The sequence below is a fragment of the Macrococcoides bohemicum genome (assembly GCF_003259675.1).
Lineage (GTDB): Bacteria > Bacillota > Bacilli > Staphylococcales > Staphylococcaceae > Macrococcoides > Macrococcoides bohemicum.
In genome coordinates, this window is record NZ_PZJG01000003.1 from 173,014 (window position 1) to 230,684 (window position 57,671).

Sequence of the window (57,671 nt, forward strand, 5' to 3'; positions counted from 1 at the left end):
GGATTATATGAAGATTCTGTGATTATGATTTATGGTGACCATTACGGTATTTCAGAAAATCATAATAAAGCAATGGCAGAGTTGCTAGGTGAAGAAATCACACCATCGAAATTTATGGATTTACAACGCACAGGATTATTCTTAAAAGTTCCTGGCATTGAAGGTAAAGTTGACCATACGTATGCTGGTCAGGTAGATGTAGCTCCAACATTACTGCACTTACTAGGTATTGATTCAAAACCTTATGTAATGTTTGGTACAGATTTAATGTCAAAAGACCATAAAGATACAGTAGTATTTAGAAATGGTGACTTTATCAGTCCGAAATATAAATCGATCAATGGTATATTCTACGACAACAAGACTAATTTACCATTGATGAATGAAGCTCAAAAGAAAGAAGCAGTAGAAATGAAGCGAAGCGTTGAAAAAGAATTAGAAATGTCTGATTCATTATTAAATGGTGATGTATTACGTTTCTATAAAAATAAAGATTTCAAAAAAATCGATCCTACGAAATATGAGTACATCAATGGTACTAAAGGGAAAGAAAAATAAAATAGAAAAAGACGAGGAATATAATTTTCCTCGTCTTTTTCTATGTAATGATTATCCTAACGATACATCTAAAATCATCATGATTGTAAAACCTAACATTAAACCAAGCGTTGCAAGGTCTGTATTATCTCCAGATTGTGATTCGGGAATTAATTCCTCAACAACTACGAAAATCATCGCACCAGCTGCAAATGCTAATGCATAGGGCAACATCGGGGTGATTAATAACACAGCACCTGCTCCGATCATTGCAAAAATCGGTTCTACAATTGCAGATCCATGTCCCATATTAAAAGAAAACCATTTAGATCTACCATCACCATGAATCGGTAATGATAACGCACTCCCTTCAGGAATATTCTGAATACCAATCCCGATAGCAAGACCGAGTGCTGCAAGAAGCATCTGTTCATTACCTGAAACAACACCACCAAAGGCAACTCCAAGTGCAAGTCCTTCTGGTATATTGTGCATAGTTATTGCTAAGAACAATAAGGTTGATTTCTTTAAATTCGTTTTCGGACCTTCATGCATATGGCTAGGCTGAGCTTTCAGATGGATATGTGGGATGATGACATCAAGTAGCCTGATAAACACACCACCTAGTAGAAATCCGATTGCTGCAGGAATCCAGGGAATCTGTCCATTTTCTTCACTGAATTCAATTGCAGGTGCTAACAGTGACCAAAATGATGCTGCGATCATAACACCTGCAGCAAAGCCTTGCATTGTGTTTAACACTTTCATATTTACAGATTTAAATAAAAATACAACTGCTGCACCAAGTCCAGTCATAGACCAGGTAAATAAACCGGCTATTCCGGCCTGAGCAACAGGGGATAATTGACTAAACCATTCGAACATGTGTACCTCCTATAGTAAAAAAGTGTATAATATAATACTGAAGTTTATAATATATTATTATATCATAAAAAAACAACCCAGATTATCAAATTTGAATATCATGTTGTGAGATATTGAAATGTATTATATGTGAGGAGAGCGAATATGGAAGCATATAAAATAGAAAATTTAACTAAACAATACGGTCTTAAAACAGTATTTGATGATATATCATTAAGCATATCTATTGGTGATAAAATTGCACTTGTCGGTATTAATGGAACAGGAAAAAGTGCCCTTCTGAAATGTATTGCAGAAATAGAAGATCACCATGGCATAGTGACACATCCGAAAGATTTTACGATTGAGTATGCTGCGCAACAACCATTATTAAATGAATCGCTTTCAATCGTGGATAACGTTATCGATGAAACACATCCGGTTATACAGAAATTTAAAAAGTATGATGCACTGCTCAAGCAAATGGAAATAGAAGTGAATGATCAACTGATTGAACAGTTAAGTATTGTACAACAACAAATAGAACAGCTTGATGGTTTCAGTTATCGTGCTGAAGCAGAATCAATCTTAACGAAACTCGGCATAAAGGATTTATCTCAGCCCATTACTTCACTTTCTGGTGGTCAGAAAAAACGAGTAGCACTTGCGAAGTCACTTTTAAAAGCGCCAGATTTATTACTGCTTGATGAACCTACAAACCATCTTGATTTCGAATCAATTCACTGGTTGATTACCTTTATTAAACAGTATAAAAAGTCTGTATTGGTTGTGACACATGATCGTTATTTCCTGAATGAAGTAACGAATCGTATCGTTGAACTTAGAAACGGAAAACTTAATTTGTATAAAGGTAATTACAACGATTACATCACACACAAAGCAGAATTAGAAATCATTGAAAGCAAACAGGAACAAAAAGAGAAACAGCTATATAAACAAGAGCTGGACTGGATGCGAAAAGGTGCAAAAGCACGTACAACAAAACAACAGGCACGTATAGACCGTTTTGCAAATATTGAGGATAAAGTTAAACAGCATCAAACGAAAGAGACGATGGAAATTAATCTTGCACACAAACGATTAGGGAAACAAGTCTTTGAATTTGAAGATATCGGAATGGAGTTCGATGATAAAGTTTTATTTAAAGATTTTAGTACAATCGTTCAAACATCAGACCGTATCGGTATCGTCGGACAAAATGGTAGCGGCAAATCAACATTACTAAATATTATCGCAAACTTAATACCACCGACATATGGCTCGATGATTACAGGTCAAACAGTGCGAATTGGTTATTACAAACAAGAAGATATTAAGTTAAATCAAGATTTACGTGTCATAGATTTCCTTCGTGAAAAAGCAGAAGCTGCAACGACATCTTCTGGAGAGAAAATATCTGTTACCCAACTGCTTGAACGATTCTTATTTCCTTCAAGTATGCATGGTACATATATTCACCGTTTAAGTGGTGGAGAACGTAAACGATTATATTTACTCAGTATACTGATTGAGGGTCCGAATGTTTTATTATTAGATGAACCTACAAATGACCTTGATACAGAGACATTAACGATTTTAGAGGATTATTTAGAAAGTTTTAGTGGAGCAGTCATTACTGTCAGTCATGATCGTTACTTCTTAAATAAGGTTGTGGATACATATTGGTTTGTAAATCATCAGCATATCGATAAAGTACTTGGAGATTTTAACGATTATTTAAGTTATAAACAAATAATAGATGAGCAGAAGAAACAGGAAGCGCTTGTTCAGGAAAAAGCAATGCCAGAACAAACTAAGCAATCAATGCGTGTATCATATAAAGATAAGCGACGTTTTGAATTTCTATCTGAAGCGATTGAAACACTGGAAACTAAGTTAGAAGCTATCGATCAATCAATTGCAGCAGAGACGACAAATTATGATAAACTCAATGAATTAACGAACGAAAGACAAGCATTGGAAAATGAATATGAAACATATTATGAAGAATGGGATGAATTAAGTGAGCGAATGGAGTAAATCATGGAGAAAGTATTAAAAGCGTACTATGGTTATGAAACGTTCAGACCTGGTCAAAGCGAATTGATTCAAAATGCATTGGATAATCATGCTACTTTAGGCATTTTACCGACAGGTGGAGGAAAATCAATCTGTTATCAAATTCCAGGTATATTAAAAGGCGGATTAACACTTGTGATAAGCCCATTAATTTCTTTGATGAAAGATCAGGTTGATAGCTTGAATGCGAGTGGTATTCATGCTGCATTTTTAAATTCAACACAAAAAGTAAAGGAAACAAAACAGATAGAAACTGGTTTGATCAACGGAGACTATCAGTTCCTTTATGTTGCACCTGAGCGATTTAATCAACGTCAGTTTATTCATTTGTTGTACCAATTAAATATCAATCTGATAGCTTTTGATGAAGCACACTGTATTTCAAAGTGGGGACATGATTTTAGACCGAGTTATCGTGAATCGATTAAAGCTGTAATGAGTTTGCCGCATTCGTTTACTTTAATGGCACTCACTGCAACAGCAACTGTGGATGTCAAAGAAGATATATGTAATTTATTACATATTGAAAGCCAATACGTGATTGAAACAAGTACGAAACGCGATAATCTAAAGTTTATGATCGACCCAACATATCAGAAGCAAAAGCGACTATTAGAATTTATTGGAGCACATAAAGAGGATTCAGGCATCATCTATGCGAATACGAGAAAACAAGTCGAAAGTTTAAGTGAAGTGTTACATTTAGAAGATATTGATCATGTCATTTATCATGCAGGTTTAAATAAAGATGTGAAAGATGACCATCAATCAAAGTTTGTTAAAGATGATGTTAAAGTCATGATTGCTACCAATGCTTTTGGCATGGGCATCGATAAATCCAATGTACGCTATGTTGTTCATTACAATCTACCTCAGGATATCGAAAGTTATTATCAGGAAGCAGGACGTGCAGGACGTGACGGCCTAGATAGTGAATGTTTACTCATGTTTGGTGAGCAGGATATTAAATTACAGCAGTTTTTTATTGAAACAAGTAACGATGAAACTGTTCAGGAACTTAAGAAAGAAAAGCTGAATAAGATGATTGCTTATACTAAAACGAAGCAATGTTTACAGTCGACCATCATTCATTATTTTAATCCTGACGAACATCTTAATAAATGTGGGAAATGTTCTAATTGTAAACACGAAATAGAAAATTATAATATGACGACTGAGGCAAAGAAAATATTAAGCTGTATCATTCGTATAAAGCAACCGGTTCATAAATTATTGATTACTAAAGTATTGCATGGTGAGGAAGATGATTCAGTGACGCATCCGGGATATCATCAGCTCACTACATTTGGATTACTGAAAGATTATCCTACAAATGCAATTCAGTCTTTTATCGAAACGTTATTGTTCAATGGATATATCATTGAACAGCAAGGTAAACTATTTTGTCACGAAAGTGCCAGAGAAATATTAACCGGTGATAAGCAAGTGATGACGTATTACAAGCATTCATCTTATAATGAACGTGTTAAAATCACTACGATTGAAACAGTGGATGAAATATTGCTGAAAACGTTAAAGGATGTACGTAAACGTTTATCTGATGATTTATCTGTACCGCCCTTTACGATATTTTCAGATCATACGCTGCAGCTATTTGCTACGAAAAAACCAGTCTCAAAAGATGAAATGATTCTAATTGAAGGTGTTGGATCATACAAATTAAAACATTACTGTCCAGAATTTATTGACGCAATAAAAACATATTCGGCATGACAAGCAATTGTCATGTCTTTTTTATTTATATGTGTTTTAATTCTTTATAAGAGGTTATAAGTTAAACATTAAACTTTTTAAGAGGTGGCATATGATACGTTTTGAAAATGTAACGAAGCAGTATAATGATAAAATTGCGGTTGATAATATTTCCTTTGATATTGCTGAAGGTGAGTTTTTTGTATTGATTGGTCCTTCTGGTAGCGGTAAGACAACGACTTTGAAGATGATCAATCGATTGATACCATTGTCAAAAGGTTATATCTACTTTAAAGAGAAACCGATAAGTGATTATAAGCTCGATGAAATGCGCTGGGATATTGGTTATGTATTACAGCAAATTGCATTATTTCCGCATATGACGATTAAAGAAAATATTAGTCAGGTGCCATTAATGAAGAAATGGTCTAAGGATAAGATTGATGCTCAAGCTGACCGACTGCTTGATATGGTTGGTTTACCGGCCTCTGAATTTAAAAACAGATATCCAAATGAACTTTCAGGTGGCCAACAACAGCGTGTAGGTGTAGTCCGTGCTTTAATGGCAGATCCACCTGTTATTCTAATGGATGAACCCTTTAGCGCACTTGATCCATTATCAAGAGAGAAGTTACAGGATGATTTAATTCGCTTGCAATCAGAAATACATAAGACAATCGTTTTTGTTACACATGATATTAGTGAAGCTTTGAAATTAGGAGATCGCATTTGTTTAATGAACGAAGGACATATAGAGCAGATTGGTAAACCAGACTCTTTTATCAATCATCCAAACAATGAATTCGTAAAATCATTTATCGGTGAAAATGCAAATCATACGACATATGTACGCAACTATATTGAATCTGAAAGAAATGTTGTTGCTTCTGCTGTAATTGATGCCAATGCACCTTCTAAAGAAATGTTTAAACTATTAAGCCAGCATGATTACTTGACTGTTACTGAAGCGGGACAAACGATTGGTATTATTTCGCGTGACAATGTATTTAAACAATTAAGTCAGGAGGCGAAATAATGAAGGCATTTATTAATACTTTTCAAGAACGTAAATGGGAATTGCTGCAAACATTATTTGAGCACATTCAACTTTCATTTATTGCATTATTGATTGCCACTTTAATCGCTATTCCGATTGGTATATGGCTTACAAGACATACTAAAATAGCTGAACCAATTATTAATATCGCTGCTATCATGCAGACAATACCCTCATTAGCACTGCTCGGTCTAATGATTCCGTTCTTTGGTATTGGTCGTGTTCCTGCTATTATCGCTTTAGTAATCTATGCCTTACTTCCAATCCTACGTAATACGTATACAGGTATTAAAGAAGTCGATCCATCCTTAAAAGAAGCTGCACAAGGTATCGGTATGAATACATATCGACAGTTAAAAAATGTTGAGATTCCTATTGCAATGCCTGTGATAATGGCAGGTATACGAACTGCTATGGTTCTTATTATCGGGACAGCAACACTTGCTGCATTTATTGGTGCAGGTGGTTTAGGAGATTTAATATTACTTGGTATAGATAGAAATAATATGAATATATTATTGCTCGGCGCAATACCGGCAGCTTTACTTGCGCTCTTATTTGATTTTGTACTAAAACGTATGGAGAAATTAAGTTATCGTAAGATGATGATTGTCACAGGGTTACTGTTGTTATCATTTTTATTAGTTGCTATTTGGCCACTATTCTTCCAGAAAGATAATCAAATGAAATTTGCAGGGAAATTAGGTACAGAACCGGAAATCATTACTAATATGTATAAATTAATCATTGAAGACAAGACCGATGTTTTTGTAGAAATTGAACCTGGTATGGGTAAGACAACGTTCTTATTTAACGCTTTGAAATCAGATAATATAGATGGTTATCTGGAATTTACAGGTACAGTATTAGGTGAGATTACAAAAGAAGATGCAAAATTTACTACTGAAAAAGAAGTATATCAGCAGGCAAATGAAAGTATCAATAAAAAGTATCAGATGTCTCTATTAAAACCAATGCAATATAATAATACGTATGCACTTGCCGTGAAAAAAGAATATGCAGATAAATATCAATTGAAATCAATCAGTGATCTGCAAAAAGTAAAATCGACAATCCGTGCAGGATTTACATTAGAATTTAACGATCGCATGGATGGTTATAAAGGCATTCAAAAGAAATATGGTATTAAGTTTGATAATGTAAGAACGATGGAACCGAAAATTCGTTATCAGGCAATTGAGCAAGGGAAGATTGATCTAATCGATGCATATTCTACTGATGCAGAATTAAAGAAATACGGCATGGTCGTATTAAAAGATGACAAAAATCTATTTCCTCCTTATCAAGGAGCACCACTATTAAAAGATGAAACCATTAAAGAACATCCGGAAGTTGTGAAGGCACTTAATCAGTTAGCCGGTAAGATTACTGATGAAGAAATGCAGACGATGAACTATGCTGTAACATATCAGAACAAATCACCGGAAAGTATTGCACATGCTTATTTAAAGAGAGAAAAGCTGATTAAGTAAATCTGAGTTTAATCCTCAAAATATGAGTATCAAATTGTCATTTCATATATCATGATACTAATATACTTTTATAATAGAGAAAGTAGGGAAATAAATGAAACCACAATTAAAATCTTTACAAGTGTATTCGGCTGGATTATCTGATGAAGCGTTAAAGCGTAAGACAGGATATGAAGGTGAATTTAGCAGACTCGCTTCAAATGAAAATCCGATTGGACCTACGCCTAAAGTGAATGAAGTGTTAGCGGCGTCTTTAACAGGATTAAATTATTATCCGGATCCAGAAGCGAATGCATTAAAAGAAAAATTATCTACATTTTATGATGTACCGGCTGAACAGATTTTTGTCGGTGCAGGTCTTGATGAAGTTATTATGTCGATATCGCGAGCAGTACTAGTCCCTGATGGTGACGTATTAACAAGTGAAGGAACGTTCGTACAATATGCTACACATGCTCTTATTGAAGGGACACATTTAAAAACAGTCCCACTAAATGAAGGTTGCTTTGATTTAGATGCAATGGCGGAAGCGATAACAGATAATACGAATATTATATGGATCTGTAATCCGAATAATCCTACTGGAACGCATGTATCTGAAACTGAGTTAAGAGCATTCTTAAATAAAGTACCACATTCAATTACTGTTGTATTAGATGAAGCTTACTTTGAATTTGTAGATGCAGAGGATTATCCTGATGGCGTTAAGTTATTAAAAGAATATCCAAATTTAATCATATTACGTACATTCTCTAAAGCGTATGGGTTAGCAGCTATGCGTGTAGGCTATGCAATGACGTCTAAAGAATATGTAAGTGAATTTAATAAGGTAAAGCTACCTTTTAATGTTACTACTTTGTCTTTACTGGCTGCTATCACAGCTTTAGAAGATCAGGCACATTTAAAGTCATATGTTGCATTCAATAAAGCACAACGTGAGCAGTTATTTGCGAAACCATATAGTAAACATTTTTTGCCGAGCCAGACGAACTTTATCTTTATTAAGACAGATCAACCTCAAGCGTTGTTTGATACTTTCATTCAACATGGTGTAATTTCTCGTCCTATACCAATTGGTGTTCGCGTAACAATTGGACAAGAAGAAGATAATAAAAAGATTGATGCTGCTTTAACAGCATTCTTTGGGGAATAATGCTAAGCTAAACGATATGATAAACGTATCATTTAGCTTTTTTTATGCATTGATCTATAATAGAAATAAAGTGATAAATTTCTTTAAAAATATAAATGAGGTGTAAGAATGAAAAAGTCAATTGCAATTGATATGGATGAAGTATTAGCTGATACGCTGAAGAAAGTAATTTTTCAATTTAATGAAAGCACTGGAATGTCTTTAACGAAAGAAGATTTATATGAGAAAAAATTACGTACTGAATATCCAGAGCATGTCGATAAATTAGATGAATTATTACTTGATCGTGCATTCTTTAGAGATTTAGAAGTTTTACCTGATGCAATTCGTGTCGTTGAACGATTAAGTGAACACTTTGATGTTTATATTGCGACAGCAGCGATGGATGTTCCAACTTCGTTTGATGCGAAGTATGAATGGTTGCGCGAACACTTTCCTTTCTTAGATCCGCAACATTTCATTTTCTGTGGGAATAAAGGTGTAGTGGGAACGGATTATCTTATCGATGACAATCCAAGACAACTTGCGGCTTTCAAAGGTACCGGTTTAATCTTCGATGCTGTACATAACCAAAGTATAAAGGAATACGACAGAATGAAGAGCTGGCTGGATGTTGAGAAGTATTTCTTTGAAGATTAGTTAGATAAATTAATATTACATTAAAAGGCAGGTGACTTTTATCACCTGCCTTTTACATTATTCATTAATTACAACGCGATCTGTTGCCGTGAGTATTTTAAGTTTACTAGGTATTACTTTAATTGAAAGTGGTGTCTTAAGATCAATTTCGCCATCCACATCGACATCCATCTCTTTATTTGTATTGATTGTAATATTTTCTCCCGAATAATGTTCGATATTCTGGCTGATTTCATTCCAGTTAATTTCTGACTTCATAGCAATCATTTCAGTAAATAGCTTCAAACCACTTTCTTTGAAGATAAATACATTTAACTTGCCGTCATTAGGTGATAATTCTAATAAAGGAATTTTATTTCCTCCGATGAAAGCACCATTTGCTACAATAATCATAGAAGATTCTCCGTGATATTTTGTACCATCAATCTCGATATCATATTTAAAGAAAGTTGGGTTTGTTACATTCTTTATTGTTGAAAAAAGATAGCTGAATTTACCGATTTTACTTTTAGCTTCCGGATCAACACTATTTGAATTCTCAACAATTAGTCCCATACCGGCAAAATTAAGTGCATATCGCTCGTTTGTTTGCATAACATCATAATATTTCACTTCTGCTGTTAATAATTGCTCTACCGCTCTTACTGGGTTTGGAAGAAGATTTAAAGTTTTTGTAAAGTCATTAAAAGTACCGCCAGGAAGTATACCGATTGGTACATGATGATTTCCATCAATAATACCGTTTATAAGTTCATGAACAGTACCGTCACCGCCAAGTATAAGGTAAATATCATGTTCTGACTTACCTTCTTTAAGATATGTATATATCTCACCTTGTTCTGCACTGCGATAAATTGTTAAATGATCGATAAATCTTGTTAAACTTTTAGACACTTCACCGATGATTTGATGAACATTTCCTTGTCCTGCATGATCATGATAGAATAATATACCTGTTTTCAATTTTTGCATAAAGTTTCACCCCATTCTTAACATTTTATCATATCCTACTATTCCCGTTTTATATTTGATTAATCAATATTTATAACGCATATTATGCAATGTGTATATTCAGAATTAATGACGCTAAGATAAGCAATCAATACCAATACTTCAGAAAAGAAAATTAAACAGTTGATATATAAAATATACTGTGATATATTTTATATATCAAATATTTAATTAATGGAGGAATTAAAAATGCATAAACATATTATTAATGGTTACGTAGCAAAAGACATTCTTAAAAGCAGCTTACCAAAAGTGAAAAATGATGAAGCAATGGCTCAACAGTTCAAAGAAGGATTTAATTTATCACCAGGTATGATGAAGATTGCAGGATATTTTGAATTTATCGGTTCTATCTTCTTAATGTTATCTGTGTTCAATAAAAAATTCGCACGTATTGGTGCAATTTTAATCAATGTCATCATGCTAGGTGCGATGTATAATCATTTAAAAGCTGGACATGGTTTTAAATCTATTGGTGCTGCCGGGAAATATTTTGTATTAAATGTGGTTACATTATTTGATTCATATAGAAAATAAATAATCCGTATAAAATGTGAAAGTTGGGGTCTTATTTATTAAATCATATCAAAATAATGACATTAAAGTTCATTTCGAAGCTTCTAGATTTGAAATCAGAGGGTGATCAATTATTCTATACGAAATCATAAGCGGCGCGTGAAGAAAAGACTGCATATTATAAATCATACTGAAGTGTCTAGCGAACTGTAAGGGTAACATGTCGGTCAATCTCTAGTAAATCTTGCAGCAAATTATGCGAGAGAAAACAATTTGAAAGTTATACCTGTATGTCCATTTGGGAAACAGGTTATGACAAATGATAGTAAATATGATGAAAAGCCTGAGAATAATTTTAAAGGGTGACATTTATAACATGAAGGTGAGAAAGAGATTAAAATGACGATGAAACATATTGTAAACAAAGGTAGTAATGATACAACATTGTTGTTATTACATGGGACTGGTGGTAATGAACAAGACATGTTACCACTTAGTGGTTTAATTGATAATGATGCAAACGTATTAAGCGTAAGAGGAAATGTCAGTGAGCATGGTATGCCTCGTTTCTTCGGCAGAATCGCTGAAGGTATATTCGACGAAGAAGATTTAGTGAAACGTACACACGAACTTAATGATTTTATTACAACAGCTGCTCAGGATAATAATTTAAACCGTAAAAATATTGTAGCAGTAGGATACTCTAATGGTGCAAATATTGCAGCAAGTTTAATGTATCACGATAAAGATGCATTACATGCAGCGATTCTATTCCACCCGATGGTACCACTTCGCAACGTTGAATTACCTGATTTATCAGGTAAGAAAGTATTTATCGGTGCTGGGGTGAATGATCCAATATCACCGAGACAAGAAACTGAAGAACTTGCACAAGCATTAACAGCGGCTGGTGCAGAAGTTGAGATTTTCTGGCATCAATCAGGACATTCTCTAACACAAGAAGAAGTCCAGCATGCTGCTGAATGGTATAAATCACTATAAAATAAATAAGCCCTGAAGATGCAGTTTCACATTAAACGCTACTGCATCTTTCGGGCTTTTATTTTAATTTTTTTTCGATTCTTGGTGATTATTGAAAAAGTATCCACAGATAAAAAGCAAAAGTAACAACAAACCTACACGTAAAAGTTCAGGAATCATAATGTCTATCCTTTGTTAAATTTACATGCAGCATCGAAAGCATTGATTGATTCATAATGTCCGATTGCATATCGTGCAGAATCAGCATTTATTAATCCATTACGTGCTCGAAAAGTGAAACCAGGTTTATTCTGGGGAACGTTCGATTTCACATGTATATTACTATATAATGAACATATCCCTTTCCCCGATCCGGCAAAAGTAATAGAACGTGCTGCCTTTGATGAATCGATGATTGAGTTTGGTTTCTGGTTCGGAGATGATAAGTTCGTAGGGCCGACATTCTTTGTATTGCCATATCCCTTTTTCAAATAGAAACTTTGAATGCACACATCACTTCCCGGAAGGAAGTTACTATGATGAGGATATGGCGGAATTTATTTTGCCGATAAATGATCTATCAACAGAGCATGCTCATACATTCAAACAGTTCTTCACTGCTCCTTATGATTCGTTTAAAGACTATCTTGAGTGGGAAAATTATCATAAGCTATTGGAATTGGAAGAGAATAAAGCGATAATAGATTTGAAAAAATAACATTCATAACTAATAAATACTAATTAGGTTAAAGGAAGGATAGCATGCAGGAATGCATGCTATCCTTCTCTTGTATTAAAATTTTTTTGATATTTCATTTTTTCCCAGAATTGATTTAGCATATCTTCAAGAGAGCGCGATAGCTTTTCGACATCTTTTCCACCAGACTGTAACCAGTTGAATATAATACGCATGATGCCACCTGCAGAAAATTCAGCAAGCAAACATATATCCAGATTAAATACATATCCATTTTGTATTTCACGATTTAAATGATTTTCAATGATGAGATAAAGTTGTTTATAAATGATTGTGGAAATCATTCCATAAATTTCACTGCGAATTACAGATTTGGCGAGATACTTATTTTGATCAAGGAATAAAAGCACGTCATTAATCATTGCAGCATAGAAAGTTTCCGGATGATGTTTATTATAATTTTCATTATTTTTATCGTTATATTTGTTTAATAGGTGAATAATCGTCGACTGATAGAAATCAAACTTATCTTCATAGTGACGATAAAATGTTGAACGACGTACAAGAGCCTTTTCACAAATTTCATGAATTGTAATCTCATCGAAATCCTTATTATTACCGAGTACTAATAATGCATCTCGCAAAGCATGTTCAGTTTTTATAACGCGTAGATCTTTCTTTTCCATATTATCACCTTTTTTATGGGACATTTGTACTTTTACTGTCGCTTATGTGACGAATAACGATATAGTATTTTCTGACATTAAGCAAATATAAGTTAAATTGTAATTATAAGAAGTATCAAGTTCTTCTTTAAAATATAAAATACGGGACGGAGTGAGTATTATGTACTATAGTAATGGAAATTATGAAGCATTTGCAAGACCTAAGAAGCCTGAAGGGGTAGATAACAAATCAGCTTATTTAGTCGGATCAGGTTTAGCATCGTTAGCTGCAGCTAGTTTTTTAATTAGAGATGGGCAGATGAAAGGTGAAAATATTCATATATTAGAGGAACTTGAGTTACCAGGAGGTAGCCTGGATGGTATATTGAATCCTGAACGTGGCTATATTATGCGTGGTGGACGTGAAATGGAAAATCACTTTGAATGTTTATGGGATCTTTTCCGTTCAGTGCCTTCTCTTGAAGTAGAAGATGCTTCAGTACTTGATGAATTTTACTGGCTTAATAAAGAGGACCCAAATTATTCTAAATGTCGAGTAATTGAAGATCGAGGGCAACGTTTGTCAACTGATGGTAAGATGACTTTAACGCCAAAAGCCAATAAAGAGATAATTAAACTTTGTTTAATGAAAGAAAATCAATTATATGATGTGAAAATTTCAGATGTATTTAGCGAAGATTTTTTTAACTCTAACTTCTGGATTTACTGGAAAACGATGTTTGCTTTTGAACCTTGGCATTCTGCGATGGAAATGCGTCGTTATTTGATGCGTTTTATCCATCATATCGGAGGTTTAGCAGATTTCTCAGCATTGAAATTTACTAAATTTAATCAATATGAGTCACTAGTTATGCCGTTAATAGAACACCTTAAAGCGCATAACGTCACATTTGAATACGGTGTAACAGTAAATAATATTCACGTTGATTGTTCATCTGAATCTAAAGTAGCAAAAGCTATCGATATAATGCGTAAAGGCAAAGAAGAAACTATCCAGTTAACGGAGAATGATCTGGTGTTCGTTACGAATGGTAGTATCACTGAGAGTACGACATATGGTGATAATGATACACCGGCTCCACCAACAAAACAACCAGGAGGAGCATGGCATTTATGGGAGAATCTAAGTGCACAATGTGAAGAATTTGGTGTACCATCTAAATTCTATAAAGATTTACCGGATAAAAGTTGGTTTGTTTCAGCAACTGCAACAACGAATAACAAAGAAGTAATCGACTATATCCAAAAGATTTGTAAAAGAGATCCATTATCCGGTCGTACGGTTACGGGAGGTATTGTGACAGTGGACGATTCTAAATGGCAATTAAGCTTTACATTAAATCGTCAGCAACAGTTTAAAAGCCAACCGAAAGACCAGGTAAGTGTGTGGATTTACGCCCTTTATTCCGATGAACCAGGGGAACGCACAAATAAAACGATTGTTGAGTGTACTGGTAAAGAAATTTGTGAAGAATGGCTATATCATATGGGTGTACCGGAGGAAAGAATTTCTGATCTTGCTGCAGAATGTAATACAATCCCAAGTTATATGCCATATATTACTGCATACTTCATGCCTCGTGCAAAGGGAGATCGTCCGCTAGTCGTACCAAATGGTTCTAAGAATATTGCATTTATCGGTAATTTCGCTGAAACTGAACGTGACACAGTCTTTACAACAGAATATTCTGTAAGAACCGCAATGGAAGCAGTTTATAAATTGCTTGATATAGATCGTGGTGTACCAGAAGTTTTTGGTTCAGTATATGATATACGCATATTACTTCATGCTATTTCGGTATTAAATGATGGTAAGAAGTTAGAAGAATTGGATATGCCATTCTATGAAAAGATTGTAGAGAAAAGACTCATCAAAAAAGTAAAAGACACTTTTATTGAAGAGTTGCTTGAAGAAGCTGAACTAATATAAAAGATAAGGACATTGAAAAATATTCAATGTCCTTATCTTTTATATAATTATTGGTTAGGCAAGATTAATTAGTGTATACCTTGCATCTTTCTAGAGATAAATCTACTTAATAAGAAAATAATAACAAACAATGCTATTGCTAAACTTCCGATAAATAAGAAGTAGTTCGCATAACCAAGTGGCTCGATTAATTTAACTAATTGAGCGTTAATACCTTGTGCTGTCGCATTTGATAGGAACCACAAGCTTAACATTTGAGAGTTAAACGCAACAGGTGCTAATTTAACTGATGTTGAAGAACCTGTTGGTGATAAACAAAGTTCACCGATGACACAGATAAAGAATGAAGCAACTAACCACATTGGGTTAATTAAATTCGTAGAACTTGCATCTTGGGCAGGGATAACCATGATTAAGAAACTGATACCTGCCATTAATATTCCTATCGCAAATTTAATCGGAGTAGATGGATTAAATTTACCTAATTTAGACCATAAAGCAGAAATGACAGGTGCTAAAGCGACAACAAATAATGGATTCAGTGACTGGAACCATGCCGCAGGTACTAAGTAATCAATTCCTGAAACTTTATTAAGGTCGAGCTGAGTGAATTTCGCAGCAAATATCGCTAAAGTATTAGCACCTTGCTCCTGAATAGACCAAAACATAACGCTGGCTAAGAATAACGGTACATATGCTACTAATCGTGAACGCTCGATTTCGGTAACATCTTTACTACTATACATTGTTGTCCAGTAAATGATTGGAAGAACTACGCCTAGAATAGTTACTATTATTGAGAAAGTATTAAAGGTAAGGAATCCACTATAAATACCGATAGCAACAAGTAAAACGATGACTAAAAATCCAATTGAAAATAATTTTTTGTATTTTGATTTTTCTTCACCTTCAAGAATATGTGTTGGTTCAACACCAACGAATCCTAAAGACTTACGGTTAAAGATAACATATGCAATTAAAGCTAATGCCATACCAATCGCAGCGGCTAAAAACCCGATGTGATAGTTATATTGCTTTTGTAGTTCACCAACTATTAATGGTGATAAAAATGCACCCATATTCACTGACATATAGAAGATTACGAAACCAGCATCCATACGGTTGTCATTTTTGTGGTACAAACCACCCAATACATTTGAAATATTAGGTTTCATTAAACCTGATCCAACAATAATTAAAAACATTGAAGCTAAAAATGCAGGAATACCAAATGGTAAACTCATTGCAATATGTCCAAGCATAATGAGTATTGCACCATAGAGTAAAGCACGTCTTGAACCTAATATACGGTCAGCAAGCCATCCACCTAAAATTCCAGTCATAAAGATTAAAGCACCATACATTGACCCTATACTCGCAGCTGTCGTCTCGTTCATTCCTAAACCGCCGTTTGCTACTGTATCATACATGTAGTAAACTAATATCGCTCTCATACCATAGTAACTAAAGCGCTCCCAGAATTCGACGAAGAAAAGAATTCCTAAGCCCTTTGGATGGCCAAAGAAACCAGTTTGAGGTACACTTTCAACCATCTGTTCTCTTGTATACTTCATTTTTTCATCCCTTTCGAGTTATAAATATTTCGAAAATTTATATTATTTTAGAACATTATTTTACCATTATTATTGTCACATTCAATCTTTCAGTTAATAGTCGAAATTTTCTAAACAAAACTTGTTCAATTGTTTGTAACAATCATTATTTATACAATTATACATTTATAAAAATAATATATTGCAATAAAAAAGAAGCATACTTAATCGTATGCTTCAATAGTAATTGATTCTTTATTAATGAATACCACGCATGAATTTTTTCATAAATGGACTGAAAAGCAATAAAACAACAGCTATAGCAAGTGTTACTAAACCGATATTGTTAAAGTACTGGTGATTATCTACAGCTTCATAATAAAGTACAAGTTTACTGTTAACTAATTGTGCTACTGTATTTGCCAGGAACCATACACTCATCATTTGTGATGTATAAGCTTGTGGTGCTAATTTCGTAGTAACGGATAAACCCGTAGGTGATAAGCAAAGCTCAGCCATTGTTACTAGAAGATAGCTAAGGATTAACCAACCTGGATTCATTAACTGATCGCCATTATGTGTTAACGGATAAACCATTACTAAATAGCTCATTGCCGCTAGGAATAGCGCGATACTGAATTTAATGACTGTCGGTGGATTAAATCGTCCGAGTTTAACCCATAACCAGGCAAATAATGGTGCTAAAGTTACAATGAATAAAGGATTAAGTGACTGGAACCACGCTGCCGGGATTTTAAAATCAATTGCATTATTTGTTAAGACACCTAGATTAAGCTGCGTATTTTTATCAGCAAAATGTGCAAGTACTGTTGATCCTTGTTCCTGAATAGACCAAAATGCAACAGATGCTAAGAAAAGAGGCACATATGCAAATACGCGTGCTTTTTCATCTCTCGTAGTTTTCTTCGATACGATCATTGTAATAAAGTAATAGAATGGTAACGCCATCCCAAGTACTGTTACGAAGTTCATAAAACTTTCAAGTGATAAATTACCCATAAGGCCTGTAACTAAGAAATAAAGCAGGAATGCAGCTATAACGATACCAGTGATTGTAATTGTTTTCTTTTTATCAGCTTCCGTCACTGGATTAGGAACATCTAACCCTGAAAGTCCTAATGTTTGTTTAGAACGTAACATAAAGATGATTAATCCGAAGAACATACCAACAGCTGCGACTGCAAATCCATAATGGAAGCCTACATTATCTTGTAACCAGCCAACAAGTAATGGTGAAATTAATGCACCCATGTTAATTGACATAACGAATAGTGTAAATGCTGAATCTACCTTTGGATCATTTTTTTCGTATAATTCTCCTACATTTGTTGAAATATTTGGTTTTAATAATCCTGTACCCAAAATGATGAATAACAATGCAATAAGTAATAAAGTGAAGTTGTTTGGTAAAGATAAAAGTATGTGACCAATCATGATAAGGATTGCGCCATATAGTATTGCTTTACGTGTACCGATGAATCTATCAGCTAACCATCCACCGATAACACCACTCATATAAATTAATGCACCGTAGATAGATACAATTTGCATCGCAAATCCTTCATCTAATCCAAATCCACCTTTATTCACAGAATAATAAAGGTAGAATAAAAGAATAGCTTTCATTCCATAATAACTAAATCTTTCCCAGAACTCAGTCAGCATTAAAGTGAATAAACCTTTTGGATGACCAAAGAACCCAGTTCTCGGTATACTGTTGACCACTTCTTCGCGCGTGTGTTGCGCCATACCATTTCCCCCTTGTTTCAAATAAAGTTGTACAAATAAAAGACGAATAGTTTATACAAATAAACTATTCATATATAATACACTTATTTTAATTTTAAGACAATTCAACTTTTTGAATAGTAATCATTTTAAAAAAAAAATTTATCTATTAGTAATTGTTTCAGGATATAGATCATGGTTCATTAATCTATAATTCGCGATTTCTTCATATTTCGTCCCTGGACGTCCGTAATTTGTATAAGGATCAATTGAAATTCCACCACGTGGCGTGAATTTTCCCCATACTTCGATGTAGTGTGGATCCATAAGGTCAATTAAATCATTCATAATAATATTCATACAGTCTTCATGAAAGTCACCATGATTTCTAAAGCTGAATAAATAAAGTTTAAGAGATTTTGACTCGACCATCTTTATATTTGGGATGTAGCTGATATAGATGGCTGCAAAATCAGGTTGACCTGTAATAGGGCAAAGGCTAGTGAATTCAGGACAATTGAATTTTACGAAATAATCTCTGCCCTGGTGTTTGTTATCGAACGATTCTAAAATTGATGGATCGTATTCATAAAGATATTTATTATTTTGATTACCGAGTAATGTGATATCTTGTAGTTCTTCTTTTTGTCTGCCAGTCATTTTCTGCCTCCGATATTTTTGATTGTTCTATTATAATAGATATCTCGATATATGTAAAAAGACATATATACACCTTTAGTGAAGAGAAGTTGTTATTTACTATCATTTTTTAAATGAAATTTCAACAGAATTTTATAGAATTAAATTTCATTATTAATCTTACAAATTTTCAAGTCATTTAAATATAGTCGTATCAATGGATTAAAAATTTTGATGAAAAGTCAACATTAAAATTAATTTTTTTTAGAGTTGTTAAGATTGAAAAGCAATATTTAAGTGCTATAATTAATCGTATATCTTGTGTGTGCATTTTTAATGCACCACTATATCTTGTGTTGAAAAAGAAAAATAACACAAGATAATATTAAACTAAAAATAGAAAATTACGTTTCATATTACATACATATTGGTTTGAAATGTTTCATGTTTGTTTAGTGATATTCCTTACAGTTAGGAGTGAGGCAAATGTTAATTGTATATTATTCATTAACAGGGAATGTACGTCGTTTTATTCAAAAGTCAGGACAACCTCGTGTGATATCTCTTGAAACTGCGACGAAAGAAGGTGTGTCAGAACCATTTATCATAGTCACAGGTACAATTGGTTTTGGACAGGTTCCAGATGCAGTATCGCAGTTTTTAGAAAGATATCATCATCATTTAGCGGCAGTAGTAGGAAGTGGAAATCGTAACTGGGGGCAAAACTTCGCCAAAGCTGGTGATACCATCAGTGTTACATACCACGTTCCGCTTCTTATGAAATTTGAACTTCATGGAAATAATCGAGACGTAGAATTATTTAATAAAAAGGTGGAAGAATGTTATGAAAACAGTAGAAGAGAAGCAATACAATCATATTGAATTAAATAACCAGGTTACAAAGCGCCGTGAAGATGGATTCTTTGATTTAGAGAAAGATCAGGAGGCATTAGCTGTTTATCTAGAAGAGATTCATGACTTTACAATCCATTTTGATACGCCATTAGAGCGTTTACACTTCTTAGTGGAACAGGATTTTTACTATAATTTGTTTGAAGAATATACGGAATTAGATTTACTTGAAATCATTAAAGATGCTGAGAACATTCCTTTCCAATTTGCGAGCTACATGTCAGCAAGTAAATTCTTTAAAGATTATGCTCTAAAGACAAATGATAAAAAGCAATATTTAGAAGATTATAAGCAACATGTGATTATCGTAGCATTATATTTAGCAAAAGGTGATAAAGAAAAAGCGAAAGCTTTAGTCTCAGCTATGATTGAACAGCGTTATCAACCGGCTACACCGACATTTTTAAATGCAGGTCGTGCGCGTCGTGGTGAACTTGTGTCTTGTTTCTTGCTTGAAGTTGATGATAGTTTAAATTCAATCAACTATATCGATTCAACAGCGAAACAATTATCTAAAATTGGTGGCGGTGTAGCGATTAACTTATCAAAGTTACGTGCACGTGGCGAAGCAATTAAAGGTATTAAAGGTGTAGCAAAAGGTGTGTTACCTGTAGCGAAAGCTTTAGAAGGTGGATTTAGCTACGCTGATCAATTAGGACAACGTCCAGGTGCGGGAGCTGTATATTTAAATATATTCCATTATGATGTATTAGAATTTTTAGATACTAAGAAAGTTAATGCGGATGAAGATTTAAGACTATCAACAATTTCTACAGGATTAATCGTTCCATCGAAATTTTTTGAACTCGCTAAAGAAGGAAAAGAATTCTTTATGTTCGCACCGCATACAGTAGAACGTGAGTATGGACAAACGTTAGATGATTTAGATATCGAAGTAATGTACGATGAGCTTGTTCAAAATCCGAATGTGATGAAGAAATCAAAAGATGCACGAGAAATGTTAAACTTAATCGCCCAAACACAGTTACAGTCAGGGTATCCTTATCTAATGTTTAAAGATAATGCGAATAAAGTACATGCGAATTCAAATATTGGACAAATTAAGATGAGTAACTTATGTACTGAAATCTTCCAGTTACAAGAAACTTCAGTAATTAATGATTATGGTACAGAAGATGAAATTAAACGTGATATTTCATGTAACCTGGGTTCCCTCAATATCGTTAATGTAATGGAATCTAAGAAATTCCAGCATTCAGTACATATCGGTATGGACGCATTAACGACAGTTAGTGATGCTGCTGACATAAAGAATGCACCAGGTGTTGCAAAAGCAAACCGGGAACTACATTCTGTTGGACTAGGTGTTATGAATCTACACGGATACTTAGCGAAGAACAAGATTGGCTATGAAAGTGAAGAAGCGAAAGAATTTGCTGCAACATTCTTTATGATGATGAATTATTATTCAATTGAACGTTCAATGCAAATTGCAATGGAGCGTAACGAACGTTATGCGGATTTTGAAAAATCAAACTATGCAACAGGTGAGTACTTCGAGAAATACGAAGCGACAGATTATGCACCGAAATCAGAAAAAGTGAAAGCTTTATTTGAAGGTATGGATGTACCGACACAAGCGGACTGGACAGCATTAAAAGAAGCTGTTATGAAAAATGGTTTATTCCATGCATACCGTTTAGCAATTGCACCGACGCAAAGTATCTCATATGTTCAAAATGCAACAAGTTCAGTAATGCCGATTGTTGATCAGATTGAACGTAGAACATATGGTAATGCAGAGACATTCTATCCAATGCCATTCTTATCTCCGGAGTCTATGTGGTTCTACAAATCAGCATTCAATACGAACCAGATGAAATTGATTGATCTAATCGCGACAATTCAGGAACACGTGGATCAAGGGATATCAACAATTTTATTTGTAAACTCTGATATTTCTACAAGAGAACTATCAAGACTTTATGTCTATGCGCATCATAAAGGACTAAAATCTCTATACTACACACGTAATAAATTATTAAGTGTAGAAGAATGTACGAGCTGTGCAGTGTAATATATGTATAAATCATAAACTATAATGAATAATTAAATTTTAAAGAGGCCGTAAGGTCTCTTATTACTGCTTTTAAAATTACTTATATAAAGGACTGACAAAATGAAAGCTGTTAACTGGAATACACAAGAAGATATGACGAACATGTTCTGGCGTCAAAATATCTCACAAATGTGGGTAGAATCTGAATTTAAAGTATCGAAAGATATAGCTAGCTGGAAAGAGTTAACTGAAGATGAGAAATACACATTTAACCATGCACTTGCTGGTTTAACTGGTCTTGATACGCATCAGGCAGATGACGGTATGCCGTTAATCGGATTACACACACAGGATTTACGTAAAAAGGCAGTGTACTCATTTATGGGCATGATGGAACAAATTCATGCAAAGAGTTATTCACATATTTTTACGACATTACTACCGTCTTCTGAAACAAATGATTTATTAGACAACTGGGTAGTCAATGAACCGCATCTTAAATTTAAATCCGATTTAATCGTTGGTCGTTATCATAAATTATGGGCTCAAGATGCTTCAATATATGATCAGTACATGGCACGTGTAGCATCAGTATTTTTAGAGACATTTTTATTCTATAGTGGATTCTACTATCCGCTGTATTTAGCTGGCCAAGGGAAAATGACGACTTCAGGAGAAATTATTCGTAAAATTTTACTTGATGAATCAATTCATGGCGTATTTACGGGTCTTGACGCACAAAGTCTTCGCAATGAATTAACAGATGATGAGAAGCTACGAGCGGATAAAGATATGTATGATATGCTTCAGAAATTATATGCGAATGAAGAAAGCTATACGAAGATGCTGTATGATCGTGTAGGATTAACTGAAGATGTCTTAAATTATGTACAATACAATGGGAATAAAGCATTAGCGAATTTAGGATTCGAACCGTACTTTGACGAAAAGGATTTCAATCCGATTATTGAAAATGCTTTAAATACATCTACGAAAAATCACGATTTCTTTAGTGTTAAAGGTGATGGATATGTTATTGCATTAAATGTTGAAGCCTTGACTGATGAAGACTTTGTCTTCGAAAATTAAATTAATTTGACAAGCTAATGACAAATTTTGCATTAGCTTGTTTTTTTATACTTTGTCACATTTTGTACATTGATTACCAGAATAATGTTCACGATAATAATATGGACATTAAATTTTAGGGGGATAATAATGAAGAAATTATTCATCATTGCAGCTAGTACTTTATTGCTCACTGCATGTGGCCAGGAAACAAAACAAGAAGGTCATGAAGGACACGGAACTCATTCAGAATCAAAATCAGTAATACCATTAACAGTGGATTTAAATGTGCCTGCTAAAGCAAAAGCAGGGGATTCAGTAAAGATAACTGCAACTGTTAAACATGGTAAGGCTTTTGTAAATGAAGCGGATGAAGTGATGTTTGAAATCATCAAAGATAAAGATATGAAAAATTCTGTAAAAGAAAAAGTTAAGAAGGCTAAAGATGGTGTTTATACTTTAGAATATACATTTAAAGATAAAGGAAATTATAATGTCATCAGTCATGTGACTGCGCACAATCAACATACAATGCCAAATGCAGATATCGTAGTTGAATAAGTTCTAAAAATTACTATTTTTATAATAAATAAAAAGGGATGTGGACACTAGTGTCCATATCCCTTTTAAATTTTTTCACCAATAACTCTAACTTCCGGCTGTAATTCGATGCCGCTATTTTCTAATACGACCTTTTGTACATGCGCAATCATTTCTTCATAATCTGTTGCAGTACCATTATCGACATTTACAATAAAACCAGCATGCTTTTTAGAAACTTCAACGCCTCCCATACGATAGCCCTGTAACCCAGCTTCCTGTATCAGTTGACCGGCAAAGTGTCCTGGCGGTCTTCTAAATACACTACCACAAGAAGGATATTCTAAAGGTTGTTTATCCTCACGACGTTCTGTTAAGATATCCATTTGAGATTGAATTAAATTAATATCCCCACGTTGTAATTTAAATGTTGCTTCAAGTACGACATAATGCTCTGACTGAATAATACTTGTTCTGTAATCTAAAGCTAGCGCTTCATTCGTTAAGGTAAGGATTTCCCCGTGATGATTGACAACAGTAGCACTTTCAATCACATCTTTGACTTCACCACCATAAGCACCAGCGTTCATATACACAGCACCACCAACAGAACCAGGTATTCCACAGGCAAATTCTAATCCCGTTAAATGATGGTCACGTGCAATGCGCGATACATCAATGATCGCCGCGCCACTGCTTGCAATAATTGTGTCGTATTCTACCTGGACATCTGTTAACCCGAGCAGGCTGATTACAATACCACGTATGCCACCATCTCTGATGATAATATTTGATCCGTTGCCGAGGAAAGTTACTGTTATATTGTTTTCATTAGCATACTGAATTGTTTTTTGAATTTCAGAATATTTTATCGGCGTAATATATATATCAGCATTACCACCTGTTTTTGTATACGTATAATTTTTTAATGGTTCATTCATTTTAATAAGAGTAGGATCAATAATTGTACTCAATTGTTTATATATTTCAGTTACTTGCATTCTTATTACGCCCTTTCGGTGAATTCAAACTTAATTATATCAGTTAAAACAATGATTTTAAACTGACAGTTTACGTTTGAACCATTCAGACTTTTTATTTTCATATTCTTTCACAGAAATTTCATGATTAAGTGCTTTCTTATACTGATTAAACGCTTGTATTTGTTCTATTAAAATTGATTGACCAGTTAAGTACTGGTTTAATTTTTTACCATCTTCTTCTACGATATGTAAACGTACAACTTCAGTTAGTGATTGCAGATTACTAAATTGTGCATACACACACTTCTTTTGATATGGATGATGTAAACGGTAAAAGTTTTGCAGGTTTAGACGTTTTTCATCAAGTGTGGTCATAGCATGCAAACTTTTTACTACAACAAGTATATCAATAATACCGCTTGTTAATGCTCCGTCTATAGATGTAGAACCGATATGCATCGTTTTAATAATTGGGGTGTCTAATAATGTGATCAATATCTTATTAATCTCTTCAAATTTTGTTCTATATTGTTCTGTTTTATTATTAATTGTGAGTAGTGGTTTCTGCTTTTGCATGTTAAAGTTTCCTTTCATAAGTAACTATAGCCTTGTGAATAATGAATGTAGGTTTTATTTCTCGGCTAAATTAGGTATAATATTGATATTGAGGAGAGCATATATGAAAAATTTATATTGTATTGTATTGATATTAATAGTAAGTACAGTTATTACAGGTTGCGGTAATAAAGTAAAGTCTGATATTAATGATTATAAAGCTCAAATGAAAGATGTACAATCTGAAGAAAAGAAACTGGTTAAACAAATCGATGATTTAGGGCTGGATAAAGCTGACCAATTATTAGGCGTAGAAGTTACAGAAGAGAAAAAGAAAAAGTTAAAAAAGATTGAATTAGACATTAATGAAAAAATAAAACCTCAACTTAAAGCATATGAGAAAAAAGTTATGGCTGTTAAACCTAATACAAAAGAAGTTAAAGATGTTCATAATATATACGTGAGAAACTTAGATGAAAAGAAACAATTCATTTCTGAACTTAATCGTTATATGATGTTATTTAATCAGTCAATATTATCAAATGAGAAAATTTTAGAATATACAAAAGTATTCGAAAAAAATAATGCTTTAAATGAAAAGTATGCGAAAAAAGCAGAACGCAATAGTGATGATTTTGATACTTTAACTAAGTTGGTGAATAATAATAGCGATGTATTAAAAGAAAAGGTAACTTATTTAACATCAAGTGGAAGTGTGAACGAGAAACAAGCGTATATTGATGAAACATTAATTCCCTTACTAAAAGCCAATGTCGATAAATTGAATCAAACGAAACTGAAATCTAAAAATGTTATCGGCATGCGTAAAGCTACAATTGAGACATATTATAGTTTAATTAATTATTATAAAGAACGCAAAGTTGCCATGAAGACAGAAAGTGAACTTCAAAAATTGCCAATTCAAAATATTTTAGAAAATACGAAATATATTAAGTCGATTGATGAAAAGTATTATGATGCTTTAAATAGTTTAGAAGCAAAACATTAAAAGTATAAAAGGCAATTGCCTTTTATGCTTTTATTTGAGTGATTCATTTTTATCTTGTTTAGAAATAATGATATTCTTTGCAATCACAGTGAATATCCAGATTGCTATTGCGATAAATATAACAATAGTAAGTGTAGGATTTTTATTAATATCCTTAAAAAAGAGCAGCACATAAATTAAAACGCAAGTATTTAATGTGTCGATAAAGGTCCATCGTTTAAGAGGGAATTTATTGTTGTTCATCGTGTAACCTCCAAATATTTATTAATGTCATTATACCAATGTGTAATTATTTGAGATAGGGGTAATATTAAATAATACATTGCAAAAATAATCTTACCATGATATATTTTAAAAATCGAAAGCACAATTACGGGGTGGAATCATGATTATAAAATTGAATACGATTGAACAGTTTGAAGAAATGCTTGAATCGAATAGTAAGGTATTTTTTCTGAAGCATTCAAACACATGCCCGATATCTGCGAGTGCATATGATCAATTTGATAATTTTGCTTATGAACGTGATATTAATGCATATTATTTAATCGTTCAGGATGCACGTGAATTATCCAATTATATTGAAGCGAAAACACACATCAAACATGAATCACCTCAAGCATTTTACTTTAATAATGGAGAAGTTATGTGGCATGACAGTCATAAAAATATAACAATTGCTAATCTTTCTAAAGCAGAAGAATAATGAAAGAGATTTAGAAGTAAATAATAATTATATTAACTAATAGTACTACTATTAGTTATTTATTTTGGAGGAAAAGATGAAGATATTAATTGCTATGGATTCATTTTTTGATATTTTATTCTCTCATCACGCAAATCAGTATGTTTTTGATGGTATTAAAGCAGTTGATAATACTGCAAATATCGTAATGGTCCCGTTATTTGAGAGCGATAAAAATATGATAGATGCTTTACTAACATGGGAAAAAGGTCGTAAGATCAAACGTAATGTAAATAATGATTTATTAAAGCCTGCTGAAGTGGAAGTTGCTATTTTAGAACAGGACACCATGCTTATTGATGGAAAGACAGTCTTAAGTAGTGGAAATCCGTTAGCAGCATCGAGTTATGGTCTTGGTCAATTGATTACACAAGGGTTAGATATGGGCGTTAAATCATTTATTATATCAATTGGTGGCATCACTACTTTTGATGCAGGTCTTGGTATGCTCTATGCATTCGGTGCAAAATTCTATAATCGAGATTACATATTAATAGAAGGCCCGCTTAAACAGAGTGATCTTAAGGAAATTAGACATATTGAGTTGGGTGATATGGATGATCGTTTAAAAGAAGTTACATTTACAGTAGTTAGTGACCACCAGTATAAGATATATGGTAAAGAAAGTCATATTGCGAATAGTGGGTATGATTATGAAACGAAACAGACTATAGATAACAGTATCTGGTATATTTCAGAGCAATTTAAGAAATTTGGTATTGATTTAAATGCCTCAATTTATGGTGGCGATGGTGGAGGCATTCGAGCTGTTTTTGAACAGCTATTCAACGCTGAAACAAAAACATCTGCTGAACTAATATTTAAGCGTACACATATCGGCAGTTTAATAAACGAAGCAGATATGGTGATATATGGTGGTGGTAGTGTGAATGAAACGACAGGATCACTTGTCGTAAGTGAGATTAATAAGCTGCAAAATCCAGATAAGATAAACTTATATTTAATGGGTGGAAAACAATATAAGCAAATGAGTAATGATAAAGAAGTGATTGAGCTTAATATTTATCCTGAAATAAGCTCGGATACAGAAGATATTCAAATCGGTATTCAATTACAGAACACTGTGCAGCATATTGTGATGGCTACAAGAAAGCAATAGTTATTTTTTTAAAAAAACGAAGGTCATATATTTGATAATATATCGACCTTTATTTTTATATAATTATTGTGCGCTTTCTTCAAATTTAGATAATATACCAACAATCGTCATCACTGATTTTTCCATATCATCGATTGATACGTATTCATAAGGGCCATGGAAGTTTTCAGCGCCTGTAAAGATATTGGGTGTTGGTAATCCCATAAATGATAACTGGCTACCATCTGTACCACCTCGTATCGGTTCAACAATCGGTTCAATATTTAATGATTTCATTACTTCTAGTGGTACATCGATTAGCTCTTTATGTGGCGTGATTTTCTCGCCCATATTGAAGTATTGATCCTTAATTGAAATGCTTGCTGCATCTTTACCGAAATCAGCTTGAATTGTTTTAATAATCTCTTCCATAGTTACTTTACGTGCTTCGAACTTTTCTCGGTCATGATCACGGATAATGTATGAAAGTTTCGCATGTTCAACGTTACCTTCCAAATCCATTAAGTGGTAGAATCCTTCGTATCCATCTGTATGCTCTGGACGCTCCTGCTCAGGCAATGTACTTTGGAAACGCACCGCTAAGTTTATTGCATTGACCATTTTATCTTTTGCACTTCCCGGATGCACGTTAACACCATTAAATTCAACTTCAACACCCGCTGCATTAAAGCTTTCATATTGCAATTCACCACGACGTCCACCGTCAATTGTATATGCAAACTGTGCACCAAAACGTTCAACATCAAATTTGTGCGGTCCGCGACCAATTTCTTCATCAGGAGTGAAACCGAAACGAATTTTTCCGTGTTTGATTTCCGGATGGTTGATTAAGTATTCGATTGCTGTCATGATTTCAGTAATTCCGGCTTTATTATCAGCACCTAAAAGTGTTGTTCCATCTGTTGTCATCAATGTATGGCCATTATAAATTTCTAGTTCAGGGAACTTTGCTTTTTCAATGATAAGGCCACTCTTTAAAGTAATATCTTCACCGTCGAAGTTATCGATAATTTGTGGAGATACGTTTGTACCGGTAAAGTCCGTTGCAGTATCAACATGTGCAAGTAGACCGATTGTTGGTACGTGTTTGTTTGTATTTGATGGGAGTGTAGCAAATAAATAACCGTATTCATCGATATCGGTTTCAAGTCCTAAAGATTCGATTTCTTTCTGTAATAAGTTAAGTAAATCCCATTGTTTTTCTGTTGATGGCGTAGTTGTACTTGCGGCATTTGATTGCGTGTCAATTGTTACATAACGTGTTAAACGTTCAATTAATTTATCTTTCATTTATAATCCTCCTGTTGTGAATATATGTTAATATTATTATTTTAATCTTAAATGTCAAAAAAATCACACTTATTTTTAAATTTCTTAATAATATGAAACTAAAAATAAGTGTGATTTAAAGTTTGATTGGCTTTTCACCTTTTTTTCTGCGGTATTTATTATACTTAAAGCGTGTATATCCTTTTAGAAACGTTTGGAATAATATTTCTGCAATCAATAATCCGAATGCAATTGCACCAGAAGCAAGTGTTGCTTCCATACCTTTCGCTAATGCTTCGCTGAAATCCGAGATAATTAAATTTTTCGTTGCATCATAGGCAACGCCACCTGGTACGAGTGGAATAATACCAGCAACGTTAAAGATAATAACAGGACGTTTATAGTATCTGGCGAAAAGATGTGCACATAAACTAAGCGAAAGCGATCCTAAAAATACCCCTACAGCAAGTGTAAGTTCAGTAGATTCTGCAATCGTAAAGACCATCCAGCCAATTGCACCAACAAAGCCACAAGCTATGAGTAGTTTACGAGGAGCATTAAATACAATTGCAAAAAATACAGATGCAAAGAAACTGATGATTGTTTGAAATAATAAAGTCAAAATTTAATCCTCCTAAAATATTATAAGAATAGTGGCTACACCTGCACCAATGGCAAATGCGGTTAAAGCAGCTTCTACACCTTTAGAAATACCCGCTAATAATTGGCCTGCCATCATATCTCGTATTGCATTTGTAATCGGAACGCCTGGTACGAGTGGCATTACTGCTGAAATAATAATCTTATCAAATTCACCATTATATATATAATTCACAAAAAATAGTCCGAAAAGTGCAATTGCCATTGCACCAGCATATTCAGCGAAAAACTGAATTTTGTATATTTTACTAAAGTAATCACAGACAAAATATCCAATCGCACCAGCGATGAAAGCAGGTACAACATCTGCAAGTTGCCCTTTAAACATTAAAAGGAACAATGCACAAACAAGCGCGCTCGACAAAACTTTTAACCAGAAGGGATATTGTAAATCTGCTTTATCTAGTTCATCTAAAGCGAGTTTCGCTGCTTCAAGGGTGACTTTACCACTCGTAATGGCGCGAGAGATATCATTAACTTCTGATATTTTTTCAAGGTCTGTCGTTCGACTTGAAATACGATATAATCGGGTAGAACTTTTTTCATTGAGTGAAAATATAATTGCTGTTGGTGTTACGAAACTATGTGTATTATGTAAACCATAATGCGAGGCAATACGTGTCATCGTATCTTCAACACGATAAGTTTCTGCACCTGACTCCAATAATATTTTACCGGCCAGCATTGCAACATCTTTCACTTTTTTTTCATCATATAACTGAATAGAAACCATATGGTCCTCCTTAATAAAAAAATAACAGAAAGAATACTTCCTGTTATTTTATAATGGGATTAAACATTACAGTATTTTGTCCTTGATGCTTTGCAGCATGTAACATTTCATCTGCTTCTTTAAAAATTTTACGGTGTGTCTTAACTTCTTCATTTGTGATATAACCAATTCCTATAGTGACTGATAAGTTAATTACTTCCTTGTTCGGTAGATGAAATGTTGCATTCATTACTCCAAGTCGAATACTTTCAGCTATTTTTACAGTATCATCAAGGGAGTGATTGGTAAAGATGACGCTAAATTCTTCCCCGGCATTTCTGAATGTTTTAGAATCAGTCGGAACATAGTTTTTTATCACCTGTGCCATTTGCTCTAATACAGCATCGCCTGCATCATGTCCAAAACGATCATTGACTTCTTTAAAATCATCGATATCTATAAGTAATAAAGATAACGATTGTTTCAAATCTGAAGCATTCTTACTCACAACATTAAGGTATCGATCAAACTCCCGAACATTTCCTAATCCTGTTAGATGATCAATTTCATCTTCTTTCTCATAGCGCTGAATCACTTTGTATATGCGCCATATATCTACGAACATCATACTTGACGTTAAAGATAAAATAAAACTGGAAATAGCGAGCAGAATTATTTCTAAACCATTAAAGGTATTATTATAAAAATTGTATATACCCGTGATAAGAATACTCATCACTGTTAACCACTGAATTGCATTAAAGTCACTTTGTTTAATAAAAGGGCCAATCATACTGGCGAGTGATGCAATAATCAATAGATCGAATGTTTCGACTGGTGGTTCATTAAAAATATAAATTTCTGCAAGCACTAATATAATGGCACTAAATATTGTATAGAAAAAATTAGTATATCGGCCAAGAAATAAAAGTGGAATAAAAGCCAAATGGAACGAGAACGAATGATACGTAATCGGATATGTCATTAGTAAAAATGAAATGAGTGTCATCAGTAACGTGATATAATTTTTTGAGAATACGATTTCTTTCTCTTCAAAAAATTGAAGTCTATGAAATAGATAGATACCACTCACAGTGACAGCAGCATTAAAAATAATAGCTTCAATCATAAAATCCCTCCTTACTTACTGCGATAAATTTTTGCCTTAGAAAAACCTCTGCCAATTATTTCGGACGTATTGATGAAAATGACAAATGAATCTGGTTCTTCACGAGTAATGATCTGTTTGAAATAGATTGCTTCTTTTTGTTCCATTACAGAGAATAATAAACTTTTTCCTTCACGATTATATCCACCAAATGCATTAACGCTTGTAACGCCGCGCTCAACATGTTCGTGTATGAGATTAATGATCTTCTGTTCTTTAGTTGTAATGATAAACACGAGTTTATTATCACCAGCGTGTAACTGTACGATATCGATAACTTTACTTGTAACATATATTGAAATTAGTGCATATAAAGCAAGCTCAAAATTAAATACAAATGCACTTAGGATAACAACAAAGGCATCAACGATTAATTGACAAAAACCGCTTGATAAACCTGTATATTTTTTTACGATTTGAGCAAGTGTAGCTGTTCCACCAGTGGAACCATTACCACGATAAACGAGCCCTAAACCAATACCTAGCACGATGCCGCCATAAAGTGATGCTAATAATGCATCTGTTGTTCCTTTTTCAACAAGACTAGCGGTTAAAAATATTGTGAGTGGCACAACAAATGTTGCGATAACAGTCTTTAAACTGAATGATTTTCCTAATGTAAACCAACCGATAATGAATATAGGGATATTAAATATAAATTGAATCATCGCAGGATCTGATCCTATCATTTTATTTAAAATGGTACTCAGACCTGAAATACCACCAGCTGCAATCTGACCAGGTAGTAAAAATAAATTATAACTAATACCAACGATGATTGAACCTATTACTGTATATAAAATATCAATAAGCACTGTTTTATTCATATCTTTACTCCTTTTTGTCAAAAAAATAGTAAAGCAGTGTGATCATTGCTTTACACATTTTTGAAGATTAATCCCGAGATTATCTTTCACCTGCTATTTGACATCTTATTTAGAAGCTTCATTAGGGATGAAATACCATAGACCATCTGAATCAATTTTATTTTCGCCGTTTAATTGCAACTTCTTAATTGTACCGATTGCAGAGGGATAATGTCTTCTTAATTTATTGATGTCCTGAAAGGCTATATTTGTTGTAATACTAGCAGAAATCGTCTTTAATATTTGATTGGATTTGGGTACGACTTCATGCTAAGTAATTTATCAGTAACCGCAAATTTGAAGGTATGTGGACTTGTTACATCTACCCCTACGATATTATCGATGATAAATACAAAATCATCCATATCGACAGTTGCATAATAATCAACTGAAAAAATATATATAAAAAGTAATGGAAATATAAATATACAAACCATAAATAGTGAGGCAAGTTTAAAACATAGTTTTCTTTGAATTCTAACTCATGCGCGAGAACGCATAATAAAACGCCTTCATTAAATGAAGATATTTTCTTTTAACCGTATTATTATGTAACAAATTTAAGCATTCGTCAAACAAATGTTCAACTTAAAAATATATTGTTTCATATTTATTACATATAATTTGATAGGCGACATGCGTATAATGTGCTATAGTAAAAAAGAATGAAGAGCTTGAGGTGGCTTATGTTTACATTAAAATTAATAATGATAACAATTACAATTTCGTTTATTCTGACACCGGTTATTATCAAATTTTCACATGTTGTTGGTGCACTAGATAAGCCTAATTTTCGTAAAGTACATACAAAGCCAATTTCAGTATTGGGTGGCGTAGTCATTCTAATTTCTTTTCTTATTGGAATCTGGATAGGACATCCTGTTGAACCTGAAATTAAACCAATTATTATTGGTGCAGTATTGATTAATATCCTTGGCATCATTGATGATTTGTTTGATTTATCAGCGATTGTTAAATTAATTGGTCAAATAGGTGTTGCGCTAATCGTTGTTTTGCATGGAATTACGCTCGATCTCATAACATTACCTTTTGGTGTCGTTATAGAATTCGGATATTTAAGTATACCGATGACGATTCTCTGGATTGTAGCTGTTACAAATGCAATCAATTTAGTCGATGGATTAGACGGTCTTGCTGCGGGCGTGTCGATGATTGCTTTAGGAACGATAGGTTTTATTGCGATACTACAACAAAATATTTTTATTATGATGATATGCAGTGTATTAATAGGTTCATTAATAGGATTTTTAAGATATAATTTTTATCCAGCAAAGATTTTTCTGGGGGACAACGGCGCGTTAATGCTAGGATTCATAATAGGTGTATTAAGTTTACTTGGGTTTAAGAACATCACTTTAATCTCGCTGTTCTTTCCGATTATTATATTAGCGGTTCCATTTATTGATATGAGTTTTGCTATGATAAGAAGATATCGTCAAGGTAAACCCATTATGCAGGCAGATAAATCTCATTTACATCATAAATTGCTCGGCTTAGGCTATACACATGCTCAAACGGTCATTTTAATTTATTCAATTGCCATATTGTTTAGTATAGCATCAATAATTCTCTATCTTTCTACCCGAATTGGAGCAATTTTAATTGTTACACTTATTATTATAACGATTGAATTAATCGTAGAACTTACCGGTTTAATCGATGATGATCATAAACCGATGGTAAAGACAATTCGTCGATTACTAAAATGATAAGTAATAATTAGTAAATCAAAAAAATTATACAAAGAAAAGAGGGACAAATTTTATTGTTCCTCTTTTCTTTGTTGATTTATAGATCAAATGGGAGCATGATTTCTTCTTCAATAGAGAAATTTGCTGAACCTTGTGTTGTTTCAATAATAAACTGCTCAAACTGTTCTTTATCCTCAGCAGTGATCTGCACAACATAAGTAACTTTATCGGTATAGTTCGTATCGAGAATAACATATGGCTCGCTTGCTATTTGATGCTCAAATTTACCGGTATTCTCATAACTCAGAATAACGTGATACTTTAAACCGTTCTTTATAATCACTTTTCCGGCAACTTTTATGCCTTCAACAACACCACCTTGATAAGCACGAATAAGCCCGCCTGTACCTAATTTAACACCTCCAAAATAACGGGTGACTATAGCTAGTGTGTTATGTACATCATTTTTCTTTAATGCCTCAAGCATCGGAACGCCTGCTGTTCCACTCGGTTCACCATCATCATTTGCCTTCTGGATCTGGTGCTGATCGCCAATCGTATAAGCTGAACAATTGTGATTAGCGTCTTTATGTTTTTTCTTGATTTCTGCAATTTTTTCTTTCGCTTCATCTTCATTTTCAATCTTGTAAAGATAGGTGATAAAACGTGATTTATTAATAATCTCTTCATTTACGATATCTTTTTTAATCGTGATATAATTTTGCATATTATCCCTCATAACTGTTGAATTATTTGTAGTATCATTTTAACAGAGTCATCAAAATATTATTATACTATTTGTATTACTTTATTTTTAGTAATAAACGGTATAAAATATATATTGGGATGTATTGGGACGGAGGTATTTTATGAAAACAGCTATTATTACAGATTCAACTGCATATATTCCTAAATCTATCCTAAAGTCAGAGGATATTCGTATCATTTCACTGAATGTTATCTTTAAGGATGAAATATATTTAGAAGAAAAGTATGATGCGCAAACTTTCTATGAAAGAATGCGTACTGAAAAAGAATTGCCAACGACAAGTCAACCGACAACAGGTGCGTATGTCGCTCTTTTAGAGGAATTGAAAGCAGAAGGTTTTACTGATTGTATTGCAATACATCTATCTAGTGGTATAAGTGGTACTTATCAAAATGCCATAACAGCTGGATCGATGGTTGATGGTATTAATCTTCATGCGTTTGATTCAGAAATTGCAGCGATGGCAATGGGCTTTTATGTTCTACGTGCATCAGAACTTAAAGATAAACTTAGTCCTGAAGCGATTATTGCTGAATTAGAAGTAATGAAGCAACATACAAATGCATATTTTATTGTTGATGATTTAAAAAATCTGCATAAAGGTGGGCGACTTACAGGTGCTCAGGCATTAATAGGCAGTATGCTACAAGTTAAGCCGATACTTCATTTTGAAGATACTAAAATTGTACCATTTGATAAAGTGCGTACAAAAAAGAAAGCACTTAAGCAGATTAAAGATTTGTTTGCACAGGAAATTAAAGATTACGAACATGTAACGGCTGTATTAATTCACGCCAATGCTGAAGAAGAAGCAGATGCAATAATCGCCGATTTAAAAGCAGAATTTCCACATGTAGATTTTATTAAAAGTTATTTTGGCCCTGTTATAGGTACGCATCTTGGTGAAAAGTCGATCGGTCTCGGATTTACGAATCATAAGTTTAATATTTTATAACATTATCGTCTTATATTTTATATTACCGGCACACATTTATTTGTGTGCTTTTTTTTATGGAGGAAATAATGAGGATATTTGTTTCAGAACAGAAGTCAGAGATTCCGGCAATTGAAATAGAAAGAAATATAAAGTGTAATTTTTGTTTGAATGAAAATAAAAAATTATTCCATCATTATTTTCATCAAGGTTTTAAAGAATATATATATTACTGTAGAAACTGTATCTCACAAAATATAAATTCCAAGTTATTTATTCATCATTACGAACTACCACAAAATATTGAACAAATAAAGATTGATTTACCGTTTAAGCTCACTGAACAGCAGCGAAATGCTTCTCAATTTATTAAAGAACAAATAACACTTCAGAAATCTTGTTTGTTATATGCAGTAACCGGTGCTGGTAAAACTGAGATGATACTTGAAGGTATAGTGAAAGTTAGAGGGGAAGGAGGAAATGTTGCTGTTGTTTCTCCGCGTACAGATGTTGTAAAAGAATTATCATTGCGACTTAACATGTATTTAAAGACGGAGAATATCAGTACGCTTTATGCGGGACATTCTGAAATGACACAGCCATACCTTATTATCAGCACGATTCATCAGTTAATGTATTTTACATCACACTTCGATTTGATTATTGTTGATGAAATTGATGCATTTCCAGCACAACATGATCCTAGATTGATGAAATTATTAGAAAGAGCATTAACGCCAAAGGGTATATTTGTGTATTTATCAGCGACACCTCCAAAAAATATTATTCGCGCTTGTAAAGGAAATATTGTGTATTTACCGTTGAGACATCACAAAAGACCATTACCTATACCCCAGTTTAAATATTTAAGTCATGGTTCAGTACGCAAAAAATTAGATTACATGTTAAGAAATGTGGAAACAGATGAAATCATCTTAATCTTCTTCCATGATATACGATTAATGGAACAGACTTTTCGTTCTTTAAATAAAAATATACAAACAAAGACTGTATGTGTATATTCAGGTGATGATGAACGTCACGAGAAAATTGAAGCAATTAGAAATGCAAGCTATCAATTTGTTTTTACGACGACGATACTGGAACGAGGGTTTACGATGCATGGATTAAGTGTCTGGGTTATGAATAGTCATCTATTTCGAAGTGACAGTTTAATTCAAATTGCAGGTAGGGTAGATAGAAAAGGTGATGAACGTAATGGAGAAGTCATCTTCTTTCATGATGGCATTAGTTTATCGATGATAGCAGCAGTTAGAGATATAAGACAAATGAATAAGAGGGGTGCTCATGTATCATAATCAATGTATTATTTGTCATGAAATAATAACCAATCCGTTGACGATTGACAATCTATTTTCGGAGCTTAATGTTGTCTGTCAAAGCTGTATGGAAAAAATGTTAATGATAAAGGAATGTAAACGTTGTCCAATATGCAAGAAAAAGCTTGAAGAAGGAGAAGATAACTGTCTGGACTGTATGTTTATTGAGAAGCATTTTGGATTTGTAAATGAAGTCGACTATGTGTGTGATTATAATGAAATAGTAGCGAATCTTATACATCAGTATAAATCGAACGGAGATATTCTTCTTGCACAAGCATTTGCACAGTGTATAAATACCAAATTTAATCGAAGATATTTCAGACAGTTTGATTATATTATCCCACTACCTATATCAGAAGAACGTCTAAAGGTGAGAGGATTCAATCATATAACAGAAATTATGAAATATGTTAAAGTACCATATCATCAGATTATTGAGACAGAATTTCGTGAGAAACAAATGAATCTTAGTAAAACTGAACGAATGCTTCAAGAAAATCCTTTTCGATTAAATTATCCTATTAAAGATAATTCACGAATCTTATTAGTTGATGATATTTATACCACAGGTTTGACAATCAGCCATGCACATAGTGTATTTTTACCCTATAAATATTATGAAATCAAAGTGCTAGCGTTTGCAAGAGCCTGAATATTTGGTAAAATATAAGTAGGAAGAAACAACAAGAATAGTTTCAAAGGAGCGATTCATTATGATTAGATATGAAATCCATGGAGATAATATCTCAGTAACAGACGCGATCAGAAATTACATCGAAGAGAAATTAAGCAAACTTGAAAGATACTTTACAAACGTGCCGGATGCGAATGCACACGTAAAGATTAAAACTTATCAAGATGGTAAATCTAAAGTTGAGGTAACAATTCCTCTTAAAAATGTTACATTACGTGCCGAAGAGCGTCACGATGATTTATATGCAGCTGTTGACCTAATCGTTGAAAAATTAGAACGTCAAGTACGCAAACACAAAACAAAAGTAAATCGTAAATTCCGTGAAAAAGGTGTTGAAAAAGAAGTTTTCCCAAGTTTACCGGAAGTTGAAGAAGTAACTGCTGAAAAAGAGGATGAAATTGAAATCATCCGTTCTAAACATTTTAACTTAAAACCGATGGATGCTGAAGAAGCGGTTTTACAAATGAATCTTTTAGGACATGATTTCTACATCTTTAATGATGCCGAAACAAACGATACAAATATCGTCTACAAACGCAGAGATGGTAAATATGGCCTTATCGAAACAACAGTTAACCAATAATTAAATTAAAGCATTATATCAAACTGAAGCGATTTTTCGCTTCAGTTTTTTTCTCACTATAACTATATATCATTTATTTATATTTAATTTTTATGGATTATATTAACAGAAAAAAATATACGAAACATTTTTATAAAATCATGATAAGTGCTATTATTATTAGTTGAAGACGTATGTATACGTATTAAAAGGAGAGAACACAATGGGATTCATTAAAAAGATGTTAGACAGCAATAAAAGGGAACTTAAAACGTTAACTAAAATTGCTGAACAAGTAGAATCATTTGCAGAGGAAATTGCTTCATTAACTGATGAAGACCTTAAAAATAGAACACTGAAATTTCAAGCTGATTTAAAAGAGATTGAAGATTATAGAAAGCAAGAAAAATATTTAGATGATATTTTACCCGAAGCTTATGCGATTGTACGTGAAGCTTCAACACGTGTTTTAGGGATGCGTCCATTTAAAGTTCAAATTATGGGTGGTACTGCAATACATCGTGGAGATATTGCGGAAATGAGAACGGGTGAAGGTAAAACATTAACTGCTACAATGCCAGTTTATTTAAATGCATTAACAGGACGTGGCGTACACGTTGTGACTGTCAACGAATACTTATCAAGTACACAAGCAGAAGAAATGTCTCAGTTATATAATTTCTTAGGTCTATCTGTTGGTGTTAACTTAAATCACTTATCTACTGAAGAAAAACGTGCTGCATATAATGCAGATATTACGTATAGTACGAATAATGAATTAGGATTCGATTACTTACGTGACAATATGGTAACTTACAAAGAAGAACGTGTTATGCGTCCTTTAAACTTCGCTATTATTGATGAGGTTGACTCAATCTTAATCGATGAAGCACGTACGCCGTTAATCATTTCTGGTCAGGCTGAAAAATCAACGAGTCTTTATATTCAGTCAAATGTCTTTGTCAAGATGTTACGTGATGAAGAAGATTATAACTATGACGAAAAGACAAAAGGTATCCAGCTTACTGAGCAGGGTATTGATAAAGCAGAGAAAATGTTTAAAGTAGATAACCTTTATGATGTTAAGAACGTTAACTTAATGCATCATATTAATATCGCTTTAAAAGCGAACCGTTCAATGCTGAAAGATGTAGATTATGTTGTACAGGATGGCGAGATTGTTATCGTCGATCAGTTTACTGGTCGTACGATGCCTGGTCGACGTTTCTCTGATGGGGTACATCAGGCAATTGAAGCGAAAGAAGCAGTTGAAATTCAAAACGAATCAAAAACAATGGCTTCAATTACATTCCAGAACTTCTTCCGTATGTATAATAAACTGTCTGGTATGACAGGTACGGCGAAAACAGAAGAAGAAGAATTGATGAATATCTATAATATGGCGGTGACACAAATTCCGACAAATAAACCGATTGCCCGTGTAGATGCAGCCGACTTAATCTTTGCTTCTGAAAAAGGAAAGTTCCATGCTGTAGTCGATGAAGTAATTGAACGTCATAAAAAAGGACAACCAGTGTTACTTGGTACTGTTGCAGTTGAAACGAGTGAATATATTTCTGATTTACTTAAGAAACGTGGTATTCGACATAATGTATTAAATGCTAAAAACCATGAACGAGAAGCTGAAATTGTTCAATTTGCCGGTGAAAAAGGTGCTGTAACGATTGCTACCAATATGGCTGGTCGTGGTACCGATATAAAATTAGGTGAAGGTGTAAAGGAATTAGGTGGATTAGCAGTTATTGGTACTGAACGTCATGAATCACGTCGTATCGATGATCAGTTACGTGGTCGTTCTGGACGTCAAGGTGATCCAGGTTTCTCAAGATTCTACCTTTCACTTCAGGATGAACTGATGGTGCGTTTCGGATCAGAACGTATGCAGTCAATGATGTCAAAGTTAGGTATGAATGATGAAGCACCGATTGAATCTAAAATGGTATCAAGAGCAGTTGAATCCGCACAAAAACGTGTTGAAGGTAATAACTATGATAGCCGTAAACGTGTATTAGAATATGATGATGTATTACGTAAACAGCGTGAAATTATTTACGAAGAACGTAATGAAATCTTAGAAACAGAAGATTGTTCGGCGATGGTACATAGTATGATTGAACAATCTGTACGTCGTGCAGTTGACTTCCACTTTGCTGGCGAAGAAGATACGTATGACTACGAAACATTTATTAATTATGTGGAAGATATGTATTTAACTGAAGGCGCACTTCATATTGATGATATTAATCGACGAGATAATGATGAAATATATGAAATCGTTATGAAAGCTGTTGAAAAACAGTTATTACATCAACAAGATGAATTAGGCGAACAATTCTTAGAATTTGAACGTATGATTCTGCTTCGTACAATTGATATGAAATGGACTGATCATATCGACACAATGGATCAGTTACGTACAGGTATCCATTTAAGAAGTTATGGACAAATTAACCCTTTACGTGAATATCAAAATGAAGGATTAACGATGTTTGATGCAATGCTTGAAAATATTGAAGACGATGTGAGTAAATATGTATTAAAATCTATCGTGGAAAAAGATGAACATGTTGAACGTGAACAAGTTGCAGTAGGACAAGCAATGGTTGCAAACGACGGAAAAGAAAAAGTGAAAAAACAACCTAAAACAAAAACTGAGCCAGATATTGGTCGTAACGATCCATGCCCATGTGGTAGCGGTAAAAAGTATAAAAACTGTCACGGAAGAGAGTAATCTGAATGGAACAATTTGAAATTAACAATACTTTAAATGATATTAAAGAGAAAATAGATAGCTTTAGGGGGTCTCTTTGACTTAGAAGAAAAAGAGACGAACATTCAGGAATTTGAAGAAATGATGGCTGACCCGGATTTCTGGAATGATGGGGATAAGGCACAGGAGATTATCAATAAAAATAATGCATTAAAAGAAGTTGTAAACAGATTTAATGCATTAGAAGAAAAGTATGAAAACATTGAAGTATTAATAGAAATGTTGAAGGAAGAATCAGATAAAGAAAGTGAAGCGGAGCTGATTCAGCAACTTCAAAGTTTAACTGATGACACAAATGATTTTGAACTAAAAATGCTACTGAACGGTGAGTTTGATGAAAATAATGCGATTTTAGAGTTACATCCAGGTGCTGGTGGAACAGAATCACAAGACTGGGGAGAAATGCTCTTACGTATGTATCAGCGATTTGCAGATAAACGTGGATTTAAAGTGGAGACGCTTGATTATTTGCCGGGGGATGAGGCTGGAATAAAGAGTGTCACAATCTTAATTAAAGGCCATAATGCTTATGGTTATTTAAAAGCTGAAAAAGGTGTTCATCGATTAGTTCGTATCTCTCCATTTGATTCTTCTGGAAGACGGCATACATCATTTGTATCATGCGATGTAACACCGGAACTAAATAATGAGAATATTGAAATTGACGTTAGGGCAGAAGATATTAAAGTCGATACGTATCGTGCAAGTGGCGCAGGTGGACAGCACATTAATACTACAGACTCTGCTGTTCGAATCACACATATCCCAACTGGAATCGTTGTAACTTGTCAGAATGAACGTTCTCAAATTAAGAATAGAGACCAGGCGATGAAAATGTTAAAAGCGAAATTATATCAGCGCAAGATTGAAGAACAAGAAGCTGAGCTCGCTGCTATTCGTGGCGAACAAAAAGAAATTGGCTGGGGTTCACAGATTCGTTCATATGTATTCCATCCATATTCAATGGTGAAAGATCATAGAACAAATGCTGAAACTGGCAATACTGGAGCCGTAATGGATGGCGATCTTGATTTATTTATTGATGCTTATTTAAAAAGTCATTTATAGGCATTTAAAAAGTTAAAAAAAGTATCAATGCAAAAAGAGATAGAGACAATAATTTGTCACTATCTCTTTTTGGGGTATAATTAAAGTAACATAAAATATGGGGGTAATATTATGAAAAAATTATTTACAGGACTTGCACTTTCAGCATTACTACTCGGGGCATGTGGAAATGGAGAAGAAGAAAAAACAACAGATAAAACAACATCAAATGATCCAGGCAGAGAAGCTTTTGCAAATAGTTCTTGTATTGGTTGTCATGGTAAAGATTTAGAAGGTGGAAGCGGACCGAACTTAACAAAGGTCGGAGGAAAATATTCTGAACAGGAAATTTTAGAAATTATAAAGAATGGTAAAGGATCGATGCCTAAAAATTTAGTTGAAGGTAAAGATGCAGAAAATATAGCGAAATATTTAGCGAAACAAAAATAATAAAATTTTATTGAAAACTTAAAGATAATATTACAAGTACGTAAAAATGCCTGAGAATAGACTAACATATGCTATATTATTTTTAAGTAATCACGTGGGCTTACAGGAGGGCATTTGTACAATATGAAAAGAATAGTTTTATCGATTGTTGGATTAACAACAATTATTACAGTTGCTTCCCAGGCTCAAGCAAGTAATTATCATGTGAAGCAAGGTGATACACTTTATACGATTGCAAAAGAAAATGGTTCAAGTGTCAATGAATTAAAGCATTTAAACAATTTGAATGAAACTCAGCTTATTCCAGGACAGAAAATAAAGATATCATCAGATTATTATAAAGCGACAAAAGATGATACAGTTCAAAGTATCGCGAAGAAATTTAAGATAACACCATTTGAAGTTAGATTCTGGAACAGATTATCTTCAAATGAGTTGACAATAGGTAAAAAACTTATTGTTTCCGAAGATGCTTATCGAAAATATAAAGAAAAAAAACGTAAAAATCATCATGTAACGCCGGCGCTTTCACCGGATTCAGCAAGAATACTCGATGAAATTGATCAAAAAGAATTAAAAGAATCTATAAACAACGAAGAAACTGATATTAACGAAGAAACTGATATTAACGAAGAAATTGTTAGTAATGAAGAAATTGTTAGTAATGAAATACAAGTTGTAGTAGATGATAATAACTCATCTGAATCGAATGCTCAAAATATTGAAACCGAATATTATACTCAACATAATCAGTCATTAAATGATTCATCGAATTTTATATCAGAAGAAAATAATTTATTATTAACTGAAGACAGTACACAATCAAATACGCTTCCGGATAAAAAAACTCAAAAAGCATCATTAAATATGATAGAAGGTGAAGTTGCACGAATAGCTCACCGCATTGCTGAAGGTAAATCATATGTTTATGGTGCCAACAGTAATAGTGCTGTAGATTGTTCATCATTTGCGCAACAGGTCTTAAAGGCTTTAGGCAAATCAATTCCACGAACAACTTATGAACAGATGGCAGTCGGTACAAGAGTTCTACAGCCACAGCCGGGAGACCTTGTATTTTTTAATAATGGAAGTCATGTCGGTGTTTACATTGGCAATGGCCAGATGGTTGATGCATTGAATCCAAAAGCTGGGGTAGGCCAGCGAGCAGTAAATTACATTAGTGGAACGATTACAGGATATTATCGTTATTAACTTAGAATTTAATAGAAACGCATGTCTATTATGTCATGCGTTTTTATTTTTTAGTTTTTTTCAATTTTTCATTTTTGTCTTATAAAAAAATATTAATTTGAAAATTTGAAATCTTAACGTGAGAAGTAATATTTAGAGCATAATTCTACTATTGTATTACAAACTGAACATACTTTTGTAATAATGATGTAAAAAATCACGTGGGTCATGACACTTGTATTACATATCCGTAACATTGAATGCTTGATACATTCTTTATGGTAATATAATTTCTGTTGATAAGTAAATCATTATTTATACATAAATATATTATTCGGAGGAAAAAGAAATCATGAAAAAAATCGTTTTATCATTTATTACTACTATGATGTTATTGACTACTGCCGAGCTTACTGAAGTTATGCCACAATCACAAGTTAAAACAGCTGAGGCTGGTTCTTATCGATATTCTAATCCTTATTACTGGGGAAGTTGCGCATATTATGCATACCAACGTCGTGCACAATTAGGAAGACCGGTTGGTAAGTATTGGGGCAATGCGGCAAACTGGGCATATAAAGCACGTTATGCAGGATATAAAGTTAGAAGAACACCGATTAAAGGCGCGGTATTAGTATCTCAAAGAGGATATTATGGTCATGTTGCAGTAGTTGAAAGAACTTATGGTAATGGATCAATTCTAGTTTCAGAAATGAATTATCCTCGTCAAGGTGTTAAGACTTATCGTGTGATTTCTAAATATCAAAAAGGAAGCTATCAATATATTTATTAAAAAAAAGAAGGTGAACATAAAATAGTTCACCTTCTTTTTTGTTTTTAAGTTGACATAGGTTTAAACTTATTTCTAATTACGATATGATAGACATAATAAATATTGAGGTGGAAAGATGAAGCATTTAATAACGGCAATACTTCTTTTTATATTTTTAAGTTTAGTGGGATATAGTATCTATCAAGTATCTCAGTTTAATACAGCTTCAGAAGATACAAAGCACGTTACAACCCATGATCATCCTATCAACAATCAAAATATTAGTAATGTTACGGTAAGTGATCTAAAGTCAAATAAATTAATATTAAGAGATGAATTAAAACATGATATTAACATCATTAATTTCTGGGCATCATGGTGTGGTCCATGTAATGATGAGATGCCCGAGCTTGTTGCTTTTGATAGCGAAAAGCCTAATCATGTAGGATTGATCGGTATGAATGTTTCGGACAAAAAGAAAAAGCGAGATGCGTTTATAATGCATTATAAAGCGAAATATCCAATGTTAGTTTTAGATGAAACACAGATGAAACAATATAATATTAGCAATATACCTACAACAATTTTTGTAGATAGAAAGGGTAAAGTATTAAAAACGTATATCGGTGAACTCAATAGAAATAAGTTAGAAAAAATAATAGCAGATTTAAAATAAAGAGGAGTGATTGTAGTGGGTGTACATCAATATTTTAAAAGTTTATCTGACTTAGAAAAGCTTATACGCTGTCCAGGTAAGTTCAAATATCAGGAGCATAATGTAGCAAGTCACTCTTTTAAAGTTACAAAAATTGCTCAGTATCTTGCTACAGTTGAAGAATATCATGGCACTGAGATTAACTGGAAAAATGTCTATGAAAAAGCGCTCAACCATGATTATCCTGAAATTTTTACTGGAGATATAAAAACACCTGTTAAGTATGCTTCTAAAGAGCTTAAGCAATTATTCAGTGATGTGGAAGAACAAATGATTGCACGTTTTATAGACTCTGAATTTCCGGAAAGCTATCGTGCGATTTATCATGAACGATTAAAAGAAGGAAAAGATGAAACGATAGAAGGTCAAATCCTTTCAGTGGCTGATAAAATTGATTTACTATACGAGTCTTTTGGAGAGATACAGAAAAGAAATCCAGAACCTCTATTCTTTGAAATATATGAAAAGAGCTTACGCACAATTATACAATTTGACCACTTACATTGCGTACAGGATTTTCTTGAAAATATACTACCGGAAATGTTACAGGAAAAATTTATTCCACGTTCAGAATTAAAAGAATTAACGGTTTCAATTTTAGAAGTAAAAGAGTCGGATCTATGACGATATGGTATTGGCTGGCGTCATTATTACCAGCACTGATGGTCGTTATATTTAGTATGATTGTCAGAAATAAATATACGGGAATGATATTATCTACTATTGTGATTGGCGTATCGGTATATAAAGGTTTTTTTCATTCACAGATGATCGTATTTTTAGATACGATGAGTCTGATTATAGGTTATTTAATTGTTGATTTTTATAAATTAGATCAGGGAAATGACTAACAGTTCAAACATTTTATGTTCTGAGCTGTTTTTTTTATGGTGAAGTTTGTGTAATATATCGTCCGAACAAATGTTTGTATTTTTTATTTTTTTTTTGGTAAAATATTATCGATAAGGAGGGCGCATATGGAACATCATCCGTTTGTTATTAAATCAGATTATAAGCCTGCTGGCGATCAGCCAGAAGCGATTAAAAAAATAGTACAAGGTATTAAAGAAGGTAAACGTCATCAGACTCTACTTGGTGCGACAGGTACAGGTAAGACGTTTACAATGAGTAATGTTATTAAAGAGGTTGGTAAACCAACGTTAATTATGGCTCACAATAAGACTTTAGCAGGTCAATTATATAGTGAGTTTAAAGAATTTTTCCCTGATAATCGTGTTGAATATTTCGTGAGTTATTATGATTATTACCAACCTGAAGCGTATGTTCCGTCTACAGATACTTTTATCGAGAAAGATGCATCGATTAACGACGAGATTGATAAATTACGCCATTCGGCAACGAGTGCTTTATTTGAACGTGATGATGTGATTATCATCGCTTCAGTAAGCTGCATCTATGGTTTAGGAAATCCCGAAGAATATAAAGATATGGTTGTAAGTATGCGTGTAGGGATGGAGGTTGAACGCAATCAATTATTACGTAAATTAATTGATATTCAGTATGCACGAAATGACATCGATTTTAAACGTGGTACATTCCGTGTGCGTGGAGATGTCGTCGAAATCTTTCCGGCTTCTCGTGACGAGCAATGTGTACGTGTTGAATTCTTTGGAGATGAGATTGAACGAATTCGCGAAATTAACTACTTAACAGGAGAAGTACTTAAGGAACGTGAGCATTTCACATTATTCCCAGCCAGTCACTTCGTTACACGTGAAGAAAAGATGCAGATTGCAATCGAACGTATCGAGAAAGAACTGGAAGAACAGCTGAAGAAATTTAGAGAAGAAGGTAAATTGCTTGAAGCCCAACGTCTTGAACAACGTACCAACTATGATTTAGAGATGATGCGTGAGATGGGATTCTGTTCAGGCATTGAGAACTATTCTGTGCATTTGACGTTACGTCCTTTAGGTGCGACGCCTTATACGCTTCTAGATTATTTTGGAGATGATTGGTTGATTATGATGGATGAGAGTCACGTTACATTGCCACAGGTTAGGGGTATGTATAACGGTGACCAGGCACGTAAAAATGTGTTGGTAGATCACGGATTCAGATTGCCGAGTGCGCTTGATAACCGACCGCTTAAATTTGAAGAATTTGAAGCAAAAGGACATCAGTTTGTCTATGTTTCTGCAACACCTGGACCTTATGAAATTGAACATACCGATGAAATGGTAGAACAGATTATTCGACCAACCGGATTGCTTGATCCAATTGTTGAAGTACGCAAATCTGAACATCAAATTGATGACTTAATGGAAGAAATTAGACAACGTATTGAAAAGAACGAACGCGTATTAATTACGACATTAACGAAGAAGATGAGTGAAGACTTAACGACCTACTTAAAAGAAGCGGGTATTAAGGTCAACTATCTTCATTCTGAGATTAAAACTTTGGAACGTATAGAAATCATTCGTGATCTAAGATTAGGTGTATTCGATGTACTTGTCGGAATTAACTTATTAAGAGAAGGGTTAGATATTCCTGAAGTATCTCTCGTTGCTATCCTGGATGCGGATAAAGAAGGTTTCTTAAGAAGTCACCGTTCCTTAATTCAGATTATCGGTCGTGCTGCACGTAATGATCAAGGGAAAGTTATCATGTATGCAGATAAAATGACTGATTCAATGAAGATAGCGATCGATGAGACCAATCGTCGTCGTGAAATTCAGGAGCGTTATAATACAGAACACGGCATCACACCGATGACCATTAATAAAAAAGTACGCGATATTATAAGTGCAACACCAGATGTTGCAGAAGATCTACCGACTAAAGATAAGAAAAAGAAAAAATTAACGGTGAAAGAGCGTCATGTAATGATTGAAAAAGTCGAACATGAAATGAAAGAAGCAGCAAAAGCACTTGATTTTGAGCGTGCAACTGAGCTGAGAGATATTTTATTTGAGCTTAAAGCTGAAGGGTGACAATATGAAAAATAAATCAATTGTAGTTAAAGGTGCAAGAGCACATAATTTAAAGAATATAGATATCGAAATACCTCGCGATAAACTCGTCGTGATGACAGGACTTTCAGGTTCTGGTAAATCAAGTTTAGCTTTCGACACTATTTATGCTGAAGGTCAAAGAAGATATGTAGAATCACTAAGTGCTTATGCCAGAATGTTCTTAGGTCAAATGGATAAACCTGATGTCGATGTGATAGAAGGATTATCACCTGCGATATCAATTGATCAGAAAACGACAAGTAAGAATCCGCGAAGTACTGTGGCGACAGTTACTGAAATTTATGATTATCTGAGATTATTATATGCGCGTATCGGAATACCATATTGTCCGATTCATGGCATAGCAATCGAATCACAAACAATTCAACAGATGGTAGATAAAGTTATGGCCATGGAAGAACGTACAAAGATCCAGATTTTCGCTCCTGTTATTCGTGGGCGTAAAGGGACGCATAAGAAATTGATTGAAGAGATTTCTAAAAAAGGTTATGCACGTATTCAGGTTGATGGTGAAGTATATGATGTTACAGAAGATATTGATTTAAATAAAAATCAAAATCACGATATTGATGTAGTAGTCGATCGTCTTGTGGTAAAGCCAGGTATTGAAGCAAGACTTGCAGACTCTTTAGAGAATGCTTTAAAACTTGCCGAAGGGAATGTCGTAGTGGATGTTATCGGCGGTGAACAGGTAAAGTTTTCTGAACATCATGCATGTCCGATTTGTGGATTTTCTATTGAGAAATTAGAACCAAGAATGTTCTCATTTAATTCACCGTTTGGTGCATGTCCTGATTGTGATGGATTAGGCACTAAATTATCGGTTGATATCGACCTTGTTATTCCGGATAAGTCACTCACGCTTGAAAAAGGAGCGATTCTACCATGGGAACCGATTAGTTCCAACTACTATCCAACTTTATTGAAGCAAGCTTGCAAACATTTTAATATCAGTATGAAAAAACCTTTCGAAAAGTTAACAGAAGAAGAACAGCATATTATTTTATATGGTCATAATGACGAAATATCTTTTACATTTAAACAGGATAATGGTGTTAAGCGTAAACGTGTAATGCGGTATGAAGGTGTATTAAATAATATCGAACGACGTTATAAAGAAAGTCCTTCTGAATATACACGCGAGCAAATGCGTAAATATATGGTGGATGAAGCTTGTCATACGTGCCATGGCTATCGACTCTCAAATGAAGCGATGAGTGTGAAAGTTAATGAACTTCATATCGGACAAGTTGTAGAATTTTCAATCGGTGAAGCATTGAAATATTATGATTCGATTGAATTAACTGAGAAAGAGCAGCAAATCTCTAAACTCATCTTAAAGGAAATTACTGAACGCTTGAGTTTCTTAAACAATGTTGGTCTTGAATATTTAACATTAAACCGTGCCGCTGGAACGCTTTCGGGTGGAGAAGCTCAGCGTATCAGATTAGCAACGCAAATTGGTTCTCGTTTAACAGGTGTAATGTACGTATTAGATGAACCATCGATCGGATTACATCAACGAGATAACGATAAGCTGATTGATACATTGAAGTCTATGCGAGATATGGGAAATACATTGATTGTTGTTGAACATGATGAAGATACGATGCTTGCTGCTGATCATTTAATTGATATCGGACCAGGCGCGGGTGTACATGGTGGTGAAATCGTCGCGCAAGGTACACCGAATCAAGTCATGAAAAATAAAAAATCATTAACAGGACAATATTTAAGTGGAAAAAAACAAATAGAAATGCCTGAAACGCGTCGTAAACCAGATGGTCGTTTCATAACAATTGAAAATGCGACGAGCAATAACTTAAAAGGTGTATCTGTCAATATTCCATTAGGTATGATGACATTAGTCACTGGGGTATCAGGATCAGGTAAAAGTAGTTTAGTTAATGATGTGTTGTATAAAGCACTTGCTCAAAAATTATATAAAACAAAAGCAAAACCAGGTCCCCATGACGCAGTGACAGGTATAGAACATATTGATAAAATTATTGATATTGATCAATCACCTATAGGACGAACGCCACGATCAAATCCAGCCACATATACAGGTCTATTTGATGATGTACGCGACGTATTTAGTCAAACCAATGAAGCGAAGTTACGCGGTTATCAAAAAGGACGTTTTAGCTTTAATGTTAAGGGAGGCAGATGTGAGGCTTGTAGAGGTGATGGTATCATCAAGATAGAAATGCACTTCTTGCCAGATGTATATGTACCGTGTGAAGTGTGTGGCGGAAAACGCTATAACCGAGAAACATTAGAAGTTACCTATAAAGATAAAAATATTGCTGATATATTAGATATGACAGTAGAAGATGCATATCATTTCTTCGAGAATATTCCTAAAATTAAACGTAAACTAAAAACGATTGTAGATGTAGGGTTAGGTTATGTAAAGTTGGGACAACCCGCTACAACTTTATCAGGTGGAGAAGCACAACGTGTTAAACTAGCTAGTGAGTTACATCGTAGAAGTAACGGTAAGACTTTATATATTCTTGATGAGCCGACCACAGGACTTCATGTCGATGATATTGCGAGATTACTTAAAGTATTGGAGAAGCTTGTAGAAAATGGTGATACTGTCCTGATTATCGAACATAATTTAGATGTGATTAAAACAGCAGATCATATTATTGATTTAGGACCTGAAGGTGGCGACAATGGTGGTAAGATTATTGCCATCGGAACCCCAGAACAAATTATGGAATCGAACGCATCTTATACTGGAAGATATTTAAAACGACATGTAGAACGTCAGTAAATAATAAAGAGACATTGACATGAATTTGTCAGTGTCTCTTTGTCGTTTTAAATTGTATTATTGCGTAAAGTTATTTAATATGAAAGTATTGGATGATGGAGGTTTAAAATGATAACAAGTATAGAATTGATTGAGAAGTTTGACTTAGAAATTATTGCAGGGAATGTAGCGATAGAAATTCCTATTATCAATACGAATATATCAAGACCGGGATTAGAGATGGCAGGATTCTTTTCACATTATTCTTCAGATAGAATACAGGTATTGGGAACAACTGAAATGTCGTTTTTCGAAACATTGAGTAAAGAAGAAAGAAGAGAACGTATGCAAAAACTATGTAGAAAAGAAACACCTTGTATTATATTAACGAGAGATATTGAGGCACCTGAAGAACTAGTAGACGCTTGTAATCGTAAAGGAACACCTTTGTTAAGTAGTAGCGATGTTACGACAAGTTTAATCAATAAAATTTCTTCTTTCCTGGAAAGAGAGCTCGCGCCTGAAACAAGTCTTCATGGTGTATTAGTAGATGTGTATGGCGTCGGAGTGCTCATCACTGGTGATTCTGGAGTAGGGAAAAGTGAAACGGCATTGGAGCTTGTTAAACGTGGACATAGATTGGTAGCTGATGACAATGTTGAAATTAAAGAAATTTCAAGAAATGTATTAATGGGAAAAGCACCGAAGCTTATTGAACATCTGCTTGAAATTCGTGGCTTAGGTATTATCAATGTCATGACACTTTTTGGAGCTGGTAGTGTTTTACCTGAAAAAAGGCTGATGTTAAATGTCAATCTTGAATTCTGGGCGAAAGATAAAACGTATGATCGTGTAGGTTTAGTAGAAGAAACTTTAACGATACTTGACTCTAAGATTACAAAGAAAACTGTACCTGTAAGACCAGGACGTAACTTAGCTGTTATTATTGAAGTTGCAGCGATGAATTATCGATTAAATAAGATGGGTACAAATACTGCAAAAGATTTTAATGACAGATTAAATGCACAAATTAAAAATCAATCATTAAAGGAGATATAAAATGCTGCTAACACTTAATCCTATAGCACTAGAGCTGGGACCGATTCAAATTCGCTGGTATGGTGTCATTATAGCGGTAGGTATATTAATTGGATATCTACTTGCACAACGAGAAACAGAAAAGAAAAACTTTACTGAAAATACGCTGATAGATATTGTGATTAGCTCAGTGATCTCCGGCATTATTTGTGCGAGAATCTATTATGTTGCTTTTGAATGGTCGTACTATAAAGAACATCTGTCTGAGATTCCAATGATTATGAATGGAGGTATTGCTATTCATGGTGGTTTGATTGGAGCACTTGGAATGGCTTACTTATTAACACGCAAGAAGCGTGTATCATTTTTCCAGCTTGGTGATATTGCAGCACCAAGTATTATTCTTGGCCAGGCAATCGGTCGCTGGGGGAATTTTATGAATCAGGAGGCTCATGGTGGTGAAGTATCAAGAAGTTTCTTAGAGCAACTTCATATACCGGAGTTCATCATTAATAATATGAAAATAGACGCCGTTTATTATCATCCTACTTTTCTTTATGAATCGATATGGAATTTTACAGGTTTTGTTGTTTTATTATTAATCCGTAAACATTTGAAGATTGGTCAGACGTTACTTAGCTATGCCATCTGGTATTCAATCGGACGCTTTTTCATCGAAGGTATGCGTACGGACAGCTTAATGTTAACTGAACATTTAAGAATTGCTCAAATGATTTCAATAGCAATTATTATTGTGGCAATAGCGATATGGATTTATCGTAATATTAAATACCAATTACCTAAATATAAAGAAGTTAATTTTCCGATGAGGAGTTCAAGTGATGCGCAAAACATCAAGCATTAGATCAAACGGTGTGAATCCTTTATGGCGAATGTATCGCACAGTTTCATTTATTAAAGTAGCTAAAAATTTTATTGTGATTGAATGTGGTAGAATATGCCCTTCAGTAAAATTAAAACGTCATTTATATCGCATGTTTCTCGGTATGAAAATCGGAAATAAAACTTCAATCGCATATAAAGCGATGCCTGACCTGATGTTTCCTGAGAGAATTACTATCGGTGAAAATTCAGTAATAGGTTACAATGCTACTTTGCTAACACATGAATATTTAATAGACGAATATCGCATAGGAAATATTGAAATCGGATCAAATGTATTAATTGGTGCTAATGCACTTATATTACCTGGCGTAACAATTGGTGATAATGCAATCATCGGAGCGATGACACTCGTTTCTAAAGATGTACCAGCAAATTCATTTGCATATGGAAATCCAATGATTATTAAAAATAAGGTATAATGGAAGTATCGACTTAAAAAGGGGTGTGATGGATGGATAACATTATAAAATTTCCTAGTAATGATGATGAATTTTATAAGATCGGCTTAAAAAAACAAAGCCAGCAATCATATGATGAAGCCATCTCATTTTATATAAAATCCCTTCAAAAAGAAAACAAATGGAAAGTAAATAAAAGCTTATCAGAATGTTTACAGATGATTGGTAAGTTTGATGATGCAGAACAAACGTTAATTAAGTATTTAAGTACGGATTTTGATTGTATTGATGTGTTTTATGAACTCAGTCAACTTTTTGTGAAACGTCGTGACCCTAATAAAGCATTTTTATTTGGCATGTATTACTGTCTGAATTCAGATGATATTTCTTATCTTGATGAACTACAAGCGTTGTTTGAAGTATATTACGAAGACCAGTCAAAGGTTGAAAGTGAAAGTGAAAGTTTTGTTGTACATTATATCTTTCAGAATTTCTTTCAAAACTTTCATTATGAATTAGCGCTGGACTGGATTAATTATCAGCCGGTTGATATACAGGAACGTTCAGAAATACGTAATTTAAAGGCGATGACTTTACTTTTTATCGGACAATATAATGAAAGTGGTGCGATATTAGAACAGCTATTATATGAAGATGCTACGGATATACATGCGCTTTGCCATTATACTTTACTGCTATATAATACGAACCAAACAGAACAATATGAATTATATTTAAAACGTCTTAAAAAAATTGTACCGATTAATGATGAAGAGAAATTTAAGCTAGGTATCGTGCTAAGCTTCCTGAAAAAATTCGAATCATCGCAAAAGTTACTTTTACCTTTGTACAAAAAAAGTAAATTTGTGAATAGTCAAATGTTACATGCACTTAGTTTTAATAGTTTTGCTTTAGGGCATCATAGTCAGTCAGATCAATTATGGACAATTCTTACTAAAATAGTGCAGAACCCTGGGCCTAGTCCGAGGCAAATATATGATGGCCAACAATATTTAAGTGATGAAATTTTACCCCTCCTTGAACATATCGATCGCAATCATCGTTTGATAGGCATCTTTTTAATCTCGCAGATGAATGATAAGACACTTATTATCAATCGTAAAGTATGGGATATTTTAGAAGAAATGCCAGACTTCGAAAAGCTTTATCTTTCATATATCTTTCATAATATTAATCTAATAAAACTGGATTTTATCCATAAAGGACTGAAAGTTTTATTTGATGAAGTTTATGATATTGCTTTATTTGATTATTGGATTGAAAAAGCTGAAGCAATTATTGATGCCAAGATGGATCTGAAAAATATCCAGGCTTACACTGCAGTATGTTACTTCTTATATATGAGAATGTCGAATGATAAATTAACTAAGCGAGAAGTTATCGAAAAATTTAATACGACGCGTTATCATTTTGTAAAAGTATATGATGCGTTTAAGCAAAATAATATTTAAAATTAATAAGTTGTTGTATATTGAACTTACGAATAGAAATAATGGAGGTAAGAAAATGACTGAAATAAAAGAATATGATGTAGTAATCGTTGGTGCTGGTCCTGCAGGAATGACTGCAGCAGTTTATGCATCGCGTGCTAATCTATCAACAATTATGATTGAACGTGGTATGCCAGGTGGACAAATGGCAAACACAGCAGATGTAGAAAACTTTCCGGGATTTGATTTAATCACTGGACCAGATTTATCTACAAAAATGTTTAACCATGCGCAGAAATTTGGTGCTGAATATGCATATGGAGATATTAAATCTGTAACATTAGACGGAGATATGAAAATTATCGATCTAGGTGAAAAACAATTAAAAGCAAAAGCATTAATCATAGCAACTGGTGCTGAATATAAAAAGATTGGTGTACCTGGTGAACAGGAATTAGGTGGCCGAGGCGTTTCATATTGTGCTGTATGTGACGGGGCGTTCTTTAAACAGAAACACTTAATCGTTATCGGTGGTGGAGATTCTGCAGTTGAAGAAGGTGTATACTTAACTAAGTTTGCAGACAAAGTTACAATCGTCCATCGTAGAGATAAATTAAGAGCACAAAAAATCTTACAGGACCGTGCCTTTAAAAATGAAAAGGTTGATTTCATCTGGAATTCAACATTAAAATCAATTAACGGAGATACTAAAGTGAGTTCTGTAACGTTAGTTGATAATGATGGTGTTGAATCAACTGTACCAACTGACGGTGTGTTCGTATATATTGGTATGCAGCCATTAACGAAACCATTCTTAGATTTAGGTATTACTGATGAAGTAGGTTACATTATTACAAATGATGAAATGGAAACAAGTATTCCTGGCATTTATGCTGCAGGAGATGTACGTGTTAAAAAATTAAGACAAATCGTTACTGCAACAGGTGATGGTAGTATTGCTGCACAAAATGCACAACACTATATTGAATCTTTAAACGACTAATTATAAGCATATAATAGATACGCATTCGCGTGTCTATTTTTATGAATTCATGTATTATAGAAGTAATAGCTTCTTGAGGGGGATTTCAGTGAAGAATGAAGAAAATTTTAAAAAATTAGTCGTTGTAACCGGAATGAGTGGCGCTGGAAAGTCTGTTGCAATTCAGTGTTTAGAAGATTTAGGTTATTTCTGTGTTGATAATCTACCGCCTATTCTATTACCTAAATTTGTTGAATTGATGCAGGATAATAATCAGTCACTTTCACGCGTTGCAATTGGTGTAGATTTACGTGGTAAAGATTTTTTCGACAATTTACGTGAAGAACTTCAAAATATAACAAATTTAACAGATATACTCGTCCAGGTATTATTTATTGAAGCAAATGATAATGTACTTGTTTCTCGTTATAAAGCGACACGTCGAACGCATCCAATTGCTTCTGGTGGAACACCTTTAGAAGCAATTAATGAAGAACGTAGATTATTAGCAGATTTAAGGGGCGTTGCAACGCATATTGTTGATTCATCAGATTTTAAGCCTAAAGAATTACGTTCAAAAGTGATTGAACTATTCAGCTCTGGAAAAGATAATATATTTTCTATCAATGTAATGAGTTTTGGTTTCAAACATGGTGTGCCAATTGATGCAGATATTGTATTTGATGTGCGATTTTTACCGAATCCTTATTATATTGAGGAACTACGCCCTTTAACTGGAATGGATTCACGTGTTTATGATTATGTGATGAAATGGAAAGAAACTGAAATATTCTATACGAAACTGATGGACTTATTGAAATTTGTGATTCCTGGATATATGCGTGAAGGAAAGTCACAAGTTGTAATTGCGATTGGATGTACAGGTGGTCAACACCGTTCTGTTGCTTTAGCAGAACGTATTAGCAATGAACTGATTGATTTCTTTGATTTTGAATTGAATACTCGCCACAGAGATGCATTAATAGAAGGAATCATTGATGAGAAGGCTTAAGATTTGTCTGATTGGCGGTGGTACAGGATTATCCGTAATGGCGAGAGGTTTAAAGCATTATCCTGTAGAAATAACGGCAATTGTAACAGTAGCAGATGATGGTGGAAGTACTGGTAAAATTCGTGATGTCATGGATATACCTGCACCTGGAGATGTGCGTAATGTACTTGCAGCGTTAAGCGATGTAGAACCGATGCTTGAGAAATTGTTTCAGTAT

General features: G+C 33.8%; 57 protein-coding genes and 1 pseudogene (2 of these 58 only partly in view). 42 read left to right on the forward strand and 16 right to left on the reverse strand.

From position 1 onward, the window contains the following. On the forward strand, positions 1–558 hold the 3' end of the coding sequence (ltaS, locus tag BHX94_RS07145; RefSeq protein ID WP_379875132.1) for a polyglycerol-phosphate lipoteichoic acid synthase LtaS. It extends 1,380 nt beyond the left edge of the window; the window shows 558 of its 1,938 coding nt (coding positions 1,381–1,938); the start codon falls outside the window, past its left edge; its stop codon occupies positions 556–558. A gap of 51 nt (positions 559–609) precedes the next feature. On the opposite strand, the gene BHX94_RS07150 is transcribed toward ltaS, so the two are convergent. Beyond that, positions 610–1,422, reverse strand: coding sequence for a ZIP family metal transporter (locus tag BHX94_RS07150; RefSeq protein WP_111745501.1), 813 nt, complete (start codon positions 1,420–1,422; stop codon positions 610–612). A gap of 144 nt (positions 1,423–1,566) precedes the next feature. Between BHX94_RS07150 and BHX94_RS07155 the strand changes: the two genes are divergently transcribed. From BHX94_RS07155 to BHX94_RS07180, 6 genes are all read left to right on the forward strand, one after another. After that, a complete protein-coding gene (locus tag BHX94_RS07155; protein WP_111745502.1) occupies positions 1,567–3,441 on the forward strand; it encodes an ABC-F family ATP-binding cassette domain-containing protein in 1,875 nt (624 codons plus the stop codon). Between the two features lie 3 nt (positions 3,442–3,444). Further along, complete coding sequence (gene recQ / locus BHX94_RS07160; protein ID WP_111745503.1) at positions 3,445–5,214, forward strand: DNA helicase RecQ; 1,770 nt, start codon at positions 3,445–3,447, stop codon at positions 5,212–5,214. 91 nt (positions 5,215–5,305) lie between these two features. Further along, a complete protein-coding gene (locus BHX94_RS07165) occupies positions 5,306–6,229 on the forward strand; it encodes an ABC transporter ATP-binding protein (RefSeq protein WP_111745504.1) in 924 nt (307 codons plus the stop codon). Beyond that, positions 6,229–7,743 carry an ABC transporter permease/substrate-binding protein gene (locus BHX94_RS07170; protein ID WP_096077132.1) on the forward strand — a complete coding sequence of 505 codons (1,515 nt, stop codon included), beginning with the start codon at positions 6,229–6,231 and terminating at the stop codon, positions 7,741–7,743. Before BHX94_RS07165 ends, BHX94_RS07170 begins: the two co-directional genes overlap by 1 nt. 94 nt (positions 7,744–7,837) lie before the next feature. Further along, the gene (gene hisC / locus BHX94_RS07175) at positions 7,838–8,896 is read left to right on the forward strand and encodes a histidinol-phosphate transaminase (RefSeq protein ID WP_111745505.1); all 1,059 of its coding nucleotides are present in this window, start codon (positions 7,838–7,840) and stop codon (positions 8,894–8,896) included. A gap of 108 nt (positions 8,897–9,004) precedes the next feature. Continuing rightward, positions 9,005–9,535, forward strand: a complete 531-nt coding sequence (locus BHX94_RS07180) for a 5' nucleotidase, NT5C type (RefSeq protein ID WP_111745506.1) — start codon at positions 9,005–9,007, stop codon at positions 9,533–9,535. 57 nt (positions 9,536–9,592) lie between these two features. Here BHX94_RS07180 and BHX94_RS07185 read toward each other — a convergent pair whose 3' ends face one another. Continuing rightward, positions 9,593–10,507 carry a diacylglycerol/lipid kinase family protein gene (locus BHX94_RS07185; RefSeq protein ID WP_111745507.1) on the reverse strand — a complete coding sequence of 305 codons (915 nt, stop codon included), beginning with the start codon at positions 10,505–10,507 and terminating at the stop codon, positions 9,593–9,595. A gap of 228 nt (positions 10,508–10,735) precedes the next feature. On the opposite strand from BHX94_RS07185, the gene BHX94_RS07190 reads away from it, so the two are divergent. The 5 genes and pseudogenes from BHX94_RS07190 to BHX94_RS12850 all read left to right on the forward strand — a co-directional run bounded on the left by BHX94_RS07190 (position 10,736) and on the right by BHX94_RS12850 (position 12,761). After that, a complete protein-coding gene (locus BHX94_RS07190; protein WP_096077128.1) occupies positions 10,736–11,083 on the forward strand; it encodes a DoxX family protein in 348 nt (115 codons plus the stop codon). A 213-nt stretch (positions 11,084–11,296) separates the two neighbouring features. Next, positions 11,297–11,428: pseudogene (locus BHX94_RS13190) on the forward strand (hypothetical protein); the annotation flags it as partial. A gap of 39 nt (positions 11,429–11,467) precedes the next feature. Continuing rightward, a complete protein-coding gene (locus tag BHX94_RS07200) occupies positions 11,468–12,064 on the forward strand; it encodes an alpha/beta hydrolase (protein WP_111745577.1) in 597 nt (198 codons plus the stop codon). Between the two features lie 273 nt (positions 12,065–12,337). Further along, on the forward strand, positions 12,338–12,538 hold the full coding sequence (locus tag BHX94_RS13195; RefSeq protein ID WP_146606910.1) for a DUF5996 family protein: 201 nt from the start codon (positions 12,338–12,340) through the stop codon (positions 12,536–12,538). Positions 12,539–12,605: 67 nt separating this feature from the next. Further along, positions 12,606–12,761, forward strand: a complete 156-nt coding sequence (locus BHX94_RS12850; protein ID WP_170120790.1) for a hypothetical protein — start codon at positions 12,606–12,608, stop codon at positions 12,759–12,761. Positions 12,762–12,820: 59 nt separating this feature from the next. Here BHX94_RS12850 and BHX94_RS07210 read toward each other — a convergent pair whose 3' ends face one another. Beyond that, on the reverse strand, positions 12,821–13,426 hold the full coding sequence (locus tag BHX94_RS07210; RefSeq protein ID WP_111745510.1) for a TetR/AcrR family transcriptional regulator: 606 nt from the start codon (positions 13,424–13,426) through the stop codon (positions 12,821–12,823). A 160-nt stretch (positions 13,427–13,586) separates the two neighbouring features. Between BHX94_RS07210 and BHX94_RS07215 the strand changes: the two genes are divergently transcribed. Next, the gene (locus BHX94_RS07215; RefSeq protein WP_111745511.1) at positions 13,587–15,356 is read left to right on the forward strand and encodes an oleate hydratase; all 1,770 of its coding nucleotides are present in this window, start codon (positions 13,587–13,589) and stop codon (positions 15,354–15,356) included. A gap of 68 nt (positions 15,357–15,424) precedes the next feature. Here the strand turns inward: BHX94_RS07215 and BHX94_RS07220 are convergent, their stop codons facing one another. The 3 genes from BHX94_RS07220 to queF all read right to left on the reverse strand — a co-directional run bounded on the left by BHX94_RS07220 (position 15,425) and on the right by queF (position 19,318). Beyond that, positions 15,425–16,930: a peptide MFS transporter gene (locus BHX94_RS07220; protein WP_111745512.1), complete on the reverse strand. Its 1,506-nt coding sequence runs from the start codon at positions 16,928–16,930 to the stop codon at positions 15,425–15,427. 237 nt (positions 16,931–17,167) lie between these two features. Then, on the reverse strand, positions 17,168–18,679 hold the full coding sequence (locus BHX94_RS07225; protein WP_111745513.1) for a peptide MFS transporter: 1,512 nt from the start codon (positions 18,677–18,679) through the stop codon (positions 17,168–17,170). Between the two features lie 141 nt (positions 18,680–18,820). Continuing rightward, positions 18,821–19,318 (reverse strand): preQ(1) synthase, encoded by a 498-nt coding sequence (gene queF / locus BHX94_RS07230; protein ID WP_096077122.1) that lies wholly within the window; start codon positions 19,316–19,318, stop codon positions 18,821–18,823. Between the two features lie 465 nt (positions 19,319–19,783). Between queF and nrdI the strand changes: the two genes are divergently transcribed. From nrdI to BHX94_RS07250, 4 genes are all read left to right on the forward strand, one after another. Beyond that, complete coding sequence (nrdI, locus tag BHX94_RS07235) at positions 19,784–20,179, forward strand: class Ib ribonucleoside-diphosphate reductase assembly flavoprotein NrdI (protein WP_111745514.1); 396 nt, start codon at positions 19,784–19,786, stop codon at positions 20,177–20,179. Beyond that, positions 20,142–22,247 (forward strand): class 1b ribonucleoside-diphosphate reductase subunit alpha, encoded by a 2,106-nt coding sequence (gene nrdE, locus BHX94_RS07240; protein ID WP_111745515.1) that lies wholly within the window; start codon positions 20,142–20,144, stop codon positions 22,245–22,247. Before nrdI ends, nrdE begins: the two co-directional genes overlap by 38 nt. Positions 22,248–22,349: 102 nt before the next feature. Further along, positions 22,350–23,318 (forward strand): class 1b ribonucleoside-diphosphate reductase subunit beta, encoded by a 969-nt coding sequence (gene nrdF / locus BHX94_RS07245; protein WP_096077119.1) that lies wholly within the window; start codon positions 22,350–22,352, stop codon positions 23,316–23,318. Positions 23,319–23,447: 129 nt separating this feature from the next. Then, on the forward strand, positions 23,448–23,858 hold the full coding sequence (locus BHX94_RS07250; protein ID WP_111745516.1) for a FixH family protein: 411 nt from the start codon (positions 23,448–23,450) through the stop codon (positions 23,856–23,858). A 65-nt stretch (positions 23,859–23,923) separates the two neighbouring features. Here the strand turns inward: BHX94_RS07250 and murB are convergent, their stop codons facing one another. Both murB and BHX94_RS07260 read right to left on the reverse strand, forming a co-directional pair. Then, the gene (gene murB / locus BHX94_RS07255; protein ID WP_111745517.1) at positions 23,924–24,838 is read right to left on the reverse strand and encodes a UDP-N-acetylmuramate dehydrogenase; all 915 of its coding nucleotides are present in this window, start codon (positions 24,836–24,838) and stop codon (positions 23,924–23,926) included. A 57-nt stretch (positions 24,839–24,895) separates the two neighbouring features. Next, complete coding sequence (locus BHX94_RS07260) at positions 24,896–25,396, reverse strand: GrpB family protein (protein ID WP_170120791.1); 501 nt, start codon at positions 25,394–25,396, stop codon at positions 24,896–24,898. Between the two features lie 103 nt (positions 25,397–25,499). Between BHX94_RS07260 and BHX94_RS07265 the strand changes: the two genes are divergently transcribed. Next, on the forward strand, positions 25,500–26,384 hold the full coding sequence (locus BHX94_RS07265; protein WP_170120792.1) for an EMYY motif lipoprotein: 885 nt from the start codon (positions 25,500–25,502) through the stop codon (positions 26,382–26,384). Positions 26,385–26,414: 30 nt separating this feature from the next. On the opposite strand, the gene BHX94_RS07270 is transcribed toward BHX94_RS07265, so the two are convergent. Further along, positions 26,415–26,627 carry a hypothetical protein gene (locus BHX94_RS07270; protein ID WP_111745520.1) on the reverse strand — a complete coding sequence of 71 codons (213 nt, stop codon included), beginning with the start codon at positions 26,625–26,627 and terminating at the stop codon, positions 26,415–26,417. A gap of 142 nt (positions 26,628–26,769) precedes the next feature. On the opposite strand from BHX94_RS07270, the gene ytxJ reads away from it, so the two are divergent. Continuing rightward, positions 26,770–27,090 carry a bacillithiol system redox-active protein YtxJ gene (gene ytxJ, locus BHX94_RS07275; RefSeq protein ID WP_111745521.1) on the forward strand — a complete coding sequence of 107 codons (321 nt, stop codon included), beginning with the start codon at positions 26,770–26,772 and terminating at the stop codon, positions 27,088–27,090. Positions 27,091–27,166: 76 nt separating this feature from the next. Then, the gene (locus BHX94_RS07280; protein ID WP_111745522.1) at positions 27,167–28,249 is read left to right on the forward strand and encodes a glycerate kinase; all 1,083 of its coding nucleotides are present in this window, start codon (positions 27,167–27,169) and stop codon (positions 28,247–28,249) included. A 63-nt stretch (positions 28,250–28,312) separates the two neighbouring features. On the opposite strand, the gene pepT is transcribed toward BHX94_RS07280, so the two are convergent. The 6 genes from pepT to BHX94_RS13095 form a co-directional block, all read right to left on the reverse strand. Continuing rightward, a complete protein-coding gene (pepT, locus tag BHX94_RS07285) occupies positions 28,313–29,539 on the reverse strand; it encodes a peptidase T (protein ID WP_111745523.1) in 1,227 nt (408 codons plus the stop codon). A gap of 115 nt (positions 29,540–29,654) precedes the next feature. Then, positions 29,655–30,143, reverse strand: coding sequence for a threonine/serine exporter family protein (locus tag BHX94_RS07290; protein ID WP_111745524.1), 489 nt, complete (start codon positions 30,141–30,143; stop codon positions 29,655–29,657). Between the two features lie 9 nt (positions 30,144–30,152). Continuing rightward, positions 30,153–30,911, reverse strand: a complete 759-nt coding sequence (locus tag BHX94_RS07295) for a threonine/serine exporter family protein (RefSeq protein WP_096077109.1) — start codon at positions 30,909–30,911, stop codon at positions 30,153–30,155. A gap of 43 nt (positions 30,912–30,954) precedes the next feature. Next, entirely contained in the window at positions 30,955–32,019 is a 1,065-nt protein-coding gene (gene gdpS / locus BHX94_RS07300; protein ID WP_111745525.1) for a GGDEF domain-containing protein GdpS, read from the reverse strand. An 11-nt stretch (positions 32,020–32,030) separates the two neighbouring features. After that, complete coding sequence (locus tag BHX94_RS07305) at positions 32,031–32,885, reverse strand: YitT family protein (protein ID WP_111745526.1); 855 nt, start codon at positions 32,883–32,885, stop codon at positions 32,031–32,033. A gap of 275 nt (positions 32,886–33,160) precedes the next feature. Continuing rightward, entirely contained in the window at positions 33,161–33,361 is a 201-nt protein-coding gene (locus BHX94_RS13095; protein WP_111745527.1) for an LCP family glycopolymer transferase, read from the reverse strand. A gap of 249 nt (positions 33,362–33,610) precedes the next feature. On the opposite strand from BHX94_RS13095, the gene BHX94_RS07315 reads away from it, so the two are divergent. Further along, positions 33,611–34,654, forward strand: coding sequence for a glycosyltransferase family 4 protein (locus BHX94_RS07315; protein WP_111745528.1), 1,044 nt, complete (start codon positions 33,611–33,613; stop codon positions 34,652–34,654). A gap of 79 nt (positions 34,655–34,733) precedes the next feature. Here BHX94_RS07315 and BHX94_RS07320 read toward each other — a convergent pair whose 3' ends face one another. Next, positions 34,734–35,363: a YigZ family protein gene (locus BHX94_RS07320; protein WP_111745529.1), complete on the reverse strand. Its 630-nt coding sequence runs from the start codon at positions 35,361–35,363 to the stop codon at positions 34,734–34,736. Positions 35,364–35,505: 142 nt separating this feature from the next. On the opposite strand from BHX94_RS07320, the gene fakB1 reads away from it, so the two are divergent. The 21 genes from fakB1 to BHX94_RS07425 form a co-directional block, all read left to right on the forward strand. Next, the gene (gene fakB1, locus BHX94_RS07325) at positions 35,506–36,360 is read left to right on the forward strand and encodes a fatty acid kinase binding subunit FakB1 (RefSeq protein ID WP_111745530.1); all 855 of its coding nucleotides are present in this window, start codon (positions 35,506–35,508) and stop codon (positions 36,358–36,360) included. 68 nt (positions 36,361–36,428) lie between these two features. Continuing rightward, on the forward strand, positions 36,429–37,658 hold the full coding sequence (locus BHX94_RS07330) for a DEAD/DEAH box helicase (RefSeq protein WP_170120794.1): 1,230 nt from the start codon (positions 36,429–36,431) through the stop codon (positions 37,656–37,658). A gap of 103 nt (positions 37,659–37,761) precedes the next feature. Next, positions 37,762–38,334, forward strand: coding sequence for a ComF family protein (locus BHX94_RS07335; protein ID WP_146606911.1), 573 nt, complete (start codon positions 37,762–37,764; stop codon positions 38,332–38,334). A 61-nt stretch (positions 38,335–38,395) separates the two neighbouring features. Continuing rightward, on the forward strand, positions 38,396–38,959 hold the full coding sequence (gene hpf, locus BHX94_RS07340) for a ribosome hibernation-promoting factor, HPF/YfiA family (RefSeq protein WP_111745533.1): 564 nt from the start codon (positions 38,396–38,398) through the stop codon (positions 38,957–38,959). A 202-nt stretch (positions 38,960–39,161) separates the two neighbouring features. After that, positions 39,162–41,690: a preprotein translocase subunit SecA gene (gene secA / locus BHX94_RS07345; RefSeq protein ID WP_111745534.1), complete on the forward strand. Its 2,529-nt coding sequence runs from the start codon at positions 39,162–39,164 to the stop codon at positions 41,688–41,690. Between the two features lie 5 nt (positions 41,691–41,695). Then, positions 41,696–42,797, forward strand: a protein-coding gene (gene prfB / locus BHX94_RS07350) for a peptide chain release factor 2 (protein ID WP_379875144.1) whose coding sequence is annotated in 2 segments (ribosomal slippage) — positions 41,696–41,758 and positions 41,760–42,797 — 1,101 coding nt in all. Because the reading frame shifts where the segments join, the coding sequence is not laid out codon by codon here. 111 nt (positions 42,798–42,908) lie between these two features. Further along, entirely contained in the window at positions 42,909–43,226 is a 318-nt protein-coding gene (gene cccB, locus BHX94_RS07355; RefSeq protein ID WP_111745536.1) for a cytochrome c551, read from the forward strand. A 123-nt stretch (positions 43,227–43,349) separates the two neighbouring features. Then, positions 43,350–44,438 (forward strand): LysM peptidoglycan-binding domain-containing protein, encoded by a 1,089-nt coding sequence (locus BHX94_RS07360; protein WP_111745537.1) that lies wholly within the window; start codon positions 43,350–43,352, stop codon positions 44,436–44,438. Positions 44,439–44,769: 331 nt separating this feature from the next. Further along, a complete protein-coding gene (locus BHX94_RS07365; RefSeq protein WP_111745538.1) occupies positions 44,770–45,210 on the forward strand; it encodes a CHAP domain-containing protein in 441 nt (146 codons plus the stop codon). A gap of 115 nt (positions 45,211–45,325) precedes the next feature. After that, positions 45,326–45,865 carry a TlpA family protein disulfide reductase gene (locus BHX94_RS07370; protein WP_111745539.1) on the forward strand — a complete coding sequence of 180 codons (540 nt, stop codon included), beginning with the start codon at positions 45,326–45,328 and terminating at the stop codon, positions 45,863–45,865. 15 nt (positions 45,866–45,880) lie between these two features. Beyond that, the gene (locus BHX94_RS07375) at positions 45,881–46,528 is read left to right on the forward strand and encodes a YfbR-like 5'-deoxynucleotidase (protein WP_096077093.1); all 648 of its coding nucleotides are present in this window, start codon (positions 45,881–45,883) and stop codon (positions 46,526–46,528) included. Further along, positions 46,525–46,755 (forward strand): CsbA family protein, encoded by a 231-nt coding sequence (locus tag BHX94_RS07380; RefSeq protein WP_111745540.1) that lies wholly within the window; start codon positions 46,525–46,527, stop codon positions 46,753–46,755. The genes BHX94_RS07375 and BHX94_RS07380 overlap by 4 nt, the downstream gene beginning before the upstream one ends. A gap of 126 nt (positions 46,756–46,881) precedes the next feature. Further along, positions 46,882–48,861, forward strand: a complete 1,980-nt coding sequence (uvrB, locus tag BHX94_RS07385; protein ID WP_111745541.1) for an excinuclease ABC subunit UvrB — start codon at positions 46,882–46,884, stop codon at positions 48,859–48,861. 4 nt (positions 48,862–48,865) lie between these two features. Continuing rightward, positions 48,866–51,688 (forward strand): excinuclease ABC subunit UvrA, encoded by a 2,823-nt coding sequence (gene uvrA, locus BHX94_RS07390; RefSeq protein WP_111745542.1) that lies wholly within the window; start codon positions 48,866–48,868, stop codon positions 51,686–51,688. Positions 51,689–51,796: 108 nt separating this feature from the next. Continuing rightward, complete coding sequence (gene hprK, locus BHX94_RS07395) at positions 51,797–52,726, forward strand: HPr(Ser) kinase/phosphatase (RefSeq protein WP_111745543.1); 930 nt, start codon at positions 51,797–51,799, stop codon at positions 52,724–52,726. A gap of 4 nt (positions 52,727–52,730) precedes the next feature. After that, on the forward strand, positions 52,731–53,570 hold the full coding sequence (gene lgt, locus BHX94_RS07400; RefSeq protein ID WP_111745578.1) for a prolipoprotein diacylglyceryl transferase: 840 nt from the start codon (positions 52,731–52,733) through the stop codon (positions 53,568–53,570). Then, positions 53,548–54,030: an acyltransferase gene (locus BHX94_RS07405; protein WP_096077088.1), complete on the forward strand. Its 483-nt coding sequence runs from the start codon at positions 53,548–53,550 to the stop codon at positions 54,028–54,030. Before lgt ends, BHX94_RS07405 begins: the two co-directional genes overlap by 23 nt. A gap of 32 nt (positions 54,031–54,062) precedes the next feature. Beyond that, positions 54,063–55,481, forward strand: a complete 1,419-nt coding sequence (locus BHX94_RS07410) for a tetratricopeptide repeat protein (RefSeq protein ID WP_111745544.1) — start codon at positions 54,063–54,065, stop codon at positions 55,479–55,481. Between the two features lie 55 nt (positions 55,482–55,536). Further along, positions 55,537–56,463, forward strand: a complete 927-nt coding sequence (gene trxB, locus BHX94_RS07415; protein ID WP_111745545.1) for a thioredoxin-disulfide reductase — start codon at positions 55,537–55,539, stop codon at positions 56,461–56,463. A gap of 49 nt (positions 56,464–56,512) precedes the next feature. Continuing rightward, entirely contained in the window at positions 56,513–57,454 is a 942-nt protein-coding gene (gene rapZ, locus BHX94_RS07420; protein ID WP_111745546.1) for an RNase adapter RapZ, read from the forward strand. After that, a protein-coding gene (locus BHX94_RS07425) for a gluconeogenesis factor YvcK family protein (protein ID WP_111745547.1) crosses the window boundary here: on the forward strand, positions 57,441–57,671 show its 5' portion. 762 nt of this gene lie beyond the right edge of the window; the window shows 231 of its 993 coding nt (coding positions 1–231); the start codon lies at positions 57,441–57,443; its stop codon lies beyond the right edge, outside the window. The genes rapZ and BHX94_RS07425 overlap by 14 nt, the downstream gene beginning before the upstream one ends.

What these genes read in the sequence shown, in the direction of transcription:
- BHX94_RS07150 (WP_111745501.1), bottom strand. Translation starts at nt 1,422, where the DNA reads ATGTTCGAATGGTTTAGTCAATTATCCCCTGTTGCTCAGGCCGGAATA.
- BHX94_RS07155 (WP_111745502.1), top strand. Translation starts at nt 1,567, where the DNA reads ATGGAAGCATATAAAATAGAAAATTTAACTAAACAATACGGTCTTAAA.
- recQ (WP_111745503.1), top strand. Translation starts at nt 3,445, where the DNA reads ATGGAGAAAGTATTAAAAGCGTACTATGGTTATGAAACGTTCAGACCT.
- BHX94_RS07165 (WP_111745504.1), top strand. Translation starts at nt 5,306, where the DNA reads ATGATACGTTTTGAAAATGTAACGAAGCAGTATAATGATAAAATTGCG.
- BHX94_RS07170 (WP_096077132.1), top strand. Translation starts at nt 6,229, where the DNA reads ATGAAGGCATTTATTAATACTTTTCAAGAACGTAAATGGGAATTGCTG.
- hisC (WP_111745505.1), top strand. Translation starts at nt 7,838, where the DNA reads ATGAAACCACAATTAAAATCTTTACAAGTGTATTCGGCTGGATTATCT.
- BHX94_RS07180 (WP_111745506.1), top strand. Translation starts at nt 9,005, where the DNA reads ATGAAAAAGTCAATTGCAATTGATATGGATGAAGTATTAGCTGATACG.
- BHX94_RS07185 (WP_111745507.1), bottom strand. Translation starts at nt 10,507, where the DNA reads ATGCAAAAATTGAAAACAGGTATATTATTCTATCATGATCATGCAGGA.
- BHX94_RS07190 (WP_096077128.1), top strand. Translation starts at nt 10,736, where the DNA reads ATGCATAAACATATTATTAATGGTTACGTAGCAAAAGACATTCTTAAA.
- BHX94_RS07200 (WP_111745577.1), top strand. Translation starts at nt 11,468, where the DNA reads ATGAAACATATTGTAAACAAAGGTAGTAATGATACAACATTGTTGTTA.
- BHX94_RS07210 (WP_111745510.1), bottom strand. Translation starts at nt 13,426, where the DNA reads ATGGAAAAGAAAGATCTACGCGTTATAAAAACTGAACATGCTTTGCGA.
- BHX94_RS07215 (WP_111745511.1), top strand. Translation starts at nt 13,587, where the DNA reads ATGTACTATAGTAATGGAAATTATGAAGCATTTGCAAGACCTAAGAAG.
- BHX94_RS07220 (WP_111745512.1), bottom strand. Translation starts at nt 16,930, where the DNA reads ATGAAGTATACAAGAGAACAGATGGTTGAAAGTGTACCTCAAACTGGT.
- BHX94_RS07225 (WP_111745513.1), bottom strand. Translation starts at nt 18,679, where the DNA reads ATGGCGCAACACACGCGCGAAGAAGTGGTCAACAGTATACCGAGAACT.
- queF (WP_096077122.1), bottom strand. Translation starts at nt 19,318, where the DNA reads ATGACTGGCAGACAAAAAGAAGAACTACAAGATATCACATTACTCGGT.
- nrdI (WP_111745514.1), top strand. Translation starts at nt 19,784, where the DNA reads ATGTTAATTGTATATTATTCATTAACAGGGAATGTACGTCGTTTTATT.
- nrdE (WP_111745515.1), top strand. Translation starts at nt 20,142, where the DNA reads ATGAAAACAGTAGAAGAGAAGCAATACAATCATATTGAATTAAATAAC.
- nrdF (WP_096077119.1), top strand. Translation starts at nt 22,350, where the DNA reads ATGAAAGCTGTTAACTGGAATACACAAGAAGATATGACGAACATGTTC.
- BHX94_RS07250 (WP_111745516.1), top strand. Translation starts at nt 23,448, where the DNA reads ATGAAGAAATTATTCATCATTGCAGCTAGTACTTTATTGCTCACTGCA.
- murB (WP_111745517.1), bottom strand. Translation starts at nt 24,838, where the DNA reads ATGCAAGTAACTGAAATATATAAACAATTGAGTACAATTATTGATCCT.
- BHX94_RS07260 (WP_170120791.1), bottom strand. Translation starts at nt 25,396, where the DNA reads ATGCAAAAGCAGAAACCACTACTCACAATTAATAATAAAACAGAACAA.
- BHX94_RS07265 (WP_170120792.1), top strand. Translation starts at nt 25,500, where the DNA reads ATGAAAAATTTATATTGTATTGTATTGATATTAATAGTAAGTACAGTT.
- BHX94_RS07270 (WP_111745520.1), bottom strand. Translation starts at nt 26,627, where the DNA reads ATGAACAACAATAAATTCCCTCTTAAACGATGGACCTTTATCGACACA.
- ytxJ (WP_111745521.1), top strand. Translation starts at nt 26,770, where the DNA reads ATGATTATAAAATTGAATACGATTGAACAGTTTGAAGAAATGCTTGAA.
- BHX94_RS07280 (WP_111745522.1), top strand. Translation starts at nt 27,167, where the DNA reads ATGAAGATATTAATTGCTATGGATTCATTTTTTGATATTTTATTCTCT.
- pepT (WP_111745523.1), bottom strand. Translation starts at nt 29,539, where the DNA reads ATGAAAGATAAATTAATTGAACGTTTAACACGTTATGTAACAATTGAC.
- BHX94_RS07295 (WP_096077109.1), bottom strand. Translation starts at nt 30,911, where the DNA reads ATGGTTTCTATTCAGTTATATGATGAAAAAAAAGTGAAAGATGTTGCA.
- gdpS (WP_111745525.1), bottom strand. Translation starts at nt 32,019, where the DNA reads ATGATTGAAGCTATTATTTTTAATGCTGCTGTCACTGTGAGTGGTATC.
- BHX94_RS07305 (WP_111745526.1), bottom strand. Translation starts at nt 32,885, where the DNA reads ATGAATAAAACAGTGCTTATTGATATTTTATATACAGTAATAGGTTCA.
- BHX94_RS13095 (WP_111745527.1), bottom strand. Translation starts at nt 33,361, where the DNA reads ATGGTTTGTATATTTATATTTCCATTACTTTTTATATATATTTTTTCA.
- BHX94_RS07315 (WP_111745528.1), top strand. Translation starts at nt 33,611, where the DNA reads ATGTTTACATTAAAATTAATAATGATAACAATTACAATTTCGTTTATT.
- BHX94_RS07320 (WP_111745529.1), bottom strand. Translation starts at nt 35,363, where the DNA reads ATGCAAAATTATATCACGATTAAAAAAGATATCGTAAATGAAGAGATT.
- fakB1 (WP_111745530.1), top strand. Translation starts at nt 35,506, where the DNA reads ATGAAAACAGCTATTATTACAGATTCAACTGCATATATTCCTAAATCT.
- BHX94_RS07330 (WP_170120794.1), top strand. Translation starts at nt 36,429, where the DNA reads ATGAGGATATTTGTTTCAGAACAGAAGTCAGAGATTCCGGCAATTGAA.
- BHX94_RS07335 (WP_146606911.1), top strand. Translation starts at nt 37,762, where the DNA reads ATGATAAAGGAATGTAAACGTTGTCCAATATGCAAGAAAAAGCTTGAA.
- hpf (WP_111745533.1), top strand. Translation starts at nt 38,396, where the DNA reads ATGATTAGATATGAAATCCATGGAGATAATATCTCAGTAACAGACGCG.
- secA (WP_111745534.1), top strand. Translation starts at nt 39,162, where the DNA reads ATGGGATTCATTAAAAAGATGTTAGACAGCAATAAAAGGGAACTTAAA.
- cccB (WP_111745536.1), top strand. Translation starts at nt 42,909, where the DNA reads ATGAAAAAATTATTTACAGGACTTGCACTTTCAGCATTACTACTCGGG.
- BHX94_RS07360 (WP_111745537.1), top strand. Translation starts at nt 43,350, where the DNA reads ATGAAAAGAATAGTTTTATCGATTGTTGGATTAACAACAATTATTACA.
- BHX94_RS07365 (WP_111745538.1), top strand. Translation starts at nt 44,770, where the DNA reads ATGAAAAAAATCGTTTTATCATTTATTACTACTATGATGTTATTGACT.
- BHX94_RS07370 (WP_111745539.1), top strand. Translation starts at nt 45,326, where the DNA reads ATGAAGCATTTAATAACGGCAATACTTCTTTTTATATTTTTAAGTTTA.
- BHX94_RS07380 (WP_111745540.1), top strand. Translation starts at nt 46,525, where the DNA reads ATGACGATATGGTATTGGCTGGCGTCATTATTACCAGCACTGATGGTC.
- uvrB (WP_111745541.1), top strand. Translation starts at nt 46,882, where the DNA reads ATGGAACATCATCCGTTTGTTATTAAATCAGATTATAAGCCTGCTGGC.
- uvrA (WP_111745542.1), top strand. Translation starts at nt 48,866, where the DNA reads ATGAAAAATAAATCAATTGTAGTTAAAGGTGCAAGAGCACATAATTTA.
- hprK (WP_111745543.1), top strand. Translation starts at nt 51,797, where the DNA reads ATGATAACAAGTATAGAATTGATTGAGAAGTTTGACTTAGAAATTATT.
- BHX94_RS07405 (WP_096077088.1), top strand. Translation starts at nt 53,548, where the DNA reads ATGCGCAAAACATCAAGCATTAGATCAAACGGTGTGAATCCTTTATGG.
- BHX94_RS07410 (WP_111745544.1), top strand. Translation starts at nt 54,063, where the DNA reads ATGGATAACATTATAAAATTTCCTAGTAATGATGATGAATTTTATAAG.
- trxB (WP_111745545.1), top strand. Translation starts at nt 55,537, where the DNA reads ATGACTGAAATAAAAGAATATGATGTAGTAATCGTTGGTGCTGGTCCT.
- rapZ (WP_111745546.1), top strand. Translation starts at nt 56,513, where the DNA reads ATGTATTATAGAAGTAATAGCTTCTTGAGGGGGATTTCAGTGAAGAAT.